This is a genomic window from Pseudomonas sp. A39, from assembly GCF_058145955.1.
In genome coordinates this window covers 1-44,038 of record NZ_JBYVMD010000046.1, presented here as the reverse complement: position 1 = coordinate 44,038, position 44,038 = coordinate 1, and the positions used below count along the sequence as shown (strand labels likewise).

The 44,038-nt window shown below is 62.3% G+C and carries 33 protein-coding genes and 1 riboswitch; of the genes, 10 read left to right on the top strand and 23 right to left on the bottom strand.

All coding sequences use genetic code 11. The features are described from left to right. Positions 1–18 precede the first annotated feature (18 nt). Positions 19–124: riboswitch (TPP riboswitch) on the bottom strand. 196 nt (positions 125–320) lie between these two features. Beyond that, positions 321–1,760 carry a TolC family outer membrane protein gene (locus AC3ZU9_RS26065; RefSeq protein ID WP_012721888.1) on the top strand — a complete coding sequence of 480 codons (1,440 nt, stop codon included), beginning with the start codon at positions 321–323 and terminating at the stop codon, positions 1,758–1,760. Positions 1,761–1,881: 121 nt separating this feature from the next. Here AC3ZU9_RS26065 and waaA read toward each other — a convergent pair whose 3' ends face one another. Together waaA and AC3ZU9_RS26055 are read right to left on the bottom strand one after the other, a co-directional pair. Next, positions 1,882–3,159, bottom strand: coding sequence for a lipid IV(A) 3-deoxy-D-manno-octulosonic acid transferase (gene waaA / locus AC3ZU9_RS26060; RefSeq protein ID WP_320400152.1), 1,278 nt, complete (start codon positions 3,157–3,159; stop codon positions 1,882–1,884). A gap of 23 nt (positions 3,160–3,182) precedes the next feature. Then, the gene (locus AC3ZU9_RS26055) at positions 3,183–4,073 is read right to left on the bottom strand and encodes a LysR family transcriptional regulator (protein WP_012721886.1); all 891 of its coding nucleotides are present in this window, start codon (positions 4,071–4,073) and stop codon (positions 3,183–3,185) included. Between the two features lie 102 nt (positions 4,074–4,175). Here AC3ZU9_RS26055 and AC3ZU9_RS26050 point away from each other — a divergent pair, with 102 nt between their 5' ends. Genes AC3ZU9_RS26050 through AC3ZU9_RS26035 form a run of 4 tightly spaced genes read left to right on the top strand, consistent with a single transcriptional unit; the run spans position 4,176 to position 7,552 of the window. Further along, positions 4,176–4,511: a DMT family transporter gene (locus tag AC3ZU9_RS26050; protein ID WP_012721885.1), complete on the top strand. Its 336-nt coding sequence runs from the start codon at positions 4,176–4,178 to the stop codon at positions 4,509–4,511. Positions 4,512–4,566: 55 nt separating this feature from the next. After that, complete coding sequence (locus AC3ZU9_RS26045; RefSeq protein ID WP_490091538.1) at positions 4,567–5,742, top strand: NAD(P)/FAD-dependent oxidoreductase; 1,176 nt, start codon at positions 4,567–4,569, stop codon at positions 5,740–5,742. Then, positions 5,739–6,551 (top strand): aldo/keto reductase, encoded by an 813-nt coding sequence (locus AC3ZU9_RS26040; RefSeq protein ID WP_012721883.1) that lies wholly within the window; start codon positions 5,739–5,741, stop codon positions 6,549–6,551. The genes AC3ZU9_RS26045 and AC3ZU9_RS26040 overlap by 4 nt, the downstream gene beginning before the upstream one ends. Before the next feature lie 41 nt (positions 6,552–6,592). Next, on the top strand, positions 6,593–7,552 hold the full coding sequence (locus AC3ZU9_RS26035; RefSeq protein ID WP_012721882.1) for a hypothetical protein: 960 nt from the start codon (positions 6,593–6,595) through the stop codon (positions 7,550–7,552). Between the two features lie 860 nt (positions 7,553–8,412). On the opposite strand, the gene AC3ZU9_RS26030 is transcribed toward AC3ZU9_RS26035, so the two are convergent. From AC3ZU9_RS26030 to msbA, 3 genes are all read right to left on the bottom strand, one after another. Further along, complete coding sequence (locus AC3ZU9_RS26030; protein WP_490091537.1) at positions 8,413–9,339, bottom strand: NAD-dependent epimerase/dehydratase family protein; 927 nt, start codon at positions 9,337–9,339, stop codon at positions 8,413–8,415. Next, positions 9,332–10,756 carry a bifunctional D-glycero-beta-D-manno-heptose-7-phosphate kinase/D-glycero-beta-D-manno-heptose 1-phosphate adenylyltransferase HldE gene (gene hldE, locus AC3ZU9_RS26025; protein WP_012721880.1) on the bottom strand — a complete coding sequence of 475 codons (1,425 nt, stop codon included), beginning with the start codon at positions 10,754–10,756 and terminating at the stop codon, positions 9,332–9,334. Before hldE ends, AC3ZU9_RS26030 begins: the two co-directional genes overlap by 8 nt. 251 nt (positions 10,757–11,007) lie before the next feature. Then, complete coding sequence (msbA, locus tag AC3ZU9_RS26020) at positions 11,008–12,813, bottom strand: lipid A export permease/ATP-binding protein MsbA (protein ID WP_012721879.1); 1,806 nt, start codon at positions 12,811–12,813, stop codon at positions 11,008–11,010. Between the two features lie 159 nt (positions 12,814–12,972). Between msbA and AC3ZU9_RS26015 the strand changes: the two genes are divergently transcribed. Continuing rightward, positions 12,973–14,835: an O-antigen ligase family protein gene (locus AC3ZU9_RS26015; protein ID WP_490091536.1), complete on the top strand. Its 1,863-nt coding sequence runs from the start codon at positions 12,973–12,975 to the stop codon at positions 14,833–14,835. A 54-nt stretch (positions 14,836–14,889) separates the two neighbouring features. On the opposite strand, the gene AC3ZU9_RS26010 is transcribed toward AC3ZU9_RS26015, so the two are convergent. From AC3ZU9_RS26010 to AC3ZU9_RS25985, 6 genes are all read right to left on the bottom strand, one after another. Then, positions 14,890–15,771, bottom strand: coding sequence for a glycosyltransferase (locus AC3ZU9_RS26010; RefSeq protein ID WP_102061128.1), 882 nt, complete (start codon positions 15,769–15,771; stop codon positions 14,890–14,892). Beyond that, positions 15,768–16,916, bottom strand: a complete 1,149-nt coding sequence (locus AC3ZU9_RS26005; RefSeq protein WP_490091535.1) for a glycosyltransferase — start codon at positions 16,914–16,916, stop codon at positions 15,768–15,770. The genes AC3ZU9_RS26010 and AC3ZU9_RS26005 overlap by 4 nt, the downstream gene beginning before the upstream one ends. Before the next feature lie 59 nt (positions 16,917–16,975). Continuing rightward, entirely contained in the window at positions 16,976–18,376 is a 1,401-nt protein-coding gene (locus tag AC3ZU9_RS26000; protein ID WP_490091534.1) for a PIG-L deacetylase family protein, read from the bottom strand. Then, positions 18,373–19,269 (bottom strand): antimicrobial resistance protein Mig-14, encoded by an 897-nt coding sequence (locus AC3ZU9_RS25995; protein WP_102061126.1) that lies wholly within the window; start codon positions 19,267–19,269, stop codon positions 18,373–18,375. Before AC3ZU9_RS25995 ends, AC3ZU9_RS26000 begins: the two co-directional genes overlap by 4 nt. Beyond that, the gene (locus tag AC3ZU9_RS25990) at positions 19,270–21,027 is read right to left on the bottom strand and encodes a carbamoyltransferase family protein (RefSeq protein ID WP_003187998.1); all 1,758 of its coding nucleotides are present in this window, start codon (positions 21,025–21,027) and stop codon (positions 19,270–19,272) included. Between the two features lie 142 nt (positions 21,028–21,169). After that, positions 21,170–21,526 (bottom strand): YceK/YidQ family lipoprotein, encoded by a 357-nt coding sequence (locus tag AC3ZU9_RS25985; protein ID WP_241090894.1) that lies wholly within the window; start codon positions 21,524–21,526, stop codon positions 21,170–21,172. Positions 21,527–21,719: 193 nt separating this feature from the next. Here AC3ZU9_RS25985 and AC3ZU9_RS25980 point away from each other — a divergent pair, with 193 nt between their 5' ends. Further along, complete coding sequence (locus AC3ZU9_RS25980) at positions 21,720–23,807, top strand: TonB-dependent receptor family protein (protein WP_490091533.1); 2,088 nt, start codon at positions 21,720–21,722, stop codon at positions 23,805–23,807. 75 nt (positions 23,808–23,882) lie between these two features. Continuing rightward, positions 23,883–25,271: a hypothetical protein gene (locus AC3ZU9_RS25975; RefSeq protein WP_490091532.1), complete on the top strand. Its 1,389-nt coding sequence runs from the start codon at positions 23,883–23,885 to the stop codon at positions 25,269–25,271. Between the two features lie 6 nt (positions 25,272–25,277). Here AC3ZU9_RS25975 and AC3ZU9_RS25970 read toward each other — a convergent pair whose 3' ends face one another. From AC3ZU9_RS25970 to glnE, 12 genes are all read right to left on the bottom strand, one after another. Beyond that, entirely contained in the window at positions 25,278–26,204 is a 927-nt protein-coding gene (locus tag AC3ZU9_RS25970) for an ABC transporter permease (protein ID WP_490091531.1), read from the bottom strand. After that, a complete protein-coding gene (locus tag AC3ZU9_RS25965) occupies positions 26,201–27,151 on the bottom strand; it encodes an ABC transporter permease (protein WP_490091530.1) in 951 nt (316 codons plus the stop codon). The genes AC3ZU9_RS25970 and AC3ZU9_RS25965 overlap by 4 nt, the downstream gene beginning before the upstream one ends. Continuing rightward, positions 27,144–28,667 (bottom strand): sugar ABC transporter ATP-binding protein, encoded by a 1,524-nt coding sequence (locus AC3ZU9_RS25960; RefSeq protein WP_102061121.1) that lies wholly within the window; start codon positions 28,665–28,667, stop codon positions 27,144–27,146. The genes AC3ZU9_RS25965 and AC3ZU9_RS25960 overlap by 8 nt, the downstream gene beginning before the upstream one ends. Continuing rightward, positions 28,667–29,647 carry a sugar ABC transporter substrate-binding protein gene (locus AC3ZU9_RS25955; RefSeq protein ID WP_012721869.1) on the bottom strand — a complete coding sequence of 327 codons (981 nt, stop codon included), beginning with the start codon at positions 29,645–29,647 and terminating at the stop codon, positions 28,667–28,669. Before AC3ZU9_RS25955 ends, AC3ZU9_RS25960 begins: the two co-directional genes overlap by 1 nt. A 386-nt stretch (positions 29,648–30,033) precedes the next feature. Next, positions 30,034–31,485: a lipopolysaccharide kinase InaA family protein gene (locus AC3ZU9_RS25950; RefSeq protein ID WP_046033899.1), complete on the bottom strand. Its 1,452-nt coding sequence runs from the start codon at positions 31,483–31,485 to the stop codon at positions 30,034–30,036. Next, positions 31,485–32,237: a lipopolysaccharide kinase InaA family protein gene (locus AC3ZU9_RS25945; protein ID WP_012721867.1), complete on the bottom strand. Its 753-nt coding sequence runs from the start codon at positions 32,235–32,237 to the stop codon at positions 31,485–31,487. Before AC3ZU9_RS25945 ends, AC3ZU9_RS25950 begins: the two co-directional genes overlap by 1 nt. Continuing rightward, the gene (locus tag AC3ZU9_RS25940) at positions 32,234–32,968 is read right to left on the bottom strand and encodes a lipopolysaccharide kinase InaA family protein (RefSeq protein ID WP_012721866.1); all 735 of its coding nucleotides are present in this window, start codon (positions 32,966–32,968) and stop codon (positions 32,234–32,236) included. Before AC3ZU9_RS25940 ends, AC3ZU9_RS25945 begins: the two co-directional genes overlap by 4 nt. Beyond that, on the bottom strand, positions 32,968–33,774 hold the full coding sequence (gene rfaP, locus AC3ZU9_RS25935; protein WP_012721865.1) for a lipopolysaccharide core heptose(I) kinase RfaP: 807 nt from the start codon (positions 33,772–33,774) through the stop codon (positions 32,968–32,970). The genes AC3ZU9_RS25940 and rfaP overlap by 1 nt, the downstream gene beginning before the upstream one ends. Continuing rightward, positions 33,771–34,895 carry a glycosyltransferase family 4 protein gene (locus tag AC3ZU9_RS25930; protein ID WP_122810837.1) on the bottom strand — a complete coding sequence of 375 codons (1,125 nt, stop codon included), beginning with the start codon at positions 34,893–34,895 and terminating at the stop codon, positions 33,771–33,773. Before AC3ZU9_RS25930 ends, rfaP begins: the two co-directional genes overlap by 4 nt. Further along, the gene (gene waaC, locus AC3ZU9_RS25925) at positions 34,895–35,956 is read right to left on the bottom strand and encodes a lipopolysaccharide heptosyltransferase I (protein WP_490091529.1); all 1,062 of its coding nucleotides are present in this window, start codon (positions 35,954–35,956) and stop codon (positions 34,895–34,897) included. Before waaC ends, AC3ZU9_RS25930 begins: the two co-directional genes overlap by 1 nt. Position 35,957: 1 nt before the next feature. After that, on the bottom strand, positions 35,958–36,992 hold the full coding sequence (gene waaF / locus AC3ZU9_RS25920) for a lipopolysaccharide heptosyltransferase II (RefSeq protein ID WP_102061117.1): 1,035 nt from the start codon (positions 36,990–36,992) through the stop codon (positions 35,958–35,960). Between the two features lie 54 nt (positions 36,993–37,046). Further along, a complete protein-coding gene (gene glnE / locus AC3ZU9_RS25915) occupies positions 37,047–39,986 on the bottom strand; it encodes a bifunctional [glutamate--ammonia ligase]-adenylyl-L-tyrosine phosphorylase/[glutamate--ammonia-ligase] adenylyltransferase (RefSeq protein WP_012721861.1) in 2,940 nt (979 codons plus the stop codon). Positions 39,987–40,369: 383 nt separating this feature from the next. On the opposite strand from glnE, the gene aceE reads away from it, so the two are divergent. Both aceE and AC3ZU9_RS25905 read left to right on the top strand, forming a co-directional pair. After that, the gene (aceE, locus tag AC3ZU9_RS25910) at positions 40,370–43,015 is read left to right on the top strand and encodes a pyruvate dehydrogenase (acetyl-transferring), homodimeric type (protein WP_012721860.1); all 2,646 of its coding nucleotides are present in this window, start codon (positions 40,370–40,372) and stop codon (positions 43,013–43,015) included. An 11-nt stretch (positions 43,016–43,026) separates the two neighbouring features. Beyond that, positions 43,027–44,038, top strand: a 1,012-nt coding sequence (locus AC3ZU9_RS25905) for a biotin/lipoyl-containing protein (protein WP_490091528.1), incomplete at its 3' end; no start/stop codon positions are given.

Genomic DNA, 44,038 nt, shown 5'->3' with positions numbered 1-44,038 from the left:
CACAAGAGGACTCGCCGGGTGACGAGAAATCTTGTTCCCTACGCAGGCGCTAACCTGATCAGGTTCAACGGGATCCGGTATTTACCGATCTCAGCCTTCCAACAAGGCACCCCGACAAGAACGCGGCCAGTCTAGACCATGCCATGGGGAAATTGCCAATGGCGGTGCATTCAGCGTGATGAATGGCTCTTTTGCAGGATTGTTGTGTGGTGATCGCGCCACTACACTCGGTGACTGCTCAAGCCCTTGACGCTAGGCGTTCGCCGACTTAGCCTTGAGCGCCAAATTACAATCGTAATATTCAAACTAGGGATCGCCTCATGCTGCGCAAACTTTCACTGGCTCTCGCCGTGTCTTGTGCGACCAACGGAATGGTCTGGGCAGCTGAAGCGCCCTTGTCCGCCAAAACTGATTTGGTCAGCGTCTACCAGGAAGCGGTGGACAACAACGCCGACCTGGCCGCTGCCCGCGCCCAGTACGGCGCGCAAAAAGAAGTGGTGCCCCAGGCCCGTGCCGGGCTGCTGCCCAACCTGTCGGGCGGTGCCGATATCAACAACGTGCGCACCCAGATCGACACCCCGGCCGCCACCGCCAACCGCGATGCGCATTCCTGGCGCGCGACCTTGAGCCAGCCGCTGTTCCGCGCCGACCGCTGGTTCCAGTTGCAGGCTGCCGAGGCCACCAACGAACAGGCCGCGCTGCAATTGTCGGCCACGGAACAAAACCTGATCCTGCAAAGCGCCGAAAGCTACTTTGCCGTGCTGCGCGCCCAAGACAACCTGGCCTCGACCAAGGCCGAAGAAAACGCCTTCAAGCGCCAGCTGGACCAGTCCAACGAGCGCTTTGACGTGGGCCTGTCGGACAAGACCGACGTGCTGCAATCCCAAGCCAGCTACGACACTGCCCGTGCCAATCGGATCCTGGCCCAGCGCCAAGTGGAAGACGCCTTTGAAGCACTGATCACCCTGACCAACCGCCAGTACAACTCGATCCAGGGCATCGTCCACACGCTGCCGGTGCTACCGCCGCTGCCAAACGACGCCAAGGCCTGGGTTGAAACCGCCGGCCGCCAGAACCTTAACCTGCTCGCCAGCAACTACGCCGTTACCGCCGCCGAAGAAACCCTCAAGCAGCGCAAGGCCGGGCATGCCCCGACGCTCGACGCAGTGGCGCAATATGAAAAAGGCGATAACGACGCCCTTGGTTTCAGCAACCCGAATGCCTTCGGCACCCCCTATCGCGGCGATGTGGAACAACGCACCATCGGCCTGCGCCTGAACATCCCGCTCTACAGCGGTGGGCTGACCAGTTCACAAGTGCGTGAATCCTACTCGCGCCTGGGCCAGACCGAGCAACAGCGCGAAGGCCTGCGCCGCCAGGTGGTGGAAAACACCCGCAACCTGCACCGTGCGGTGAACACCGATGTGGAACAGGTACAGGCACGCCGCCAGTCGATCATCTCCAACCAGAGCGCGGTGGAAGCCACGGAAATCGGTTACCAGGTGGGGACGCGCAACATCGTCGACGTCTTGGATTCCCAACGCCAGCTCTACGCATCGGTGCGCAACTACAACAACAGCCGCTATGACTACATCCTCGACAACCTGCGCTTGAAGCAGGCGGCGGGCACCTTGAACCCAGGTGACCTGCAGGACTTGGCGCGCTACCTCAAGGCTGACTACAACCCCGACCGCGACTTCCTGCCGCCGGACCTGGCCAAGGCGGCGGCCGAACAGCTCAAGGCCCGCCCCGCCAACTGAATCCACTGCAAACCCATGTGGGAGGGGGCTTGCCCCGATAGCAGAGTGTCAGGCACTGTATAGGTGACTGATCTACCGCCATCGGGGGCAAGCCCCCTCCCACATTTGATTAGGTGGTGATTCAGTTAGCTAGCAGTCGACCTAAACCATCCAGTAAACGCCTCAACGCGCCCTGGTTGGCCTGCATCACCTTGAGCCCCGCCTGCGCCATCTTGCGGGCATCCTGCGGCAGTTCGAACAACTGCCGTACGGCCTCAGCCAATCCTTCAGCGTCCTCCACTTCTCGCAATGCACCCGCTTCACGCATCATCGCGGTGATTTCGAGGAAGTTGAACACGTGGGGGCCCATCATCACCGGCTTGGCCAGCGCGGCCGGCTCCAGCGGGTTATGCCCACCGGTCGCCACCAGGCTACCGCCGACAAAGGCGCTGTCGGCCAAGGCATAGAGAAACAGCAGCTCGCCCATGGTGTCGCCGAGCAACACCGAAGTGCCCGCCGTGACCGGCTCGCCGCTGGAACGACGCACCGTGGTAAAACCTTGCTGCTCACACAGTTCGAACATCGGGCCGAAGCGTTCCTGGTGACGCGGCACCAGGATCAGCAGCGCGTTAGGATAGCTTTCGAGCAGTTGACGATGGGCGGCCAGCACCACTTCATCTTCACCTTCATGGGTGCTGGCGGCGATCCACACCGGACGCTCGCTGGCGCCCCATTGCTCGCGCAACGCCGCCGCACGCACCGGTAACTGGGGGTCGATGGTCAGGTCGAACTTGATCGAGCCGGTGACTTCAACGGTTTCCGGTCGGGCGCCGAGGCTCAGGAAGCGCTGGGCTTCGGTCTGCGTCTGCACGGCGAACAAGCTCATCTCAGACAGCATCGGCGCCGTCAGCTTGGCAAAGCGCGCGTAGCCCTTGGCCGAGCGCGCCGACAACCGCGCATTCGCCAATGCCACCGGAATGCCGCGCTGGGCGCAGGCGTGGATATGGTTGGGCCACAGCTCGGTTTCCATGATCACCGCCAGTTTCGGCTGCACACGATCAAGGAAACGCTTGGCGGCGCACGGCAAGTCATAGGGCAAGTAGCAGTGCTGAATTCGAGGTTCATTGGCAAACAGTGCCTGGATGCGCTCGGAACCGGTCGGCGTCATGCAGGTAACGGTGATCGGCAACGTCGGATAGCGTTCCAGCAACCCGCGCACCATCGGCGCGGCAGCGATGCTTTCGCCCACCGATACCGCATGCACCCAGATCCCGCCCGGCTGCATCACCGGCAAGCCATAGGAGAAGCGCTCGCCAACGCGCTTGGCGTAGGCCGGCGCCTTGCGCGCGCGCAGCCACAGACGTAAAGCCACCAAGGGCAGCGCCAGGTAAAACAGACAGCTGTAGAGAGTTCTATTCATGGCGGCGGAGTTTATCGGCTTTTTCAGTCGATCGCCTGCAAGCACTCGGCAAATCGTTTGGCCAGGAAGCGCGCGGCGGGCCCCAGATGCTCGTCGCGCCGCCACACCAGCTCCACCACCAGGGCCGGCGGCGTCCATTCGCTGTCCAGTTCCACCATCTGTTGCTGATAGGTCGGGTACTGCACGATATGCCGGGGCAGCCAGGCCCAGCCCAGGCCACTCATCAACCATTCGGCCAGCACGTAGAAACTGTCGGCACGCCACACCAGCGGACTGGCCGCTTCGCTGCCGGGGTAGACACTGGTCTGGGTCGACATCAGCAACTGCCGGAACTGCGCCAGGCGCTGGCAGGTCACGTACGTTTCCTTGGCCAGCGGGTGATTCACGCCGCACACGGTGACCATCTCCACGCTGCCGACCACCCGCCGTTCGAGGGCTTCGGGGATCTGGTCGTGGTAGAACAGCAAGCCTAAATCAGCCTGGCGCTCCACCAGTTTGCGCGCCACATCGCCCTGGGCCGCGCTGGACAGTTGCACCTCCAGCAACGGGTATTGCACGGCCAGTGCCTCCAGGCTATCGAGCACCGGCTGGAACAACATCGCTTCATCCTGGGCCAGGCGCAGGCAAGCCTCCTCGCCGCGTGTCAATGACAGCGCCCGGCCATTGAGCCGCTCGCACTGGCGCAGCACTTCGCGCGCTTCCTCCAGCAACACGCTGCCGGCTTCGGTCAGCCGCGGCTGGCGGCCGCTGCTACGCTCGAACAGGCTCACGCCCAGGTCCGTCTCCAGCATCGCAATCGCGTTACTGACCGCCGATTGGGCCTTGCGCTGCTGGCGCGCTACCGCCGAAAACGAACGCTGCTCGGCGACGCTGACAAACAGGCGCATCTGCTCCAGATCCCATTGCACGCTCATGGTTCAACCCATCTCTAATTCGGATAGGTAATGACTTTACCCCATCTGATTGAAGGCTAGAATGCCAGCCTTATCTGATTGCATTACCCCGAGGATTGACCCATGAACGCCGCTTACTGCTACCTGGCCATTGCCATCTGCTCGGAAGTGATCGCCACCGTTTCCATGAAAGCCATCAAGGGCTGGAGCACGCCGATCCCACTGCTGCTGGTGATCGTCGGCTACGGCGTGGCGTTCTGGATGCTGACGCTGGTCGTGCGCACGGTGCCGGTGGGCGTGGCCTACGCGGTGTGGGCCGGGATGGGCATTGTGATGGTGAGCATCGCGGCGCTGTTTATCTACGGGCAGAAGCTGGATATTCCGGCGATGCTGGGGATGGGCCTGATTGTGCTGGGCGTGGTAGTGATTCAGTTGTTCTCGAAAACCGCCGGGCACTGACCACCTCTCAACAGCCTGTATACTGCGCCTCTTGTCTTGAACACTGAGGTCGCCCATGCCATCCGTTATTTCCACCGACGTTCTGATTGTCGGCGCCGGGGTTGCCGGCCTCTGGCTGAATGCGCGCCTGCGCCGCCAGGGGTTTTCCACGGTGGTGGTGGAAAGCGCCACCTTGGGGGGCGGGCAAAGCGTGAAGTCCCAGGGGATTATTCACGGCGGTGCGAAATACGCCCTGCACGGCGCGCTCACCGGCGCTTCCGAAGCCATTGCCGATATGCCGCGCCGCTGGCGTGAAGCGTTGGCGGGCAGTGGCGAGCTGGACCTGTCCGGCGTGCGCTTGCTGTCCGAAGCGCATTACCTGTGGTCCCCCGGCACCCTCGCCGGCAACCTCACCAGTTTTTTCGCCAGCAAGGCCGTGCGCGGCCGTGTCGACCAGGTCAAGGGCGACGACCTGCCCCCGGCCCTGCAAGACCGCCGCTTCAAGGGCAAGGTCTATCGCCTGGCGGAGCTGGTCATCGATGTGCCGAGCCTGATTGATCGCCTGGCGCAACTGGCCGGCGATGGTTTGCTTGCCGGGCAACACATCGAACCGTTGCGCGAAGGCGACGCACTGGTAGGCCTGAAGGTCGACGGTCGCGAGATCCGCGCCCAGCGCATCGTGCTGAGTGCCGGCGCCGGCACGGCTGATCTGCTGTCCGCGCTGGGCCTGAGCCAGCCGGCCATGCAGACGCGCCCCTTGCACATGATCATCGCCAAAGGCCCCGGCCTGAAACCGCTGTACGCGCACTGCCTGGGCGGCGGCACCAAGCCGCGCATCACCGTCACCACGCACCCGGCGGCGGATGGCAACTGGGTCTGGTACATGGGCGGCGACATCGCCGAGGCCGATGGCGTGGCCCGCACACCGCAGGAACAGATCGCCACGGCCCAGAAAGAGCTGGCGCAATTGCTGCCGTGGATCGACATGAGCCAGATCCAATGGGCCACGCTGCGCGTCGACCGTGCCGAGCCGCTGCAATCGGGCCTGAGCCGCCCCGACAACGCCTTCCTCGCCGAGCAAGACCGCCTGCTCGTGGGCTGGCCGACCAAACTGGCGTTGGCACCGGACTTCGCTGATCGCGTCATCGGCAGCCTTGAACGTGACGGCATCCGCCCAAGCGCCAGCGAGCCGTTGCCCGACCTGCCAAAACCCGCCATGGGCGTACCTGCCTGGGAGCAACTGTTGCCATGAGCCTACCCACCCTGCACGACCTGCATCGCCCCCTGGGCAGCACCGGCCTGTTGGTCTCGCCGCTGGGCCTGGGCACCGTGAAGCTGGGGCGCGACCAAGGGGTCAAATACCCCAGTGGCTTCCAGATTCCCGGTGACGACGAAGCCCGCATGCTGTTGCGCCAGGCTCGCGAACTGGGGATCAACCTGATCGATACCGCGCCCGCCTATGGCATGAGCGAGGAACGCCTGGGACCGCTGCTGCGTGACCAGCGCAAGGACTGGGTGATTGTCAGCAAGGTCGGTGAAGAGTTCGAGAATGGCGCGTCCAGCCATGACTTCAGCGCCGCTCACACGCGGATGTCCATCGAGCGCAGCTTGAAACGACTTGAAACTGATTTTATCGACCTGGTGCTGGTGCACTCCGACGGCAACGACCTGCACATCCTCAACGACTGCGAGGTGTACGACACGCTGGCGGCGCTGAAGCAGGAAGGCAAGATCCGTGGTTTCGGCTTCTCCGGGAAAACCGTCGAGGGCGGCGTGAAGGCTCTGGAACAGGGCGATTGCGCCATGGTCACCTACAATCTGAACGAACAGGCCGAGAAAGCCGTCATTGAGTATGCAGCGGCACACGGCAAGGGCATCCTGGTGAAAAAAGCCCTGGCCAGCGGCCACGTGTGCCTGGAGCCGGGAATGGATCCAATTCGTGCCAGTTTCATGTTGTTGTTTGCGCAAACGGGCGTCGCCAGTGCTATTGTCGGGACCATTAATCCGCTGCACCTGGCCCATAACGTGGCGACCGCTGCCCAAGTCATTCGTCAACTCTGATGCCGCCGACGCGGCCGACCCCGTCGCAAGAAGGAGCCGACATGCCGCGAACGCTCATAAGAAAAAACCCTAGCAACTTTAAAACACTGCCGCTGCACGTCGAAGCCACCCCCGAAGGCCTGAGCTACCAGAGCGTCGGCATGCCGCTCAACTTTGCCCAGACCCTGCAACGGCGCAAGCCGGTGGAAGTGGCCGACCCCGAGCGTTTCGCCCTGGAACTGGCCAACCTCGGCGTGTCGGTGCGCCTCACCCTGCATTGGCAAAACAAGGACTACTGGGTGCTGGTGCGCCAGCGCCGGCAGGACCGTGGCGACGTGGTGCTCAAGCTGATCTCCGGCTACGTGCCCGCCCATGAACTGAACCTGCCGCTGCACACCGCCATCCAGGAAATTGCCGAAGAATGCCTGCTGGAGACCCCGGAAGGCTGGCTCAGCGGGCGCTTCAACGACACGTGGCTGCCGGCGCCCTACTCGGCCGCGCTGCATTACCGCGAAGCCCTGCCCTTTCGCCTCAGCCCGCTGTCCGGTGCAGCCCGCCCGGTTCGATGCGCCACCACGCAGTTGATCGAACGCCCGCGCGCCTATGTGCACTTGCCCACCGCATCGCTGCAATTGATTTACGACCTGCGTCTTGAAGTCCCCAAGGAAGCCAAATCCCTGAGTTTGTTCCATGTGGACGAGCGCCTGGAAGGCGACCAACTGGTTGCCCGCCTCGACCGTCAGCGCCCCGACCTCTACCTGATGCCGCTGAAAGACGGCCAACCCCAGGCTGAGCTCTACACGGTCAAGAAAGACCAGCTGTACCCGGCGAGCACGCGGGGTTTGTACCTGGCGGAAAGCTTCGCCCAGCAGGAAGGCTGGCTGGTGCGTGAGGAGCGGATTCGCTGGAAGGATTGGCTGCGCCAGCAAGGCCTGGCAGCGCCTGAGAAAGAATCGAAACTAAAGCGCCTGGCCCAACGGGTACTGCGCAAGATCGTGCCGAAGAAAAAAGCCAAGGGCTGAATCAGACTGTAGTGAGCGGGCTTGCCCCGCGCCGGGTGGCGAAGCCGCCCCAAACAGGGCCGCCTCATTGTGTCAGGCACACTGCGTTGTCGGGTTTGGGGTGGCTGCGCCACCCAGCGCGAGGCAAGCTCGCTCACTACACATCGTGTCAGCCGTTGAGCAAGCGCTGGTTATTCGCCCGTGAGGGGATTGGCTACGCAAACCACGGGCTAAGGACTGTAGTGAGCGGGCTTGGCTACGCAAACCAAGGGCTAAGGACTGTAGTGAGCGGGCTTGCCCCGCGCTGGGTGGCGAAGCCGCCCCAACAGGGCCGCCTCATTGTGTCAGGTACACCGCGTTGTCGGGTTTGGGGTGGCTGCGCCACCCAGCGCGGGGCAAGCCCGCTCACTACACATCGTGCCAGCCGTTGAGCAAGCGCTGGTTATTCGCCCGTGAGGGGATTGGCTACGCAAACCAAGGGCTAAGGACTGTAGTGAGCGGGCTTGCCCCGCGCCGGGTGGCGAAGCCGCCCCAAACAGGGCCGCCTCATTGTGTCAGGCACACTGCGTTGTCGGGTTTGGGGTGGCTGCGCCACCCAGCGCGAGGCAAGCTCGCTCACTACACATCGTGTCAGCCGTTGAGCAAGCGCTGGTTATTCGCCCGTGAGGGGATTGGCTACGCAAACCACGGGCTAAGGACTGTAGTGAGCGGGCTTGGCTACGCAAACCAAGGGCTAAGGACTGTAGTGAGCGGGCTTGCCCCGCGCTGGGTGGCGAAGCCGCCCCAACAGGGCCGCCTCATTGTGTCAGGTACACCGCGTTGTCGGGTTTGGGGTGGCTGCGCCACCCAGCGCGGGGCAAGCCCGCTCACTACGAATCGCGTCAGCCGTTGAGCAAGCGTTCCAGTCCGACCTTCAACGGGGTGGGCTCGGGCAGCGTGAAGTTCGCCAGCAAGCGCTGGTTATTCGCCCGCGAGTGGCGGATATCACCAGAGCGCGCCGGCCCGTAAGTGATAGTCGGCAATGTGCCCACCACTTCCTCCAAAGCCTGCAACACTTGCTTGAGCGTAGTGGTGCGGTTCCAACCCACATTGATTGCGCCCAGCGGCGCGGCTGGCGCTTCGATGGCCTGCACCAGCACATCCACCAGGTCTTCCACGTACATGAAGTCACGGGTTTGCTCGCCATCGCCAAACACGGCAATCGGCACGCCCTGCTGCACGCGCTCGCTGAAGATACTGATCACGCCGGAGTACGGCGATGAAGGATCCTGGCGTGGCCCGAAGATATTAAAGAAGCGGAAGATCACCGGCTCCAGACCGTGCTGGCGGCGGTAGAAGTCGAAGTAGTGCTCGCTGGCCAACTTATCGGACGCATAGGGCGTCAACGGCGCCTTGGTGGTCTCTTCGTCAATCGAAGCACCCTCGCCGTTGTTGCCATACACCGCAGCGCTGGAGGCATACACCACGCGTTTGACGCCTGCTTTGCGCATGGCTTCGCAGACATTCAAGGTGCCGACGAAATTGCTCTGGTGCGTGCTGACCGGGTCATCCACTGACGCCTGCACCGAGGCCACGGCCGCCAGGTGCACCACCGCCGTTGCGCCGACGGCAGCACGGGCTACCAAATCGGCATCGGCCACATCACCTTCCAGCAGTTCGACGCGCGGATCGTGCAACGGCAAGTTACTGCGCTTGCCGGTGGACAGGTTGTCCAGCACCCGCACGCCGTAGCCCTTGGCAAGCAGCGCATCGACCAGGTGCGAGCCGATAAAACCGGCGCCGCCGGTGATAAGAACCTGCTTACTCATTGTTGCGGATCTTCTCGACAATGGCGGTGGTCGAGCTGTTCTCGACCAAGCCCAGTACTTTGACCTTGCCACCGTAGGCACTGACGATATCTGCCCCCACGACCTGGTCGACGGAATAATCGCCGCCTTTGACCAGCACATCCGGCTTGACCTGGGCCAGCAGGTTTTCCGGGGTCGCTTCCGGGAAGCTGATCACCCAGTCCACCGCGCCCAGGCCAGCCAGCACGGCCATGCGCCGGTCGACACTGTTGATCGGGCGGCCAGGGCCTTTCAGGCGGCTCACCGAAGCGTCGTCGTTGACCGCAACGATCAGGCGATCGCCTTGGGCACGTGCTTGTTCAAGGTAAGTCACGTGACCGGCGTGCAGGATGTCGAAGCAGCCGTTGGTGAACACAATGCTTTCGTTGTGGGCACGCGCATCGTCAATCGCCAGCAGCAGTTGCTCGATGGTCAGCACACCACGTTCCGAACCTTCGGAACGCTGGATCGCACGGCGCAATTCAGGCGCGCTGATCGCGGCGGTACCCAACTTGCCCACCACGATACCCGCCGCCAGGTTGGCCAGGGCCACGGCGTGGGGCAGTTCTTCACCCGCCGCAATCGAGGCGGCCAAGGTGGAAATCACGGTGTCGCCAGCGCCGGTGACGTCGAACACTTCACGGGCCCGTGCTGGCAAGTGCATGGCCGGGTGGCCGGGGCGCAGCAAAGTCATGCCGTGCTCACCACGGGTCACCAGCAAGGCGCCCAGGTCGAGGTCGGCCATCAGCGCCGCGCCCTTGGTCACCAGGTCGTGCTCATCGGCGCAACCGCCGACGATGGCTTCGAACTCGCTGAGATTAGGCGTGATCAGGCTGGCTCCACGATAAATCGAGAAGTCCTTGCCCTTGGGATCGGCCAATACCGGGATGCCCTTGGCCTTGGCGGCCTGGATCAGTTCCTGGTGGTTCTTCAAGGCGCCTTTGCCGTAGTCCGACAACACCAGCACCTTGACGCCTTCGAGCAACTCGTCGACCTGACCGTTCAGGGCCAGGGCGTCGGTGGCGAAGGGTTCTTCAAAATCGATACGCAGCAATTGCTGGTGACGGCTCATGACCCGCAGCTTGACGATGGTCGGCTGGTGGGCAATGCGCTGGAACAGTGCGCGCACGCCAGCACCGCGCAAGCTGTTGGCCAGGCTTTCGGCGGCTTCGTCGTCGCCGGTCACACCGACCAGGGAGGCCGGGGCGCCGAGGGCGGCAATATTAAGGGCAACGTTGGCAGCGCCACCTGGACGGTCTTCGATTTGCTCGACCTTGACTACCGGTACCGGCGCCTCAGGGGAAATCCGTGAGGTACCGCCATGCCAGTAACGGTCGAGCATGACATCGCCGACCACCAAGACAGGGGCTTGATCGAATCGCGGCATGGACAACTTCATGGAGCAACCCACATACAAAATGAACAGGGGCGCGATATTAGCACAGGGTTACAGGAGGCTTGTGGAGCAGTGAATCCACTGAGGGTCAAATGGGGGAGCGGGCTTGCTGTGGTGAGGGGCGGGGCAAGGATTCGACGGGCCCCTCCCGGCGGGTACATTGAAGACCCAATGGGGCTGCTTCGCAGCCCAGCGCGGGGCAAGCCCGCTCACTACAGGAAGCCCGCACACATGAGGCTTGTGCAGCCATTGGATCAGGTGATGTCAGCCGACACCGGCGCATCCAGGCCCATGGCGTGCAGGCGGGCGTAGTAGCCGTTCTGCGCCAGCAGCTCGCTGTGGGTGCCACGCTCGACGATCCGGCCGTCGTCCATCACCAGGATCAGGTCGGCCTTCTCGATGGTGGACAAACGGTGCGCGATCACCAGGGTGGTGCGGCCTTGCATGACCTTGTCCAGCGCCGCCTGAATGTGCCGCTCGGACTCGGTGTCGAGGGCCGAGGTGGCCTCGTCGAGAATCAGCAACGGCGCGTTCTTCAGCAAGGCACGGGCAATCGCCAGGCGCTGGCGTTGGCCACCGGACAGCAATACGCCGTTTTCGCCAACCTGGGTGTCGAAGCCCTTGGGCAGTTGGTCGATGAAGTCCTTGGCATTGGCATCCGCCGCTGCCGCTTCAACGTCCGCCCGTGGCGCGCCGGCCAGGTCGCCGTAGGCGATGTTGTTGGTCACCGTGTCGCTGAACAGCGTCACGTGCTGGGTCACCTGGGCGATGTGCTTGCGCAGGTTGAGCAGCTTGTAGTCTTCGATCTCGACGCCGTCCAGCAGGATTTCACCGCTGGCATGGTGGTAGAAACGCGGGATCAGGCTGGCCAGGGTCGATTTACCGCTGCCCGAGCGCCCGACCAGCGCGATCATCTGCCCAGGCTCGGCGGTAAAGCTGATGTCCTTGAGCACATGGCGTTCGGTGCCGGGGTAGGTGAAGTTCAGGTTGCGCACATCAAGACGACCGCTGACCTTGTCACGCTCGACGGTGCCGTTGTCGATTTCAACGTCTTCGTCCAGCTGTTCGAAGATGCTTTCAGCACCCGCCACACCCTTTTGGATGGTCGAGCTGACTTCCGAGAGCTGGCGAATCGGCTTGGGCAGCAGGCCGGCCAGGGTGATGTAGGCCACCATGTCACCGGCCGAAGCATCGCCACGCAGATAAAGGACCAGGAACATCAGCACCGCCATGGCGGTGTAGATCACCAGTTGCAGCGCTGGCGTGTAGATCGCCCCGGTGCGGGTCATGCGCAGTTGCTTGTCGGTGTTGCTCTGGCTGGCCTTGAGGAAGCGTTTTTCCTCGTAGACCTCACCCCCGAAGCTGCGCACCACGCGGTAGCCCTGGATGGTTTCCGAGGCGACGTGCGTGACGTCGCCCATGGCCACCTGGATCTTCTTGCTCTGCTTGCGGAATTTCTTGCTGGCCGTGCTCACCATCACCGCGATCAACGGCAGGATGGCGATCATCACCAGCGTCAGGCGCCAGTTCATGTACAGCAGCGAGGCAAACAGGAAGATCACCGTCATGCCTTCACGGATCACCACCTTGATCGCATCGGTCGCCGCCCCCGTGACCATGGTCACGTTGAAGGTGATGCGTGAAATAAGGTGCCCGGAGTTGTGATTGTCAAAGTAGCGGTTGGGCAGCGTCAGCAAGTTGTTGAACAACTGCACGCGCAGGTCATGGACCAGGCCCAGGGAAACCTTGGCCAGCAGGTAGTTGCCCAGGAACGAACCGAGGCCTTGCCAGGCGGCAATCAGGATGATCAGCAGCGGCACGGCTTGCAGCAATTGCAGGTCGCGCAGGAATGGCACGCTGGGGAACAGCACGGCTTCAGGGTTGGAAAGGCCGTCGACGAAGTACTTGAGGATGTACCCCAGCATTGGCTGGGTCGACGCGAAAATCAGAAATCCGACGATACTCAATGCGAACAAGCCGGCATAAGGCTTAACGTAACTGAGCAGGCGGAAGTATATTTTCAAGCTCGAAGGGCTTGCGCTCGGACTGGAGTCGGTCATATCACGCGGCGTTTTGAAAAAGGAGGCTGACTTTAGCACAGCTTCTCTGTTGTACTTGCACCCTGCATGACCCGTAGCCCGGTTGGATCCAACCGGCGACATTATATAGCCACTACTTTAAGATGGTCGGCTTTCTCAATCTGGAATGGCTTTTACTGTATGCACTCCAAGCGCCTGATCTATGGCTCAAATCGCGTTTTCGACTTCCTGGTCCTGTGGATTTTGCCCATTGGCTTGTTGTTGCTGCTGAGCTCGCTGTTCTTCGTCACCAATCGCAATGTGCTGCACAAGTTCTACTACGGCCTGTTCAGTGCTCCCACCCTGTTGCTGCTGTGCCTGCGCCCCAGGGAACTCAAGGAATTGCTGCGCGAGCCTCTGGCGATCGCGTTCCTGGTGTTTTCCGCCTGGGCGCTGACCAGCCTGCTCTGGAGCCCGGAGCATCACGCCGACACCGACCTGTTCAAGCGCCCACTGCACACCTTCATGCTGTTTGCCGGCTGCGGGCTATTGCTGCACTACCGCAATGAGCTGTTCAAGCCAGTCTTCTTCAGCGCCGCCGTGATTGCGCTGGTGGTATGCGTGTGCAACCTCGTGGCGTTCTCCAAGGGTTTTGAACCCGGCACGGGCATGCGCATGATCGGTGGCCGTGGCGCCCTCGACAACCCGCTGCTGAGCTCCCACGTTTTCGGCTTTTTCTGCGTCTACTGGCTGTACATCTGCATGACCACCCAGCGCCTGCAGGTGCTGTGGTTCAGCATTCCAGCCCTGGCAATCATGACCTTGACGGTGCTGGCCACCGGTTCGCGCACGCCACTGGTCGCGCTGACCCTGACCATTCTCTGGATGACCTTCGTCAGCCGCAACCGCCGCTCGGCCCTGCTGATCGCCGGCATGGTCCTGGGCGCCGCGGGGCTCCTGCTGTTCTACCCGGAGCTGATCACCAACCGCGGCAGCTCGTTCCGCTTCGAGCTCTGGGGCATGTCGCTGCAACGCATCGCCGAACACCCATGGATCGGCCACAGCTACGATTCCGAGCTGTACCTGACCCTGGCCGACGGCTACGAACTGCGCGAACCGCACAGCTTTGCCCTGGGCGTGCTGTATTACGTCGGCATCATCGGCTTTATCCCATGGATCTTCATGATCGGCTGGGGACTCTACAAAGGCCTGAAAGAACGCGCCCAGCCACTGTTCATCCTGGCGTCCTCCCTGCTCACCTACGGTATCGGCGCCGGGCTGACCGAGGGCGGTGGCATCCTGTCGCGGCCCAAGGAGCATTGGTTCCTGCTGTGGATCCCGCTGGCCATCATCGCCGGCCTGAGCATCGCCCAGCGCCGCCGCAGCGTGCTGCGCATGCCGGTGCAAACGCTCAAGCCCGAGGCTTTCGACCGACTGTGCAGCGATGCCCAGGTGATTGAAGCCGACGGCCTGGGGCCCAAGGTGCTGCGTCTGGCCGACGGCCGCTTCCTGAAGACCTTCCGTCCGCGCCGCTGGTACACCTCGGGCAGTTTCAACCCCTACTCCGAACGGTTTGCCAGCAACGCCGAGCAATTGCGCACTCTGGGCATCCCCACACCGCAGATCCTGGGCCTCTATGGTCTGCGCGACGCCAGCAGCGCCGTCAGCTACACGCCACTGCCCGGACTGACCCTGCGCCAGGCCCTGCAAAGCCTGGACAGCAGCCTGCGCGAGTCGCTGATCGAACGCTTCGGCCAGTTCATGGCCCAGCTGCATGAGCGCGGCGTGTACTTCCGCTCACTGCACTTGGGTAATGTGCTGCTGATGGATGACGGGGAGTTCGGCCTGATCGATATCGCCGACCTGCGCATCTTCCCGTCGCCGCTGCGCAATGCTTTGCGCCAGCGCAACCTGCGCCATATGCAACGCTACCCGCAGGACCGCGCCTGGTTGTTCGAGACACACTTCGAACAGCTCGCCAAAGGTTATGCGTCCGTTGCCAGCCAAGGCGCCACAGCCAAGATCCGTGAGCAAGTGCTGGCATTGGCCAGTCCCGCCGCCTGATAAAAAAGGCGACTATCACTGCTGATAGTCGCCTTTTTCATTCCCCTCGCTACCTCACTTCTTGAGGGGCGCCAGATATAACCGCACCAACCCGCGCAAGGTCTTGCGCCCCCAGAACTTCAGCGGGATCTGCTTGAGGATCTCCCGCGCGAGTGGCCGATCACGATCGGCCGTCTTGAGGAACATCGAGTTCAGGAAGTTGTAGCGCACCGCGTCATAGGCCGGGTGATCGCTGAACTTGGCGTAGGTCTTGAGAATGTTCTGGATCATGTAGCGGTGGTTCTTGTAGGTGTTGGCCGCATGCTGCCGATAGCGCGCCATCACCACGCCGAGGGCGTCGATGGTGTAGCCCGCGGCGGTGATTTTCAATTGGATCAGCAGGTCTTCAAGGGGAATCTGCGGATCGAACCCACCGACTTCCTCCAGCACTTCCCGGCGAATCAGCATGGTCGGCGCCGGCGGAAAAGGCTTGCGGTCCATGAACATGTCGTCGAAATCCAGGCTGCGGAACGGCACGTCGCGGCGCTGTTTTTTCTCCGGGTGCAGGTTACCGTCGCCATCGATCAGCTCGATGTTACCCGCACACATCCCCACCGTTGGCTTGCCTTCCATGTAGGCCACCTGGGTGGCGATGCGGTCCGGCAACATGATGTCATCCGACCCGAACGGGGCGATCAGGCTGCCCTTGGCGCGGGCGATGGCACCATTGAGCGTGGCGGTGAGGCCCTGGTTCTGCTGCACCTGGAAATCAAAACCGTGCTCGGCCTGCAGCCGCTGGATGCGCTCGACACTGTCATCCTTGGAGCCGTCGTCCACCACCAGCAGCTCGATATTCGGGTACGTCTGGCCAAGCACACTGAGGATGCTCTCTTCGATATACCGGCCGTGGTTGTAGGACGCGATAATCACCGAGACCAGGGGTTGCTGCGCTGTCATGCTCTACCTACTTCTTTCAAACCGGTTTCAATGAGGTTCAGGTACTTTTGCTGGAATTCGGCCAGGGCGTGGTTTTCTTCCAGGTAACGGAACACCTGTTCACCCTTGGCACGCAATTGTTCGTCACTCATGGCCAGGTAAGTGTCCAGGGCCACTGTCAGTTGCTCGACATTGCCGGGCTCGTGGGACAAACCGCCCGCCCCTTCCACCAGCGGCAGCATGGCCGGCCCGTTGGAAGCAATCACCGGCAAGCGCCCGCTCATGCCTTCCAGCAGCGCCAGGCCCAGGCCTTCAAGCAAGGAAGGCATGGTCCAGATATCGAAGGCGCGCACATACTTGAGACCGTCTTCGCGAAAGCCCAGCAGGTGCGCGCGGCCGGTGAGGCCCAGGCGCTCGATGTCCGCACGCAAGTCTGCTTCGGCACGGCCGGAACCGATGATGCCGACCTGGGCATTGGGGTATTTGTCCTTGAGACGGGCAAACGCCTGCAGCAGGTGCGTATGGCCCTTGATCGGCACCAGGCGCCCCAGCGCACCGATGATCCGTGCGTCGAGCGGCAGCCCGAGTGCCTGGCGCGCTTGCTCACGCGGCAGCTGCAAGGCTTCGGCCTGGGGAATATCGATGGCGTTGGTGACGAAGGTGGTGTTCTCGCGGGTGAAGCCGCAGTTGAGGCCGACCAGGTAATCCCTGACCGCCGCCGACACCCCGACAAACCGCCAGGCAGGGCTGGCCAACCGGCGGGTCTGACGCCGGCGATAGGCGCGCTCGTACTCGCCAAAACCATGGGAGATCCCGATGCACAATGGGATCTTCAACCAGCGGTTGAGGGACAGCATCATGTTCACTGATTTGAAGCGGTTACAGATGACCACGTCAAACTTCTGCTCGCGGCAATACTTGTAGATTTCCCACATGGCGCCCAGGCGAATGCCCTTGAGCGCCTTCTCGGGAAACTCGAAATACTTGGAGTGGTCCGCCACGCTCAACGGTTGGCCCGGCTGCGGTCGCCCGCTGAGAAAGGCCGACGTCACCTCAAAGCGCTCCGTCGGCAGCGCCTTGACGATCTGCTCGCCGAGGTCGGCGAAATCATTGAGCTTGACGTTGTAGTCCGGCTGCAACTGCAAAACCTTGAAACGAGGCTTCATATCACTCCATGAGGCAATCGGGCTGCTACACGCGGGCAGCCCGACGAAAAAATTCAATTTCAGTCCTGCTTCAGCACCCAAAGCAGCTCGTGACGGCGCACGGCCTTGCGGAAAAATTCGTTCTCGCCGTAAGGCGATGGACCACGCCCCGCCAGTAATTGCTGCAACAGGCGACGTACCCGACGCTTGAACGGCGCACGGGGCTGCAGGTCATGCATCATGCCCAACGCCATGGCCTTGTCTTGCTGCTGGCTCAGGCTCAGCACCCGGCAATAAGGCTCAAGCACCTGGGCGGCATCGAACTGCGGCGGCAAAGCGATGCCGGCGCCTGAATCACCCATGGGCCAGCGGTCATTATCATGCAGATGGTTGGCATAGCCGAGCAAGGTACCCGGTTGCCACTCAAGCCCCTGCAACGCTTGCACCACCGCAGTGTGTGCACAAATATGGTCCGGGTGAGGGTCGAGCACCGGCGTCGGCAACACAATCACCTCGGGGCGCGCCTTGAGCAGCACGGCGCGCAGGTCGGCAATCAGGTTGTCCCAGGTCGGCGCGCCGTCCACATCGCCCGGCAACGCCAAGGCATTGAACTGGCGGAACAGCCGCGTATCGTCCAGCTGCGCTTCGCGCGAGACCTGGGGCTGATCGGGGGCGTCGCGCATAGCCGGCAGCTGCAGGCAAAAGTACCCCAACTGCACGCAGTGCGCCTCGGGCACGCCGGCCCAACGCGGCACGGCAATGCTGTCCCAGGCACGCAGGCGCCCTTTGATCCGCGCCGCTTCAGCCGTGGGCATGCCCATCTGCTGATAGTGTTCGGCCTCGATTTCACCGGCGGTCAGGGTCACGATCCAGCTTTCATCGGCCTGGCCATACAGGCCGAAGGCGGCCAGTTCGGCATCGTCGGCATGGGGCGCGATCACCATCACCCGCTGACGGGCAGCGTCCGGCTGACGAAAGACCCACAAGACAGGCTGGCCGATCACGCGGCAAAAACGACCGCGCAGGCGCAGTTCACCGCCGGCCAATGCCGCCGCCGAACCGGTGAGGTTGAGGTAACGCTTGCCGGCCACGCCGCGCTCGAACGCCTGGCGATCGTCCAGAAACTCAACCGCAGGATCAAAGAAACGGCCCCATAGGTTGCTTTTGAGCTGTACTTCGACGATCAGCGTTTCATCGCCAGCCAGCTCGAGCGGCGAATCGGCGAGCAACTTGCCGCCTTCCAGACGCAAGCCGACCTGCTGGCCACTCGACGCAAAACGGTAGTGGTAGTCATCCTTGGGCGAATAAAACAGATGGTCGGCAAACCAGGCTTCATGGGCCACCCACAGCACAATCGCGAGGATCAACGGCAGCCACCAGGCCACCAGCACACCGGCCGCAATCAACACCAGCAGGCCGATCAGCAGCGCAATGCGTTTATTGCGGCGGTGGCGCTTGAGCAGTTGCTGTTTACGGCTCATACGCTGAACACCGGCACTGGGTTGCACCAGCGCTCCTTGTACTCGCGGTCGGCACGCCCGAAGGAAAAGCGCAGCGGTTTCTCCACCGCCCGCGCCTGTTCCCAGGCGCTTTGCGTATTGAGAAAACTCAGTACGCTGCCGGGGCTGAATGCACGGGTTTCAGGGTCGACACCGCCGTTGACGTATTCAATGCTGACCCACTCAGGCGACTCGACGCGATACACCAGCTGCACGGCAATCGGCGCATCGTTGAGAAACAGCACCGAGCCCATCAGGAAATCCTTGAGCAACGCCAGCACCTCAGCCAGGCGCTCGGCGCCAGTGGCGGGGAAACCCCAGCGGCGCTGGAACAGATCGCAGTAGATGGCCGCCAGTTCCGTACTGGAAAACTCATTCACCGCCCGCACCACGCCACCCGCCTCTTCCAGCAGACGCAATTCGCGGCGCTGGTTGTAGCGAAATTTCTTCGACAGGTCTTCGGGGGTGCGCGCCATGGCCAACTGCTCGGCCTGCGGCTTGAGGGTGCTGATGCGGCCCTCGTTCAGCGCTGACAAGTAACGCCCACGATGGCGCACCGGCAACTGCGCATCGGCGGCGATCGGCAGGATGATCTCGGCATTGCCGAGGTCAAACAGGCCTTTCTTGCCGCTGCGCTTGAGCACGTCCTTGGACAGGGCCAGGTCGCGTCCCCAGGTGGCAATTGCCCCCTTGAGTTCGCCGTCCTGTTCCCAGCCCAGGTAACGCACCGGAATCTGCGCCAGGTCCGCCAACCGCTCGACAACCTGCGGATGGGTCGCCACGCTGCCGCCAAACCGCTGCCAGGCCTGGGCGTAAACCTCGGCCTCGACAGGCGCCCAGCCACGCTCACGCCAAGCCTGGAAGCGGTTCAGCATTTAGACCACAGCGTCATAAGGGTCCACGCCGTCCTTGACGACCAGGATGTCTTCCATGATCAGGTACTGCAAGTCAGAGCCGAAGAACATGTTCAGCGCGTCGGTCGGCGAGCAGATCATCGCTTCGCCACGACGGTTGAGCGAGGTGTTCAGCGACACGCCGTTACCGGTCAGTACTTCCAGCTCTTTCATCATGTCGTAGTAGCGCGGGTTGTACTCGCGCTTGAGCACCTGGGCGCGGGAGGTACCATCTTCGTGGACCACTTCCGGCACGCGGGTTTTCCACTCTTCCGACACTTCAAAGGTGAAGGTCATGAACGGCGCCGGGTGATCGACCTTGATCATCTGCGGGGCCACGGTGTCGAGCATCGACGGGCAGAAAGGCCTCCAGCGCTCGCGGAACTTGATTTGGTGGTTGATGCGGTCAGCCACGCCGGTAGCGCTAGGGCAACCGATGATCGAACGACCGCCCAAGGCACGCGGGCCAAACTCCATGCGCCCCTGGAACCAGGCCACCGGGTTGCCGTCGACCATGATCTTGGCGATGCGCTTAGGCATGTTTTCGATCTTGCGCCAGTTCGGCTTGCTCTCGTGCTTGGCGCACGCGGCAATCACGTCTTCGTTGCTGTAGGACGGGCCGAGGTAGACGTGTTCCATCTTCTCGACCGGCACACCACGGGCGTGGGACACATAGGCCGCCGCACCTACCGCGGTGCCGGCATCGCCGGACGCCGGCTGCACGAACAGCTCTTTCACGTCGTCACGGGCGATGATCTTCTGGTTCAGCTTGACGTTCAGTGCACAACCGCCGGCGAAGGCCAGCTTGCCGGTGTCCTTGAGGATGTCGCCCAGGTAGTGGTCGATCATCTGCAGGGCCAGCTTCTCGAACAGCGCCTGCATGCTGGCCGCGTAGTGGATGTACGGTTCGTCGGCGATATCGCCTTCGCGCTTCGGACCCAGCCACTCGATCAGTTTGGGCGAGAAGTAGAAACCCTTGCCCTTCTCTTTATAACGGCGCAGGCCGATGACGTTGGCGTAGTCGGTGTTGATCACCAGTTCGCCGTTTTCAAAGGAGGCCAGGCGCGAGAAGTCGTATTTGCTGGCGTCGCCGTACGGCGCCATGCCCATGACCTTGAACTCACCGTCGAGCATTTCGAAACCGAGGAACTCGGTGATCGCGCCGTACAGGCCGCCGAGGGAGTCCGGATCGTAGAATTCCTTGATCTTGTGGATCTTGCCGTTTTCGCCGTAGCCGAAGAACGTGGTGGCGTACTCACCTTTACCGTCGATACCGAGGATCGCGGTTTTTTCCTGGAAGCCGGAACAGTGGTAGGCGCTGGAAGCGTGGGCCAGGTGGTGTTCAACCGGCTCGATCTTGATTTTCTTCGGATCGAAGCCCAGTTGCTCCAGGCACCAGACGATCTTGTTGCGATAGCGCTTGTAGCGACGGTTGCCCATCAGGATCGCGTCGAGGGCGCGGTCCGGGGCGTACCAGTAACGTTTGGCGTAGTGCCAGCGCGCCTCGCCGAACAGGCTGATCGGGGCGAACGGGATCGCCACCACGTCAACGTCGGAAGGCTTGATGCCGGCCTGCTCCAGGCAGAACTTCGCCGACTCGTAGGGCATGCGGTTCTTTGCATGTTTGTCGCGCACGAAGCGCTCTTCTTCGGCGGCCGCGATCAGCTTGCCGTCGATATACAAGGCTGCGGAAGGATCATGGCTAAGGGCGCCGGACAGGCCAAGAATCGTCAATGCCACAGGGGTCTAGCCTCTTTTAGTCTGCATGCAGGCGGGTTGCGCCTGAAAAAAGTGTGCTTCCCGCCTGGGCAGGAAACAGCTAAAGGGCGGGATTATAGCGTAAAAGAGGTGGGAAACTGTTAGCGGCAAGCGTCAAGAGGGACTAGCGGAAGATCTCGATGCTGCCGTCCTTGTTTTGACGGTAGATCGTGTAGGGCAGCACCAGCGTGTCCAGCACGCCGGAGGCCACGAATTCGATGGCGATGATAGGGACGGCACCGGCACCGAGGTCTATCAGGCTTACATCGTTGAGGCTTTTTTCAGGCTTGGGTTCGCCATTGAGCGTACAGAACCCGTACATCACCCCGCTGTAGATGCGCGGCACGTTTTCGCAGTGACTGCGCGAATCCTTAAGGTTCTGACTGGCCACGGCGTCCGGACGGAAAACGGTGTTGATGGTTCCGCAACCGGCAAGCACCAGGCAGGCAACCAGCCACAGGACGTTCGATGCATTCCTCACGAACCACTCCTTTTGACCCATCGGCCATTGTCGACGAAGCGGTTCACGCTACCATCGACGGGCCTGGAGCCCCAGTGTCGAAGCACCGATTCGCACCGTAGGCTGATTCCTAAATGATAAAAATCGCCTGACTCACTAAACTCGCGACCTTTTGCGCGTTTACACACTAAGCGCCACGGATTCCGGCTGACTCATGAACAACCTCACCCGTCTTACCCTGTTGTTGCCCAGCCTGCTCGCCTTGTGCGACACCGCCCAGGCAGACGACACAGCCCTGATCCTCGACCCCAGCGTCGTCACCGGCTCGCGCAGCGCCAGCCCGACCTTCGATCTGCCCTACTCGGTGGACGGCATCAGCCACGAGCAGATCAGCGACGGCCAATTGGGCATCAACGCCTCCGAAGCCCTGTCCCGCGTGCCCGGCCTGGTGGTGCAGAACCGTCAGAACTATGCCCAGGACCTGCAGATTTCTTCCCGTGGCTTCGGCGCCCGCTCGGCCTTCGGCGTGCGCGGACTCAAGCTGATCGCCGACGGTATTCCCGCCAGCACCCCGGATGGCCAGGGCCAGGCAGCCACGTTCAACCTCGACACCGCCGAACGTATCGAAGTGCTGCGCGGCCCGGCAGCCACCTTGTATGGCAGCAATGCCGGCGGCGTGATCCAGATGTTCTCCCGCGACGGCGAAGGCTCGCCCCGTATCGGCGCCGAGACCCTGGTGGGCAGCGACGGCCTGAACAAAAACCACCTGACCGCCGAAGGCGCCGCCAACGGCGCAGGTTTCGTGCTGGACGCCTCGCGGATGGACACCAACGGCTATCGCGACCACAGCAGCGCGCGGCGAGACCAGACCTTTGCCAAGCTCAACTTCCGCCCGGATGACGACAGCAAGCTGGCGCTGATCTATAGCAGCCTGGAGCAGAACGGCACGCAGGACCCGCTGGGGCAGACGTGGGCGGCGTACAAGGCTGATCCGCGCTCGGTGAGTGCCAACGCGCTGACGTACAACACGCGTAAAAGCATCGATCACCAGCAATTGGGCATGAATTACGCGCGCTATTTCGGGGATGCGACGTTGCAGGTGAATGGGTATACGGGGCGGCGGAGTGTGATTCAGTATTTGTCGATTCCCAAGGGCACACCCGCCAACGAGCGTGGCGGCGGCGTCGTGCAATTCGACCGCAAGTTCTATGGCGGCAGCGTGCGCTGGATGCAGCCTGTCGAGCGCGCGCCCGGCGAGCTGATGATCATCACCGGCCTGGACTTCGACCAGAGCGAAGACAGCCGCCATGGCTATCAGAATTACAGCGGCAACACCCTTGGCGTAAAAGGCCAGCTGCGTCGCGATGAAATCGACACGGCGCGTAGTCTTGACCCTTACATCCAGGCCAACTGGGCCCTCGACCGCTGGACCCTGCAAGCCGGCGTTCGGCATAGCACCATGGCGCTGGACGTTGACGACCAATTCCTCAGCAACGGCGATTCAAGCGGCAACAAGACCTATCAAAAAAACACGCCGTCGATGAGCGTGATGTATGCGTTCACGCCGCAGCTTCATGGTTATGTCAGTGCCGGCAAAGGCTTCGAAACGCCGACCCAGGCCGAATTGGCCTACGCACCGGGCAGCGTCGAGGGCTTCAACTTCGGTCTGAAGCCATCGGAAAGCACCCAGTATGAAGTGGGATTGAAAGCCCAGCTCAACAACACGCGAATCAACGCTGCCGTATTCCAGATCACCACCGAAGATGAACTGGTGGTCAACCAATCACTGGGCGGCCGCACCAGCTACCAAAACGCCGGCCGCACCCTGCGTCGCGGCTTCGAACTGGGCGTCGAAAGCCAACTCAGCGAACAGTGGTCCGCCAACCTCGCCTACACCCGCTTGCAAGCCACCTACGACAGTGACTTCGTCAGCGGCGGCAGCACCGCCGTCGACAAGGGCAACTACCTGCCCGGCGTGCCGCAAACCACGCTGTTCGCCGAGCTGAACTGGAAACCCCGCGACTGGGTCAGCACTGCCATCGAAGGCCTGTACCGCAGCAAGGTCTACGTCGAGGACACCAATAGCCAGCACGCCGCACCGGCCTACAGCGTATTCAACTGGCGCGCCCGTTTCGAACAGAAGGTCGAACACTGGACCTTCCACCAGACCCTGCGCCTGGATAACCTGCTCGACCGCCAGTACGTCGGCTCAGTGATCGTCGGCGACGGCAACAACCGCTACTACGAAGCGGCGCCAGGGCGCTCCTGGTATGCCGGCGCCGGTGCGGAGTACCAATTCTGATCACTACGCCCGCACAAAAAACCCTGCGGGCGGTCGAAAGCCCCTGATCACCTGTCTTCTCTGCAAGGAACGCTCATGAAACACATCGCGGTTATCGTCGCCCTGGGCCTGCTCAGTGGTTGTGGCGGGCAAGGCATGAAGCACGGCGGCACGGCCGAGGCCCCGTATAAAGACATGCTCAAGAAGCCGCTGCTGGCCGACTCGGTCATGCGTGACGGCGACGACCTCAGTTATCAGGTTCACGTCACGCTGACCGACAATGTCGCCGTGCCGGATATCGCACAGCTTCAGGCGTCCTGTGCCACCCCGAGCGGGAGCCTGTTGTATATGGAGGCCCCCGGCACCCCAGGTGCCGATGGCCAGCCCACGCGCATCACCGTCATGCGCAACCTGGCGCCGGAAGTGATCGGCGAACTGCAACAGAACGCCAGCTTTACCGACGCGTGCGCCCGCACGCCGCGCCCGGACTGGCGCCTCGTCAGCACGACAGACACCCAGCGCCAATTGTTGATCGACCGTGCCAGCCTCAAGACCGTGGGCGAGAAAATCGAGTTCTGGGGCGCCTACGATGAGCCGCTCATCCTGATCAATACACTCAAAAAAATGCCGTATGCCCAGACCCGCCTGCACTGGGAGGTCAGTTGCAGCCGCCAGACCTATCGGACCCTGGCCGCCTTCAGCCTCACGCCGAAAAACACCGTGACCTTCGGCAACGTGGTAGCAGTCCCCATCGACCAGCCCTTCAGCACCGCCGAGGCGGACACCCGGACCCTGCTCAAGGCCGCGTGCTCGCCAACAGCAGCGCAGCTGCCGGTAGCCGTTACGCGCACCAAGCTCATGCAAACCCTGACACCCGCGCCTGTCCCGGCAACGGTGACGGAGGCGATCTCCGCACTGGGCATGCCCGCCCCAGCCAAGCCTCTGCACCACCTTGTGGAGAAGCGCGAATTGGGCTCCTCCAGCTTGCGCACTGAGGTGTTCATTGAGCCCGGGGCGGGGAACAACCTGCTTAAACTCCGCCGTGCCACTCAATTCTCAAGTGCCAACATCACGACATTCCGAGGCTTGTTCAGCCTGACCTTCCAAAGCGAATTTGAACTGCGCGGGATGAACGTCTCGGCCGCCAGCACGGTTGAGCAACTCAGTTTCAGCGGCGACTGGAAGCACATGCCGATCGGGACAACGCTGGGGTTCAAGCTCAAAGAGCTCAATCGCAACACGGCTGAAGAGGACCGCGTGCTGTCCCGCGACGCGACGTGTGTGGTAGCACGCGAAGTGCCGGCCAGCGACATCAACTCGACGCTGAGTGGCACTGCCAAGGCGCTCAATTGCACCACGACGGGTGATAACTACCAGGCGACCAGCACCGTCATGTACCTGCAGGACTACGGGTATTTCTTCACCCAGCAGGACGTCGTCAAGGGCAAATACACAACCCGCACGACACTGGTCAACGCACAATAGCGCCGATCAATAGCGCTCAAGCAGGCGCCGACTGGCAAAGCTGAAGGTCAACACCCCGAATATCAGCACACCGGTCGCCACCTGCTGCCAGTAGAAATTCCAGCCAATCAGCAGCAGGCCGTTGGCGATTACATTGATGAACAGCACGCCCAGCAGGGTCCCTGGAACATTCGCCCGACCCTGTCGGCTCAGGGTTGTGCCGATGAACACCGCGCCAATCGCGTTGAGCAAAAATGCGTTGCCAGACAGCGGCACATAGGCGCTGACCGTTGAGCTGAGCAGCACCCCGCCCACCCCACACGCCAACGCAGTGGCCAAGGCCACGACGGTGACGATACGCCGCACCGACAACCCTGAGTAATACGCCAGCAGCGGCTGCGTACCTTGTGCGAGCAGCTCCCGCCCCAGGCGTCCGCGCGCCAGTGCCACACCGTAGAACAGCGCCAGCCCCAACACGATCGACAACGGCGCCAGCCCCGTCAGTTCAGGTTTCAGACCTTGGACGATATAGATGGGCTGGCCCCCGTCCGAGAGCAATTGCTGGGCGCTGGTGCCGATGAACAATGTGCCCAGGGTGGCAAGGAACGGGCTGATCCGCAGCCCGGCGATCAGCCCCGCGTTCACCAGGCCCACCAGCAGCGCGGCAAGCAACGCACCGGTCGCGGCAAACGCCCAGCCATGCCCGCCATTGAGCAGCACCACAAAGCTGAAACTGGCGAAGTCCAACGCCGTGCCCACCGACAGATCAATGCCGCCGGCCGCCACGGCGTAGGTCATGCCGATGGCCACAATTGCCAGCAACACGAAATTGTTCAACACCAGGCTTTGCAGGTTGCCGGCGCTGAGGAAGCCCGGCGCCTGCAACGCAAACACGCCGACGATCAGCGTGAACACCAGGGGTAATGTCAGCGGTAACCAGGCGCGCAGGTTCATGCCGTCGCTCCCCGGTTCAGCGCGCTGGACGCCGCGACCACCAACAAGATCAACACGCCCTGCACACCATTGACCCAGAAGTTCGACAGGTTAAGCAGTTGAAAGCCATTGATCAGAAACCCGATCAACAGCGCCGCCAGCAACGTGCCTGGAATACTCGCCACCAGCCGGCGGGAAAACACCACGCCAAGAAACGCAATCGCCACCACCGACAACAGCATGTCGCCCGACCCGGTGGTACTGCCGCTGAAAAACGCCGCCGAGCACAACGCCGCCACGGCAGCAGACAGTCCCGACAGCAGGTAACTCGACAGCACATAGCCAGACACACGAATGCCCGCCGCTTCGGCCGCCTGGGGGTATTCGCCGACGGCGTGCAGGCGCAGCCCGTAGGGCGAATGCTGGATCAGCAAGGTCAGCAGCGCCGCCGTTACCAACAGCACCCATGCCAAGGCAGGCACACCTAACCCAGTGCCGCCACTGAGCACATCCAGCAGCGGCGAGTCAGTGGACACCACGGTGTTTTCGGTCAACACCAGTTCCAGCCCGGCCAGCACGTTCATGCTCGCCAGCGTCGCCAACAGCGGCGGCAAACGCAGCACTACCACGGCCAGTCCATTGAGCAGGCCGACCGCCAGGCCGCAGCCCAGGGTCAGCAGCACGGTCAGCCAGAGCTCCAGGCCGGCATTGTTGAGACGGCTGAATACCGCCGCGCACAACCCCAGGTTGGCCGCCAGCGACAGGTCGAGCCCACCGGAGACCACGTTCGAACCTCCGCCGATGATCACGCAGGTCAACCCGAAGGCCAGCACACCAAGAATCGCCGACTGGCTGAACACATTCGCCAGGTTGCCCACCGACAAGAAATTCGGCGCCGCCACGGCAAACCCCACTAGAATCGCCAGAAACACCCCCACCGAACCTCGTCGCAGTATGGCTTCAAGCATGCTCGACCTCCCGCACCGGCGCAGCGGCGGCCGGTACAGCGCCGGTGGCACACGCCAGCAACTGGTCGCTGTCGGCTTCTCCCGCACGAAACTCACCGGCCATCTCACCGCGATGCAGCACCAGGATGCGATCGCTGATCCCGAGCAATTCGGGCAAGTCCGACGACAACACCAACACCGCCGCCCCCTCCTCCACCAGGCGCCCGATCAAACGATAGATCTCGACTTTGGCGCCGACATCCACGCCCACACACGGCTCATCGAGCAGGTACACGGCCGAGCGACGGCTCAGCCATTTCCCCAGGGCAACCTTCTGCTGGTTGCCGCCACTGAGCTGGCTGACCGCCGCGTGCGGACCCGGCGCCTTGATCGCCAATTCCTCCATCAGCCGCAAGCTTTCCGCCTGCTCTTTGGCGCGACTCAACCAGCCCCAGCGGCTGAACCGGCCCAGCCCCGCCAGTGTGAGGTTTTCCAACACCGACAGAACCGGCGCAATCCCCTGGCTACGACGCTCCTCGGGCACCAAGGCAATGCCCTCGGCAATCGCTTGGCCTGGCGAGCGCAGGCGCAGCAACCGCCCGTGCAGATGAACGCTGCCACTGTCAGCCTGCTCGACGCCAAACAGGGTCTTGAACAACGCCTTGGCGCCCGACCCCACCAGCCCCGTCAGGCCGACGATTTCACCGCGGCGCACTTCAAGGTCAATCTGCCGGTAGCGCCGCGCCAGGCTCAACCCGCGCACTTGCAACAACGGCTCGCCCAGCTCGACCTTCACCTTGGGGTACATCTCCTGCACCTCGCGGTTGACCATCAGCCGCGCAATCTCGGCGCTGGACGTATGCCGAGGCTGCACCACCGCCACATCGCGGCCATTGCGCAGCACCGTGACCTCATCGCACAGGCTGTCGATTTCCTGCAGGTAATGGGAGATGTACAGAATCGACAGGCCTTGGTCGCGCAGGCGCTTGACGATGCGCAGCAACTGGTCGACCTCGCGCTTGACCAGCGCGACGCTGGGTTCATCGAACACTAGGATCTTGGGCTGGCGAATCAACGCCCGGGTGATTTGCAGCACCTGGCGCTCGGCGCTGTTCAGCTCGCCCACCAGCGCACCGGCAGGCAGCTGCACATCAAAATATTCGGCCAGCAAACGATCGGCTTCACGCTGCTGTCGACGCCGATCCACAAACGGCCCACGGCGCAGTTCATGGCCGAAAAACAACGCCTCGCCCACGGTAAAACTCGCTGGCAACAGGCGCTCCTGATGGATGAACTGCACACCCAATGCGTCGACCTGACGCGGTGACAGTGCGGCGTACGACTGACCGTCGATACTCACCTGCCCGGCATCGGCCTTGTGGATGCCGGCCAGCACCTTGATCAACGTCGACTTGCCTGCGCCGTTCTCGCCGACCAGGCCATGGATGGTGCCGCGCTCGACCTTGAGGCTCGCATCGTCCAGCGCCAGCGTGGCGCCAAAGCGTTTGTGCAGATTCTGCAGGTGCAACGCCGCCATCAGTCACCCCGCAGTGCTTGGACCTGCGCCAGGTTGTCGGCGGTGGTCAGCAACGTGGCCACATGGGTCTCCTTGGGCAAGTCACGTTGCCCGGCCAGGTAACGCGCCACGTTCTGCACGGCGGTCTTGCCGATCAGCGCCGGTTGTTGCGCCACCACTGCACCGACCGGCGAGTTCGTCTGGCTGAGCAGCGCGAGCACTTCGGGGGTGCCGTCGACGCCATAGGTCTTGATCTCGGTACGCTTGGCATCGATCAACGCCTTGCTCGCACCCAACTGCGGGATGTCCCACGCCGACCAGATCGCCGAAACACTGCCCGCCGGGTACTTGTTGAGCAGCGCCGACACCTGGGAATAGGCATCCTGCACGGTATTGGGGATCACATCGCGCAACTCGGGCTGGATGATCTCCAACTGCGGGTGGTCCTTGAGTGCCAGCTTCAACTGGTCATAACGGATCGCACACACCGGCACACCGTAGAAGCCGTTGAACACCAGAATCTTGCCCTTGCCGCCGGCGTCCTTGATCAACTGATCGGCCAGCGCCTTGCCGGTGGCGACGTTATCGGAGGTGGTGTTGTTGAGGCTGTATTGCGACGGCGCGTCGATGGTGAACAGCGGAATGCCGGCCTTGCTGATGCGCTTGAGCCAGGGATCGATCACGCTGAGGGTGCCGAGGGTCTGGATCACCGCGTCGGGCTTCTGGGTGACCACGGTTTGCAGCTGCGTCACCAGGTTCTTGTCGTTGCGCCCGGCATCAAGGGTGATCGGCGTGCCGCCCAGGCGCTTGATCTCATCGACCTGCGCCTGGAATGCCTTGATATCGAAGTAGTGACTGGTGCCGGTCATGCTCACAGCGATGCGCTTGCCGGCCAGGGACGGCACGGTGTCGTCACCGTCTGCGGCATAGGCCGCGCCGCTCAACAACAGCGCGGCGCCGAGGCAGATCAAACGGGAAAACGAGGAAAGGCTGGAAGGCATACAGGGCTCCTGAGCCACCGGTGAAAGGGTTCACCCAGTGACATTGCAGAGCCCGTGCCAGGATTTTTATCGCATTAAATCAACGATATAAAAACCCTGGATGAAAATAGACTGTCGTTCTTGGGCACAACTGCCCACCGACTGTTGCTCACGCAACACTTGCAGGCGATGAGCATAGGTACCTACACATCTTTTGATGGGAGCACGAGCATCCTGTAGTGAGCGGGCTTGCCCCGCGCTGGGTGGCGAAGCCGCCCCAAACCCAAGCACCTCGGTCTTGCTGAAAAAACGCGGCGGTTTTATTAGGGCGGCTTCGCCACCCAGCGCGGGGCAAGCCCGCTCACTACAGTGGTAGACGATGAGGCCCTTGAGCCTTGCTGCGGCACCTACAGGGGTCCGGTGATCTGCTTAGGCAAGCGCTGATCAATCAGTTGGTACAACGCACTGTCCTGCGGCCAATTACGCATGAACCGCGCACGGTCCTTGGCATACGCCGGGGCGAAGCTGGCGGCGGAGGTGTGTTGGCACATCGCATCAAGGTCGATCAGCGACCAGCGGTCCTGGTCCCAGAACAGGTTGTGGCCCTTGAAGTCACCATGGCTGATGCGCTCGCGGATCAGTTCGGCGAACAGGTGATCCAGCGCCTGCAGTTCGTTTTCCGGCGCTTCACCGCGTTCAACATACGGAGCGAAGCGTTCGATGATGTCCGGGCCCGGCAGGTATTCGGTGATCAGGTACGCGCGGCTGCGCAGCCAGAAAAAGCGCTTCTCCAGCACGGCCAGCGGCTTTGGCGTGGCAATACCGAGGAACGCCAGGCGGTTGCCTTCGCGCCAGGAATGCCAGGCTCGACTCGGGCGCCAGAAACGTTTGAGCCAATGGGCAAAACCCTTGATGTTGTAGCGCTTGATCACCAGCGGCCGGCCAGCGACCTCGACTTTGGCGACGCTGGCGGCGCCGCCGGTTTTATACAAATGGCCTTGGTCCAGCAGCGCATCGGCCTGCTCAAGCACCGGCAACATCGCCGGCGCTTCTTCACGACGAATCGCGCGCAAAGCAAAGGCGCCACGCACCACGCTGAACAGCGTGCATTCGCGGCCGGTCTTGTTCAAAAAGTCCTTGAGGCGCCAGGCGCTGACTTTGCGCACCTGTTTCTCCAGGGCTTCCAGCGGCAGGGCGTGCTCGCCATTGCTCAGCAGGTAGTACACCAGCAGTTCTTCGGTAAACGGCTCGAGATTTTTTGGCAACTGAGCGAAAAACACCCCGAGGTTTTCCAGCACACGGTTGCGCGACAGCGGCTTGCCGGCCTCTTCGACGCGAATCCCGGCACCGTCGATCAAATACAGCTTGCCGTTCTGGCGCAGCAGGTTGTCCAGGTGCAGGTCTTCCTGCCACAGCCCTTTGGTGTGCATCTGCGCTATCGCACCCAGCGCTTCAGCCAGCACGGCGGTTTGTTCGTCAGCCAACGGCGGCAACGCTTCGACGGCGTGCCAGGCATCTGCCAAGCTCTCGGCGCCCTCGATGAATTCGAACAGCAGCCAGCCGCCCTCGCCTTCCTGCAAGCCATCGGCCAACAACAATGGCGTGGTCAGGCCTTGCTCGGCCAGCAAACGCACGCCGCTGAGTTCACGCTGGAAGTGCCGCGCGGCCTTGCTGCCCACCAATAACTTGGCCAGTACCGGACGCCCGCGCCATACCGCTGCGCCGACATACCGCTCGCCCGGCAACACGCGCAGCAGGCTGAGCAGTTGCAGTTGGCCAGGGCCTGCGGCATCCGCCAGGTCCAGGGTGAGGGGCAGGCTCGGGGTGCGGCCGGCGCTTTTCAGCTCGGACAGGCGCATCAACGGTTCTCCTTGTGGCTACGTCGGGCCGTCAGGCGCTGCAGCCAACTGCCGACCAGTGCACTGTCCTCAGGCTGATCGAGGTAAGCGGCCAACAGCTGACGCACCTGCGCGTCCGACCACTGCGGCGCCCGGCGCAACAGCGGCTCGAGGTCCTTGACCCGGTCACGCCAGCCAAACAGCAACGGGCGGGTTTTCTCCAGGTCGATCAATTGCGCGGCATAACCGTCACCGGTCGCCTGCAGGAAAATATGCTTGGGGTAAAAACAGCCGTGCACCTGGCCGACGCTGTGCAGCCGGCGTGCCAGTTGGCCGCAGGCCAGCAGGATTGCACAGTGCTGGGCGTCGCTCAGTTGCGACCACTGCTCCAGCAAGGAATCCAGGTCATTCCAACCGTCGAGCGCGCGGGTCAGCAGCATCGCGCGGTGCTCGCCAGCGACCTTGCGCTCCCCGTAGAACGCCGCCTGCAACGCTGGAATGCCAAGGGTGCGGTAACGGCTGATATTGCGAAATTCGCGGGAAAAACTCGGCTCGCCAAACGGACGGTGCAGGCTGCGCGTCAGGTAGTTGCTCTGGCGCTTGAGGTAGTAGCCGTGGCCGTCGAGCTCCAGGCGAAACACACTGCTCCAGCCGCCACGGCTGGTATTGGGCTCGTCCACCGCCTCCAGCTGCTTGGCCCACAAGGCGTCGAACGTCGCCAGGCCGTTGCGCTCCAGCAGCGCACGGTCTTCAGCCGCCAGGAAATCACTCATTCGCGTCCCTCGAAAAACTTCACCACGTGGCGAATACGCCGTTTGTCCGACGCACTCAGGTGCCGGCTCTGACGGTACTGCAGGTAGAAGCGCAGGCGCTGGGTGGCGGACAGGTGATACTTGGCCACCTTGTCCAGGCAGGCCAGGTCTTTAGTGATACGGTACTTGAGCCAGAACCCGCGCCAGAAATCGCCGTTGGGGCAATCGATCAGGTACAGCGTGGACTGGTCGTCGATCAGCAGGTTGCGCCACTTCAAGTCGTTATGGGTAAAGCGGTGATCGTGCATGGTGCGCGTGTATTCGGCGAGCTGGCGGCTCACCGCGTCGACCCACTTGGGGTCGCGCAGGCGTGCATCGTTACGCTCGGCCAATACCGAAAGGTCTTCGGTTTTCGGCAACTCGCGCGTGATCATCGCGCCGCGTTCGTAGGCCAGGCCCTTACGCTCCAGCCCCCAGGCCACGACGTCAGCGGTGGGAATGCCCCACTTGGCGAAACGCTTGAGGTTCTGCCATTCGGACTTGACCCGCGGCTTGCCCAGGTAACGCCGCAGGCCCTTGCCGGCGCCGGTGTAGCGCTTGACGTAGTAATTGATCCCGCCGCGCTCCACGCGGATCACTTCCGACAACGGGTCGCGGGTCAGCCGCTCGCCTTGCAGGGCGAATACCGCTTCGAGGCTTCCAAAATCATCCGCCAGGGTGGCGTAAGCAGGTTCCAGGTTCCAACCCGCCATCAGATCGCGTCCCCATAACGTTGCTTGCGCGCATACAGCTTGTCGGCCTTGCGCTGCATCAGGCTCAACGATGCCGATTGCTCGGCCAGGATCTGGCGCAATGGCTGGCGGAAGTAACCCTTGAGGAAGCGCAGTTTGTCGCGACGGGTCAGGCCGATCTCCAGCGCCGAGTAGTACAGCGCGGACAGGTCCTTGTCGCGCCAGCGCAACGGCAGATGGGCACGCAGTTGGGCGCGGTGCAGGTCGATCACCGACAGCTTGATGTTGTTCGCGTCGATGGGGCTGGAGGTGTCCAGCAAGAAGTGGCACAGGTAGCAATCGCGGTGATTGACGCCACCCCGGTGCATGTCGCCGACCATGCGCGCCAACTCGGCCGTGAGGGCGTGGCGCAACGCAGGTGTTGGCGGTTCGGCGACCCAGTTAAGGGTCACGTCTTCGAGGCTGATGGTCGGCGCCAGCTCTTCGGTGATGATGAACGAGTGCTGGTCTGCCGGGTTGCTGCCTTTTTCGCCGAAGGCCACGCCGGTCATGGTCGGTACGCCAAGCGCCTGCAAGCGGTGGATGGCGTCCCACTCCAGGCCGGCACCCAGTACCGGCAACTTGGCGGTGATCAGGTTCTTGAAGATTTCCGCCCAACCAATGCCGCGGTGGATTTTCACAAAATACGGGCGGCCAGCGACCTCGGTGCGCAACGTGCGACGCGCCGCCAACTCACGGAAGACCTGGCCTTGCAGTTTCTCGACTTCGGCAAAGGCATCAAGCCCGGCCCACAACGTCTTGAACGGTTCGGCAAGAATCAATTTCATCGTTTTGGCTCCGCCAGAATCACATCCGCAGCGTGCTGCGGCATGCTGTAGAGGTCGGCCGTCTCGGCAAAGGCCAACCCATTGCGGCTCCAGGCCGCGCGCTGTGCAGTGTCGGTGAGCATGTGCGTCAGGTACTGGTTGAGCTGGTTCTGCTCGAACGGCTCGTCCAGCACCAGGCCGCTGTCGGCTTCGGCAATGTAGTGGGCATACCCACACACGGCAGAGACCAGCACCGGCAACCCGGCTACCAGGGCTTCGAGCAATACAGTACCGGTGTTTTCGTTGTACGCCGGGTGGATCAACAGGTCGGCGCCCAGCAGGAAACGCGGGATATCGCTGCGGCCCTTGAGGAACTGCACGTTGTCCCCCAGCCCCAGCGTCGCGCTTTGCAGTTGGAATACTTTGGGGTCGTCCTGGCCGATTACAAACAGGCGCGTGCGTTTTTTCAGCTCAGACGGCAGCGCGGCCACGGCCTTGAGGCTGCGGTCGACGCCTTTGGTCTTGAAGCCCGAGCCGATTTGCACCAGCAGCAGGTCGTCGTCGCCGAGGTTGAATTCCTGACGGAAACCCTCGCGAATCTCGGCGGCATTCGGCGGCGCACGGCGGTCCTGGGCAATGCCCGGCGGCAGCAGGTGGAAGCGCTCCAGCGGCGTGTCGTAATGCTTGATGAACAGCGGTTGCTGCACTTCGGAAATCATCAAGACCTCCGTCCTGGCGTCCTTGGCGAACACCGCACGCTCGTACTCGGCGAAGTGCTTGTAGCGACCAAAATAGCGGTAGAGCGAGTGGCGCAGGTTTTGCGCCTTGTCTTCAAAGCAGCCGTCGGCGGCGTAGTACACATCCAGGCCGGGCATTTTGTTGAAGCCAATCAAACGATCAACCGGGCGTTTGGCCAGGTCGGCTTCCATCCAGGCGCTGAGCTTTTCATTGCGCCGATGGTTGAAGAACGCCTTGACCGGCGCCACCAGCACTTCGAAGCCGGGCGGGATGTCGCCTTCCCAGATCAGCGTGTACACACGAATCTGATGGCCGCGCTGCTGGCACTCCAGGGCGATGCGCATGAAGTCACGCTGCAGGCCACCGAAGGGGAAGTATTTGTACAGAACAAAAGCCAGTTGCATCAGTGCAGCTCCTCAGCCAATAACAACGTGCTCAGTCGGCTGGCCACACGCTCAGGGTTCAGGCGCGTGAAGCACAGGGGCGACTCGCGCTTGAGGTCGAACCGACGCAGGTCGTCGGCCGTCGGTTGGTAGGTACAGTGTTTTTGCAGGCACGGTGCGCAGGGGAAGTCACTCGCCAGATGAATCTGGCCCTTGCCGTAGGCGCCAGTGAGCCCGGGGTTGGTCGGGCCGAACAGGGAAATGGTCGGCACATCCAGCGCGGCAGCGAGGTGACCGAGACCGGTGTCCACCGCCACACAAGCACGAGCGCCGGCCAATACACGGGCGACACCGGCCAGGTTCAATTTGGGCAGTACTTCAGCGTTTTGCAGGCCCTGGGCCAGACGCTCGGCGCGGGCCTTTTCATCAGCGTTGCCCCACGGCAACTTCACGTCCACGCCCAGTCGCCCCATGCGTTCGGCCAGCTCACGCCAATAGGCTTCGGGCCAATGCTTGGTGTCCCAGGTGGTGCCGTGCAGCAGCAGCACGAACGGTTTTTTCGGCGGCAGGCCGAGCAGTTTGTCGACGCTCAGGCCATAGTCGCCCAGGCCTTTGGGCAAGTCGTAGCCGAGGGCGACGGCAAACAACTGGCGCAGGCGCTCCACCGCATGTTGCCCACGGGCCACGGCCAGGCGCCGGGAATAGAAGCGCGCGGCGATGGGCTCGCGGGCCGAGTGCTTGTCGAAACCCGCCACCGGTGCTCGCACATAGCGGGTCAGCCAGGCGCTTTTGAGCAGGCCCTGGGCGTCGATCACCAAGTCGTATTTGGTCGACTGGATGCGTTGCTTGAAACGCCGCCATTCGCCACTTTTAAGGGTCTGCCAGAGGTTTTTGCGCCAGCGGCGGATCGCCACCGGGATCACCTTGTCGACCGCCGGATGCCAGCTGGGAATCTCGGCGAAGCCTTCTTCCACCACCCAGTCGAATTGAATGCCGGGGATCGCCCGCGCGGCATCGGTCAGTGCCGGCAAGGCATGGATCACGTCGCCCAGGGATGAGGTCTTGATTACCAGTACGCGCAAACTATCGGACCTCGACCGCAGAGCCCTGCAACCGCTGCAAGGCCTCGTTCACCGGCTGCGGCAGCAACTGGCGCATGCAGTTGTAGTGGCCGAAACGGCAGGTGCGATCAAAACACGGGCTGCAATCCAGGCCCAGGCGTACCACTTCGACCTGGTCGGCCAATGGCGGGGTGAACCCCGGCGAGGTGGAACCGTATACCGCCACCAGCGGGCGGTTCAGCGCGGCAGCCACGTGCATCAGCCCGGAGTCGTTGGACACCACCGAATCGGCGCAGGACAACAAGTCGATGGCCTCGGCCAGGGACGTGTCGCCGCTGAGGTTCACCGCTTCTTCGCGCAGACCGGGGATCAGGCGCTGGCGAATGTCTTCACCCACCGGGTGGTCCTTCTTCGAACCAAACAGCCACACCTGCCAGCCTTCGCGGATCTTGGCCTCGGCGACCTTGGCGTAGTGCTCCGACGGCCAGCGCTTGGACTCGCCAAACTCGGCGCCAGGGCACAGCGCCAGGACCGGACGATCAAGTGCCAGGCCGAACTTGGCCAGGGCCGCGTCGCGGCTCTGCGGGTCAATTTGAAGGCTGGGGCGCGGGTACGGCTTGGGCAACTCGGCACCCGGCTCGTACGCCAGGGCCATGAAGCGTTCGATCATCAGCGGGTAGCGGGCTTTGTCCAGCGTGCGCACATCATTGAGCAGCACGTAGCGAAACTCGCCACGCCAGCCGGTGCGTTTGGGGATGCCGGCAAAATACGGCACCAGCGCCGATTTGAGCGAGTTGGGCAGCAGGATTGCCTGGTCGTATTGCCCCGCCAGGGATTTACCGATGCGACGGCGGGTCGCCAGTTCCAGGGCACCGTGGCCGAGCGGAAAGCTCAAGGCCTTGCGCACCTCGGGCATGCGCTCGAGGATCGGCCGGCTCCACTCGGGGGCGAGCACGTCGATCTGGCAGTCCGGGTAGCGCATACGCAAACACTGGAACAGTGTCTGCGCCATCACCATGTCACCGACCCAACTGGGCCCAACGATCAGAATATTCATGTAGTTTCCACAAACGATGCGGGGAGGCTTATGCCTCCCCGCCCTAATAGTGTTTCAGCTCAACCCCAGCGCCTGCCAGATTCGCATCACTTGGCGCCGTTCGTCGGCGAACTGATCCCCGGCCACCGTACCGGCCTCGTTCTGCAAGGCCTGGCGGTGTGCAGCGGAACGGTAGGCCTTATACACCTCACGCAGCAAATGGGCATCGGCGGCGGGCATCAAACCCACCTGCTCCAAGCCTTCCAGAATGCGGATATTGTCGGTGTAGCGCAGCAACGATGGATGTTGCGCAGACCACGCCAAAGCCGCGTATTGCACCATAAATTCAATATCGACGATACCTCCGGCGTCCTGCTTGAGGTCGAACGCCGCCGTGGCTTCAAAGGCGTTGGCGCCGGTGCCGGCCGTCGTGGCCTTGGTGCCCAGGTTGTCACGCATTTTCGCGCGCATCTCGCTGACCTCCTGGCGCAGCTTCGCCAAGTCCCTTTCGCGCCCCAATACTTTAGCCCGCACCTGCTCGAACGCCTGGCCCACGTCCTGGCTGCCGACCAGCACCCGCGCGCGGATCAGGGCCTGATGTTCCCAGGTCCAGGCTTCATTTTGTTGATAACGATCAAATGCGCCCAATGAACTGACCAACAGCCCGGACGCGCCGGAAGGTCGCAGGCGCATGTCCACTTCATACAGCTGGCCCGAGTTGGTCTGGGTGGTCAGCAGGTGAATGATGCGCTGGCCCAGGCGCGTGAAAAACTGCGCACCGTCGATCGGCTTGGCGCCATCGGTTTCAGCCTGCGGGTCGCCGTCATGGATAAACACCAGGTCCAGGTCCGAACCATGCCCCAGTTCGATCCCGCCGACTTTCCCATAACCGACAATGATGAACCCAGGATCGCACAGCGTGCCGTCCAACCGCTGCGGCGAGCCGTGGCGCGCAACGGTCTGGCGCCAGGCCAGGGCCAGCACTTGCTCGAGGATGGCCTCGGCGAGCCAGGTGAGATAGTCACTGACTTTCATCAGTGGCAGGCTGCCGGCGATTTCCGACGCGGCCACGCGCAGGCGGTGGGCCAACTTGAAGTGACGCAGGGCTTCCATCTGTTGCTCAAGGTCATCTTCGGGGATACGCGTGAGCCGCTCGCGCAGCTCGGCGGCCAACTCCGGCGCCAACGGTGGCTTGAACAGGCGGCCTTCGTTGAGCAATTCGTCGAGCAGCAGCGGGAAGCGCGTGATCTGCTCGGCGATCCACGGGCTGGCGGCGCACAGGGTCAACAGCCGACGCAGGGCGTCGGGGTTTTCCGTGAGCAGTACCAGATAGGCGGAGCGCCGGGCGACAGCTTCCACCAGCGGCAACACGCGCTCCAACACCAGGTCCGGGTTGGCATGTTCGACGGCCTGGGCGAGCAGGCGCGGGATAAATGCATCCAGGCGCTCGCGGCCCAGGCGCTGCATGGCACGCAATTGCGGGCTGTTGCGCAGGCCGGTCAGCGCTTTGAGGGCCTTGGTCGCATCGCTGAAACCGCCTTCGGCCAATTGGCGGCAGGCCGCTTCGTCGTCTTGGGATTCTTCCCACAGCGGCAACCACTCACCGCCCACGACCAGTTCGCTCTCTTCACCCTCTTCTTCGTCTGGATCGGCAATGACTTGGCGGAAGTGCCAGTCCACCCGCCCGCGCCAGTACATCAGGCGCTCATGAAACGCGGCCCAGTCGGCGAACCCCAGCATAAAGGCAATGCGCGCCTGATCTTCCGGGTCGTCCGGGAGCATTTGCGTCTGGCGGTCGGCGATCGCCTGGATGGCATGTTCGGTGTAACGCAGGAATTCATAGCCATTGCGCAACTCGGCAATCACCGCCGGTGGCAAGTAACCCTGGCCCTCCAGCGTGCCGAGCACCTTGAGCAGCGGCCGCTGTTGCAGGCTGAGGTCGCGGCCGCCATGGATCAGTTGGAATGCCTGGGCGATAAATTCCACTTCGCGGATGCCGCCCGAGCCCAGCTTGATATTGTCGGCCATGCCTTTGCGCCGCACTTCCTGCTGGATCAACTGCTTCATGGTGCGCAGCGCTTCGATGGCGGAAAAGTCCAGGTAACGGCGGTAAACGAAGGGCCGCAGCATGTCGAGCAGTTGCGCACCGGCCACCTGGTCGCCGGCAACCACGCGCGCCTTGATCATGGCGTAGCGTTCCCAGTCACGCCCCTGGTCCTGGTAATACTGTTCCAGCGCGTTGAAGCTGAGCACCAGCGCGCCCGCCGAACCATAAGGACGCAGGCGCATATCGACGCGGAATACGAAGCCGTCGACGGTCATCGGGTCAAGGGCCTTGATCAATTTTTGACCAAGGCGGATAAAAAACTCCTGGTTGTCCAGGGCGCGTTTGACGCCGACGGTTTCGCCGCCCTCAGGGTAGGCGAAGATCAGGTCGATATCCGACGAGAGGTTCAGCTCGACCGCACCGAGCTTGCCCATGCCGAGGATCACCATGTGCTGCGGCTCGCCGCTGCGCCGCCCGGTAGGCGTGCCGAACTGTACGCAATGGCGCAGGTACAGCCACTGGTAAGCCTGGTCGATGCTTGCATCGGCCATGTCGGAGAGGTCACGGCAGGTTTGCACCAAGTCGGCCTGGCGGGTCAGGTCGCGCCAGATGATGCGCACCTGCTGGCGCGTGCGCTGGCGACGCAGGACACGGCCCAGTTGGTCTTCTGTTTCTGCTTGTTGCACGGCGCCAGCAATCTGCCCACACAGCTCGCCGGGCGCGAAACCACGGTCCAACTCGCCCCAGGCCACCAGCTCGAGCAACATCAAAGGGTCACGAACACTCTGTTCAATCACGAAATCACTGGCGGCGCACACGCGGGTGAAGTCGGCCCACCGTTGCGGCGTCCACGCAGAAAGTCCATGATCGTCGTCCAGCGCGGCCACGGCGTCACGAAATGACTGCTCGGCCCGCTGGGCTTTTGGCAAGAGAATGGCCGGCAGTTCGGCCAGTGTTGGCAGGCTCATGGTCTATCCTTGATCGGCGCGTAAATGGCTTGTTGCTGTGGACGTGATACCGGCGCTACATGAAGGACTGTCGAACAAAGGTTATAAATAGCTGAAAATTCATAGTTGTTGGCAGGGAACATTAAACTTCTACCTTTTCTTGTTCGCAAAAGATCAACAATAACGATTATGCTCACCAGCCAGACCGAGCCATACGCTCAGTCTTGTGTAGTTTTACTACTCGTATATACATTCGAAAGGCTGAAATGGCCGACGATTTGTAGTAAAACTACAGGACGCCGAAGCAACCTTCGGCCATCCAAGAATTTATGTCGTCTGCCCACAAGGCCAGTCGCAAACTTCAGGCAACCGATTCTGGTAGCCTTTCCGCCCTGGAGCAAGCCATGCAAGACCTCGATCCCGTCGAAACCCAGGAATGGCTGGACGCCCTGGAATCGGTTCTCGACAAAGAAGGCGAAGACCGTGCTCACTACCTGATGACCCGTATGGGCGAACTCGCGACCCGCAGCGGCTCGCAACTGCCTTACGCCATCACTACGCCATACCGCAACACCATCCCCGTTACCCACGAAGCACGCATGCCTGGCGACCTGTTCATGGAACGCCGCATTCGCTCGCTGGTACGTTGGAACGCCATGGCGATGGTAATGCGCACGAACTTGAAAGATTCGGACCTGGGCGGTCACATCTCCAGCTTCGCTTCCAGCGCAACCCTGTATGACATCGGCTTCAACTACTTCTTCCAGGCCCCGACCGACGAACACGGCGGCGACCTGATCTACTTCCAGGGCCACACCTCCCCAGGCGTCTACGCCCGTGCGTTCATGGAAGGCCGCATCACCGAAGAACACATGAACAACTTCCGCCAGGAAGTGGACGGTAACGGCCTGTCGTCGTACCCGCACCCTTGGCTGATGCCTGATTTCTGGCAGTTCCCGACCGTTTCCATGGGTCTGGGTCCAATTCAAGCGATCTACCAGGCACGTTTCATGAAGTACCTGGAAGCCCGTGGCTTCATCCCTGAAGGCAAGCAGAAAGTCTGGTGCTTCCTGGGCGACGGCGAGTGCGACGAGCCGGAATCCCTGGGCGCCATCTCCCTGGCCGGCCGCGAGAAGCTCGACAACCTGATCTTCGTCATCAACTGCAACCTGCAGCGCCTCGACGGCCCGGTTCGCGGCAACGGCAAGATCATCCAGGAACTCGAAGGCGTGTTCCGCGGTGCTCAGTGGAACGTGACCAAAGTCATCTGGGGCCGTTTCTGGGACCCACTGCTGGCCAAGGACGTCGACGGTATCCTGCAACGTCGCATGGACGAAGTCATCGACGGCGAGTACCAGAACTACAAGGCCAAAGACGGCGCGTTCGTGCGTGAACACTTCTTCAACACGCCTGAACTCAAGGCGATGGTTGCCGACCTGTCCGACGACGAGATCTGGAAGCTCAACCGTGGCGGCCACGACCCGTACAAGGTCTACGCGGCGTACCACGAAGCGGTCAACCACAAAGAACAACCCACCGTCATCCTGGCCAAGACCATCAAGGGTTATGGCACCGGTGCCGGCGAAGCGAAGAACACTGCGCACAACACCAAGAAAGTCGACGTCGACAGCCTGAAGTTGTTCCGCGACCGCTTCGACATCCCGGTCAAGGACGAAGAGCTGGAAAACCTGCCGTTCTTCAAGCCGGAGCCGAACAGCGCCGAAGCCCGTTACCTGAGCGAGCGTCGTGCCGCACTGGGCGGTTTCGTGCCACAGCGCCGCGCCAAGTCCTTCGACATTCCTACACCGCCACTCGATACCCTCAAGGCTATCCTGGACGGCTCGGGCGACCGTGAAATCTCCACCACCATGGCCTTCGTGCGGATCCTCGCGCAGCTGGTCAAGGACAAGGAAATCGGTTCGCGCATCGTGCCGATCATCCCGGACGAAGCCCGTACCTTCGGTATGGAAGGCATGTTCCGTCAGTTGGGCATCTACTCCTCCGTCGGCCAGCTCTACGAGCCAGTCGATAAAGACCAAGTGATGTTCTACAAGGAAGACAAGAAGGGCCAGATTCTCGAAGAAGGCATCAACGAAGCGGGCGCCATGAGCTCCTTCATCGCTGCCGGTACTTCGTACTCCAGCCACAACCAACCGATGCTGCCGTTCTACATCTTCTACTCGATGTTCGGCTTCCAGCGTATCGGCGACCTGGCGTGGGCAGCAGGCGACAGCCGTACCCGTGGCTTCCTGATCGGCGGCACCGCCGGCCGTACCACGCTGAACGGCGAAGGCCTGCAACACGAAGACGGTCACAGCCACATCCTGGCTGCCACCATCCCGAACTGCCGCACCTTTGATCCAACCTACGGCTACGAGCTGGCGGTGATCATCCAGGACGGCATGAAGAAGATGACCGAAGAGCAGCAGGACGTTTTCTACTACATCACCGTGATGAACGAGTCCTACCAGCAGCCAGCCATGCCGGCCGGTGTCGAGGAAGGCATCATCAAGGGCATGTACCTGCTCGAAGAAGACACCAAGGAAGCAGCGCACCACGTACAGCTGATGGGCTCCGGCACCATCCTGCGTGAAGTGCGTGAAGCGGCGAAGATCCTGCGTGACGAGTTCAACGTCGGCGCTGACGTGTGGAGCGTTACCAGCTTCAACGAACTGCGTCGCGACGGCCTGGCCGTAGAGCGCAACAACCGCCTGCACCCAGGCCAGAAGCCACAACTGAGCTATGTCGAAGAATGCCTGAACGGCCGTAAAGGTCCGGTCATCGCGTCCACCGACTACATGAAGCTGTTTGCTGAACAAATTCGCCAGTGGGTCCCGTCCAAGGAATTCAAAGTCCTGGGCACCGACGGTTTCGGCCGCAGTGACAGCCGCAAGAAGCTGCGTCACTTCTTCGAAGTTGACCGTCACTTCGTGGTGTTGGCAGCCCTGGAAGCCTTGGCTGACCGTGGTGAGATCGAACCTAAGGTGGTGGCTGACGCTATCGTCAAGTTCGGGATCAACCCGGAAAAACGCAACCCACTGGACTGCTGAGGAGACTTTTTGTGAGCGAACTCATTCGCGTACCTGACATCGGCAGCGGTGAAGGTGAAGTAATCGAGCTGTTTGTGAAGGTCGGCGACACCGTCGAAGCCGACCAGAGCATCCTGACCCTGGAGTCGGACAAGGCGAGCATGGAAATCCCTGCTCCCAAGGCCGGCGTGGTCAAGAGCCTGAAAGTGAAGCTGGGCGACCGCCTGAAAGAAGGCGACGAACTGCTGGAACTGGAAATCGAAGGGGCTGCTGATGCAGCGCCTGCGGCGGCGCCTGCCGCCGCTGCCGCACCCGCGCCGGCTGCTGAAAAACCTGCTGCTGCCGAGGCCCCTGCAGCCCCTGCGGCTGCAGAACCTGCCGCCGCCAGCGTTCAGGACATCCACGTCCCGGACATCGGCTCGTCGGGCAAGGCCAAGATCATCGAGCTGCTGGTCAAGGTCGGCGACACCGTCGAAGCCGACCAGTCGCTGATCACCCTGGAGTCCGACAAGGCCTCCATGGAAATCCCTTCGCCGGCCGCCGGCGTGGTGGAAAGCATCGCGGTCAAGCTGGAAGACGAAGTCGGCACCGGTGACTTCATCCTCAAGCTGAAAGTACAAGGCGCTGCGCCTGCAGCCGCTCCAGCACCGGCCGCCGCTCCGGCGGCCAAGGCTGAAGCTGCTCCGGCTGCTGCCGCCCCTGCGCCTGCTGCAAAAGCTGAGGCCGCTCCGGCCCCTGCTGCTGCCGCACCTGCGCCAAGTGGTGCCAAGGTTCACGCCGGTCCTGCCGTGCGTCAATTGGCCCGTGAATTCGGCGTTGAGCTGAATGCTGTGTCGGCAACCGGCCCTCACGGCCGCGTGCTGAAGGAAGACGTGCAGGTCTACGTCAAATCCATGATGCAAAAAGCCAAGGAAGCGCCGGCTGCCGGTGGCGCTACCGTTGGTTCGGGCATTCCGCCAATCCGCACCGTGGACTTCAGCCGCTTCGGCGAAACCGAAGAAGTGCCGATGACCCGCCTGATGCAAATCGGCGCGTCGAGCCTGC

Bases quoted from the DNA above. Each gene is read 5' to 3' on its own strand.
- AC3ZU9_RS26030 (WP_490091537.1), bottom strand. From the start codon at position 9,339: ATGAGTAAGCAGGTTCTTATCACCGGCGGCGCCGGTTTTATCGGCTCG.
- AC3ZU9_RS26055 (WP_012721886.1), bottom strand. From the start codon at position 4,073: ATGAGCGTGCAATGGGATCTGGAGCAGATGCGCCTGTTTGTCAGCGTC.
- AC3ZU9_RS25950 (WP_046033899.1), bottom strand. From the start codon at position 31,485: ATGCGCCTGTCCGAGCTGAAAAGCGCCGGCCGCACCCCGAGCCTGCCC.
- AC3ZU9_RS25955 (WP_012721869.1), bottom strand. From the start codon at position 29,647: ATGCCTTCCAGCCTTTCCTCGTTTTCCCGTTTGATCTGCCTCGGCGCC.
- AC3ZU9_RS26000 (WP_490091534.1), bottom strand. From the start codon at position 18,376: ATGAGCCGTAAACAGCAACTGCTCAAGCGCCACCGCCGCAATAAACGC.
- AC3ZU9_RS25940 (WP_012721866.1), bottom strand. From the start codon at position 32,968: ATGGCGGGTTGGAACCTGGAACCTGCTTACGCCACCCTGGCGGATGAT.
- AC3ZU9_RS25960 (WP_102061121.1), bottom strand. From the start codon at position 28,667: ATGGCGGCGTTGCACCTGCAGAATCTGCACAAACGCTTTGGCGCCACG.
- AC3ZU9_RS26040 (WP_012721883.1), top strand. From the start codon at position 5,739: ATGAGCCTACCCACCCTGCACGACCTGCATCGCCCCCTGGGCAGCACC.
- rfaP (WP_012721865.1), bottom strand. From the start codon at position 33,774: ATGAAATTGATTCTTGCCGAACCGTTCAAGACGTTGTGGGCCGGGCTT.
- waaA (WP_320400152.1), bottom strand. From the start codon at position 3,159: ATGAATAGAACTCTCTACAGCTGTCTGTTTTACCTGGCGCTGCCCTTG.
- AC3ZU9_RS25965 (WP_490091530.1), bottom strand. From the start codon at position 27,151: ATGCTTGAAGCCATACTGCGACGAGGTTCGGTGGGGGTGTTTCTGGCG.
- AC3ZU9_RS26045 (WP_490091538.1), top strand. From the start codon at position 4,567: ATGCCATCCGTTATTTCCACCGACGTTCTGATTGTCGGCGCCGGGGTT.
- AC3ZU9_RS25970 (WP_490091531.1), bottom strand. From the start codon at position 26,204: ATGAACCTGCGCGCCTGGTTACCGCTGACATTACCCCTGGTGTTCACG.
- AC3ZU9_RS25980 (WP_490091533.1), top strand. From the start codon at position 21,720: ATGAACAACCTCACCCGTCTTACCCTGTTGTTGCCCAGCCTGCTCGCC.
- waaF (WP_102061117.1), bottom strand. From the start codon at position 36,992: ATGAATATTCTGATCGTTGGGCCCAGTTGGGTCGGTGACATGGTGATG.
- AC3ZU9_RS25975 (WP_490091532.1), top strand. From the start codon at position 23,883: ATGAAACACATCGCGGTTATCGTCGCCCTGGGCCTGCTCAGTGGTTGT.
- AC3ZU9_RS26065 (WP_012721888.1), top strand. From the start codon at position 321: ATGCTGCGCAAACTTTCACTGGCTCTCGCCGTGTCTTGTGCGACCAAC.
- AC3ZU9_RS26010 (WP_102061128.1), bottom strand. From the start codon at position 15,771: ATGACAGCGCAGCAACCCCTGGTCTCGGTGATTATCGCGTCCTACAAC.
- AC3ZU9_RS26050 (WP_012721885.1), top strand. From the start codon at position 4,176: ATGAACGCCGCTTACTGCTACCTGGCCATTGCCATCTGCTCGGAAGTG.
- AC3ZU9_RS26035 (WP_012721882.1), top strand. From the start codon at position 6,593: ATGCCGCGAACGCTCATAAGAAAAAACCCTAGCAACTTTAAAACACTG.
- AC3ZU9_RS25945 (WP_012721867.1), bottom strand. From the start codon at position 32,237: ATGAGTGATTTCCTGGCGGCTGAAGACCGTGCGCTGCTGGAGCGCAAC.
- aceE (WP_012721860.1), top strand. From the start codon at position 40,370: ATGCAAGACCTCGATCCCGTCGAAACCCAGGAATGGCTGGACGCCCTG.
- AC3ZU9_RS26015 (WP_490091536.1), top strand. From the start codon at position 12,973: ATGCACTCCAAGCGCCTGATCTATGGCTCAAATCGCGTTTTCGACTTC.
- AC3ZU9_RS26005 (WP_490091535.1), bottom strand. From the start codon at position 16,916: ATGAAGCCTCGTTTCAAGGTTTTGCAGTTGCAGCCGGACTACAACGTC.
- AC3ZU9_RS25995 (WP_102061126.1), bottom strand. From the start codon at position 19,269: ATGCTGAACCGCTTCCAGGCTTGGCGTGAGCGTGGCTGGGCGCCTGTC.
- glnE (WP_012721861.1), bottom strand. From the start codon at position 39,986: ATGAGCCTGCCAACACTGGCCGAACTGCCGGCCATTCTCTTGCCAAAA.
- msbA (WP_012721879.1), bottom strand. From the start codon at position 12,813: ATGACCGACTCCAGTCCGAGCGCAAGCCCTTCGAGCTTGAAAATATAC.
- hldE (WP_012721880.1), bottom strand. From the start codon at position 10,756: ATGAAGTTGTCCATGCCGCGATTCGATCAAGCCCCTGTCTTGGTGGTC.
- AC3ZU9_RS25930 (WP_122810837.1), bottom strand. From the start codon at position 34,895: ATGCAACTGGCTTTTGTTCTGTACAAATACTTCCCCTTCGGTGGCCTG.